Below are 57,671 nucleotides of genomic sequence, written 5' to 3'. Positions count from 1 at the left end.
CAGGTCGCCGTCCGACGGCCCGGCCGAGGCCACGGCGGCCGCCAGCGGCGGCCCGGGCCGCGGCCCGGGCCCCGGAATCAGGGGCAGCTCGGCGGCGGTCAGCCGCTCGGGCAGCAGCGAGCCCTCACCGACTGGCACTCGCGGCTCACCGCCGGCAACGGTCGGCTCAACGGCCGCCAGCGGCGGCTCCGGCAGGAACGCCAGCTCCGGGACCAACGACGGCCCGGCCGCGGTCAGCGACACCTCGGCGCCCGGCACCGGAGACTCACCGGCCAGCGCGCCGCCGGCGCCCGGCGCCGCGGGGCCGCGTCGCGCGGACGGGTCGAGCAGCGCCTGGTAGGGGCCGACGGCGTCCCGGCCGATGGCCCGCAGCGCCGCCCAGATGGTCACCTGGTTGGCGGAGATCACCGGCATCCGCAGCTCGGCCTCCAGCTGCGGGATCACGTCGTAGGTCGGCAGGTTGGTGCAGCTGATGAAGAGCGCGTCGGGCGTCGGGCCCGGGCCGGCCACCGCCTGCCGCGCCATGTCGACCACGTCGCGGTACGGCACCCGCCAGATCTCCCGGGTCAGCCCCAGGTAGCTGCGCCCCGAGACCTCGATCCCGGCCTCCCGCAGATAGTCCTCGAGGGCGTCCGTGACCGACCTGGTGTACGGCGTGACCACCGCCACCCGCCGCGCGCCGAGCTCGCCCAGGGCGTCGAGCAGCGCGCCCGAGGTGGTCAGCGCCGGGATCTCGCCGGCCCGCGTCATCTCGGTCGTCATGGCCCGCTCGCCCGCCACCCCGCCGACGAAGCTGCCCGAGGTGCAGGCGTAGGTCACGATCTGGGGACTGACGGCGCTCAGCGCGCGCACGGCCTCGGCCAGCGTCTCGTGCTCGCTGACCATCCTGGCCAGGTGCAGGCTGACCTCGACCGGGACGAACGGCGTCCGCGTGACGTGCAGCGACACGTCGTCGGGCACCCAGCGCCACAGCTCGCGATCGAGCGCGAAGTCGAAGGGCGCGACGACGCCGACGCCGCGCTGCGGCTGCGGCCCGCCGAGGAAGGAGAGCTCCATGTTGGGCATGTCAGACATGTCGGACCCCGATCGTGAGAGCGGAGACGAGGGGCCGTCGGCTGGCCCTCGGACCGATGAGTGGAAATCATGGGCCTGGAAGCGCGGAAGGGACTGGATGTACGTGCCCTCGTCCACGAAGGTAGGTCCCGACCCGGTCGCGGTCAATCCTGGCCCTCTTCAATGAAACACCCACTCGTTTCGAAACGGTTTCCCCGCCATGTCCCAGCTTCGTGTCCTGGTCCTCGACGCCGACCCACTTCCCCGCCTCGACCGGCTAGCGGGCCGGGCCGAGGTACTGCACTCCGACGAGAACTCGCTGGTCGAACGCCTGCCGTCGGCCGACGTGCTGCTGGTGTGGGACTTCACATCGGACGCCGTCCGGCACGCCTGGCCGGGCCCGGGCCCCCGCCCTTCCTGGGTGCACACGGCCAGCGCCGGCGTCGACCGGCTGCTCTTCCCCGAGCTGCTGGCGTCCGACGCCGTGATCACCAACGCCCGTGGGGTCTTCGACGGCCCGATCGCCGAGTACGTGGCCGGCCTCGTGCTGTCCATGGCCAAGGACTTCCGGGTCGGCTGGGAGCTCCAGCACGAGCGGCGCTGGCTGCACCGGGAGACCGAGAAGGTGGCCGGCGGCCGGGCCGTGGTCGTCGGCTCGGGACCGATCGGGCGGCGGATCGGCGACACGCTGCGGGCGCTCGGCCTCCATGTGACGCTGGTCGGCCGCCGGGCCAGGGGCGAGGTGCGGGCGGCCGACGAGCTGCCGGGGCTGCTCGGCCTCGCCGACTGGGTGGTCTGCGCGGCGCCGCTGACCCCGGAGACCACCGGCCTGTTCGACGCGGCCACCTTCGCCCGGATGAAGCCGACGGCACGTTTCGTCAACGTCGGCCGTGGTCAGCATGTGGTGGAGCGCGACCTGGTCGCCGCGCTGCGCGCCGGCACGCTGGCCGGGGCCGCGCTCGACGTGTTCGAGAACGAGCCGTTGCCGGCCGACAGCCCGCTCTGGGACGTGCCGGGGCTCGTCGTGTCGCCCCATATGAGCGGCGACACCTTCGGCTGGCGGAACGACCTCGGCGAGCAGTTTCTCGACAACTTCGACCGCTGGTACGCGGGCGAGCCGCTGTTCAACGTCGTCGACAAGGAGCTGGGCTACGTGCCCTCCGAGCCCGCGTCGGGGCGCACGCCGGAGCACGCGCCGCCGCCCGCGTCGGACCCCCCGGAGGAAACGTGACCGACCTCACCGCCCTGACCACCTTCACCGCCACCCAGCTGACCAGCGCCTACGCCGCCGGCGAGGTGTCCCCGGTCGCGGTGGCCGACGCGGTGCTCGACCGCGCCGAGGCGGTCCAGCGGGCCGTGAACGCGTTCGTGTTCGTCGACCGCGAGGGCGCGCTCGACGACGCGCGCGCCTCCGCCGAGCGCTGGCAGCGCGGGGCGCCGGCCGGTCCGCTCGACGGGGTGCCGGTGACGGTCAAGGACATCCTGTTCCAGCGCGGCCACCCCACGCTGCGCGGCTCGGCCGCGGTCTCGGCCGCCGGCCCCTGGGACGAGGACGCGCCGGCCGTGGCCAGGCTCCGCGAGTCGGGCGCGGTCTTCGTCGGCAAGACCACGACCCCCGAGTTCGGCTGGAAGGGCGTGACGGACTCCCCGGTCTGGGGCGCCACCGGCAACCCTTACGACCCGGCCCGCACCGCCGGCGGGTCGAGCGGCGGCGGCGCGGCCGCCGTGGCGCTGGGCGCCGGGCCGCTGAGCCTGGGCACGGACGGCGGCGGCTCGGTCCGGATCCCGGCCGCGTTCTGCGGGATCTTCGCGCTCAAGCCGACCTACGGGCGGGTGCCGCTCTATCCGGCCAGCGCCTTCGGCACCCTGGCGCACGTCGGCCCGATGACCCGCGACGCGGCGGACGCGGCGCTGCTGCTCGACGTGATCGCCCGCCCCGACTCCCGCGACTGGTCGGCCCTCGACCCGGTCAAGCACAGCTACCGCAACGCGCTGGCCGGCGGCGCGGCCCGGCTGCGCGGGCTGCGCGTCGCCTACTCCCCCGACCTCGGCTTCGGCGTCCCGGTCGCCCCCGAGGTGGCGGCCGCTGTCCGGCGGGCCGTCGACAAGCTCGCGGAGCTGGGCGCCCAGGTCACCGAGGTCGACCCGCCGCTGCCGCCGCTCGACCGGCTGCGCGAGGCGTTCCACGTGCTGTGGTTCAGCGGCGCGGCCCGGGTCACCGAGCCGTTCGACGCGGAGCAGCGGGCCCTGCTCGACCCCGGGCTGCGGGAGATCTGCGCGGCGGGCGCCGGCTACAGCGCGCTCGACTACCTGGCGGCGGTCGACGTGCGGATGGCGGCCGGGCGGCTGATGGGCGGCTTCCACGAGTCGTACGACCTGCTGGTGACCCCGACGATCCCGATCACCGCGTTCGAGAACGGCGTGGAGGTGCCGGCCGGCTCCGGGCTCACGCGGTGGACGGAGTGGACGCCGTTCACCTACCCGTTCAACCTGACCCAGCAGCCCGCCGCGTCCCTGCCGTGCGGCGTGGACGGCGACGGGCTGCCGATCGGGCTCCAGCTGGTGGCCGCCAGGCACGCCGACGGCACGGTGCTGCGGGCCTCGCACGCGCTCTACGAGGCCGGCGTGGCCGGCGTCCCGCTGCCGCCGGCCGCCCCGTAGCCACCCGCGCTAGGCGCGCTAGGCGCGCCGGAAGGTGAGCGTCTCGCCGAGCGCGCCGGCGCGCCACAGGTCCTGGCAGGCGTCGGCCATCCGGTCGAGGCCCTCGGTGATCGTCCCCCACACGATCCCCGGCACCCAGCCGGCGTCCCCGTTGATCAGCAGGTTGTTCCGCTCGTAGAACAGGGCGAGGTCGACGACGGTGGCCCGGCCGCGGTGGCTGGCGTCCTGCTCGTAGCCGTAGGAGGCGGTGGCGAGCTGCGTGTCCGAGAAGGTGAAGTAGCACAGGTCGCCGGGGATCGGCGTGATCGTCGGGTTCTCCAGCGGTGGTTCGCGGGGCGCGAAGGGCTCCACGAGGGCGTAGATCTCGTTCCGCGCGTACTTGGCGTGGTAGACGTCGCCGCCCAGCGGCAGCGCGTTCCAGATCGCCTCGCAGGTGATCGGCGCGCGGTCGCCGAGCAGCCGGGCGGTGCAGCTGACGCCGCGCTTGTCGAGCGAGACGGTGATGTACCGCTCGGGGGTGGGGGACTCTGACTCGGACATGTGGGGCCTGCCTCTCGTCGCTGGTCGTCGCTCGCGAGTGCCTACCCAGGATGCCGTCAGGCACCATGGCGGACATGGACGTGAACTACCTCGACACGCTGATCGCGGTCGCCGACGACTGCCCGGTCGAGGTGGCCACGGTCCCCGCGACGCGGGGCGCGAAGCCCACGGTCGCGACCATCCAGTACGAGCTGATCGCGGGCGCGCCCGGCGAGCTCACCCAGGAGGACGTCATCTTCGAGACCTGGCTGAGCCGCCAGGACCGGCCGCGGCCGGCGGCCGCCGAGCGCGCCGCGCTGCGCGCCGGGCTCTTCGCCAGGCCACAGGCGTGCCTGCGGTCCTCGCCGCTGCCGAAACGCTTCGGCTGGGGGCTGCTCTGCGACGGCGAGGGACGGGTCACGCTCTGCCCGATGGAGTCCGACACCTACCGCCGGGTCATGGCCGGCGAGGTGCCGGGCGTCACGGTCCGCAGGGCGCTGCGCTCGCGCCGGGCCTGAGGGGCGTGGGCCGTCGGGCGGATCCGGTCAGGATCGGAGAAGCGTCGGCCGAGGGCCGGTGGCTAGGGTGAGCCGGTAGGAGAACCGTACGAATTGCCCGAGATCGTTGCCCGAGGATCGTCCGGGCAGGCGGCCCCGCCCGACACTGGAGACCCGATGAGCAAGGCCCCCCGCACCGAGACGCCGTCGCCCGCGCCGCACGCCGCCGACAGCCACGACCTGATCCGGGTGCACGGCGCGCGCGAGAACAACCTCAAGGACGTGAGCGTCGCACTCCCGAAGCGCCGGCTCACGGTGTTCACCGGCGTCTCGGGCTCGGGCAAGAGCTCCCTGGTGTTCGGCACGGTCGCCGCCGAGTCGCAGCGGATGATCAACGAGACGTACAGCGCCTTCGTGCAGGGCTTCATGCCGACGCTGGCGCGCCCCGAGGTCGACGTCCTCGACGGGCTGACCACCGCGATCATCGTGGACCAGCAGCGGATGGGCGCCGACCCCCGCTCCACGGTCGGCACCGCCACCGACGCCAACGCGATGCTGCGGATCCTCTTCAGCCGGCTCGGCGAGCCGCACATCGGGCCGCCCAGCGCGTACTCGTTCAACACCGCCTCGGTCCGGGCGAGCGGCGCGATCACGGTGGAGCGGGGCGCCAGGAAGGCGGTGAAGGCCACCTTCTCCCGCACCGGCGGCATGTGCCCGCGGTGCGAGGGGCGTGGCACCGTCTCGGACATCGACCTCACCCAGCTCTACGACGACTCCAAGTCGCTCGCCGAGGGCGCGTTCACCATCCCGGGCTGGAAGTCGGACAGCTTCTTCACCGTGCGGGTCTACGCCGAGTCCGGCCTCCTCGACCCGCACAAGCCGATCCGCGAGTTCACCGAGCGTGAGCTGCGGGACTTCCTCCACCACGAGCCGGTCAAGGTGAAGGTCGAGGGCGTGAACCTCACCTACGAGGGCCTGATCCCCAAGATCCAGAAGTCGTTCCTGTCCAAGGACAAGGAGGCGATGCAGCCGCACATCAGGGCCTTCGTGGAGCGGGCGGTCACCTTCACCGCCTGCCCCGAGTGCGAGGGCACCAGGCTCAGCGAGGCCGCCAGGTCGTCGAAGATCGCCGGGCTCAGCATCGCCGACGCCTGCGCGACGCAGATCAGCGACCTGGCCGCCTGGGTCGGCGGCCTCGACGAGCCCGCCGTCGCGCCGCTGCTCGCCGCGCTGCGCCACACCCTCGACTCCTTCGTGGAGATCGGCCTCGGCTACCTCAGCCTCGACCGGCCGGCCGGCACGCTCTCCGGCGGCGAGGCGCAGCGCGTCAAGATGATCCGGCACCTGGGCTCCTCGCTCACCGACGTCACGTACGTCTTCGACGAGCCGACCACCGGCCTGCACCCGCACGACGTCCAGCGGATGAACGGGCTGCTGCTGCGGCTGCGAGACAAGGGCAACACGGTGCTGGTGGTGGAGCACAAGCCGGAGGTCATCGCCATCGCCGACCACGTCGTCGACCTCGGCCCCGGCGCCGGCGCGGCGGGCGGCTCCGTCTGCTTCGAGGGCACCGTCGCGGGGCTGCGGGCCTCCGACACCGTGACCGGCCGGCACCTGGACGACCGGACCACGCTCAGGGAGTCGGTGCGGAAGCCCACCGGCGCCCTGGAGATCCGCGGCGCGACCGCCCACAACCTGCGGGACGTCGACGTCGACGTCCCGCTCGGCGTGCTCACCGTCGTCACCGGGGTCGCGGGATCGGGCAAGAGCTCGCTGGTGCACGGCTCGATCCCGAGCCGGGAGGGTGTGGTGGCGATCGACCAGAGCCCGATCCGCGGTTCGCGGCGCAGCAACCCGGCCACCTACACCGGGCTGCTCGACCCGATCCGCAAGGCGTTCGCCAAGGCCAACGGCGTCAAGCCCGCGCTGTTCAGCGCCAACTCCGAGGGCGCCTGCCCGAACTGCAACGGCGCCGGCGTCGTCTACACCGACCTGGCGATGATGGCCGGCGTCGCCACCCCGTGCGAGGAGTGCGAGGGGAAGCGGTTCCAGCCGGCGGTGCTCGACTACCACCTGGGCGGCCGCGACATCAGCGAGGTGCTGGCGATGTCGGTGACCGAGGCCCTGGAGTTCTTCGGCGCCGGCGAGGCGAGCACCCCGGCCGCGCACCGCGTCCTGGCCCGGCTCGCCGACGTCGGGCTCGGCTACCTCACCCTCGGCCAGCCGCTCACCACGCTCTCCGGGGGCGAGCGGCAGCGGCTCAAGCTGGCCACGCACCTGGGCGAGAAGGGCGGCGTCTACGTGCTCGACGAGCCGACCGCCGGCCTGCACCTGGCCGACGTGGAGCAGCTGCTCGGCCTGCTCGACCGGCTGGTGGACGCCGGCAAGTCGGTCATCGTGGTGGAGCACCACCAGGCGGTGATGGCGCACGCCGACTGGATCATCGACCTCGGTCCCGGCGCCGGCCACGACGGCGGCCGGATCGTCTTCGAGGGCACCCCGGCCGACCTGGTCGCGGCCCGCACCACCCTCACGGGACAGCACCTGGCGGCCTACGTCGGGGCCTGACGCCGCGCTGGTGACTCACTGCCCGGCAGCCGTCCGGCGACGACGGCGAGCGGTACGGAGATCGACCCGAGGATCAGGGTCGCCCAGTTCATCCCCGCGAGGGCGGGCTCGCTCGGGTAGCTGGTGCCGTCCTCGCGGACGCAGTCGAAACGCAGCGGCAGGTAGGACGACTCGTGGTGGGAGAGTCCCTCACGCACGGCCGGCTCGAAGCCGTCCCGGCAGGCCGGGGCCGGTATCGAGTCCGCGCCGTTCCCGAACTCGCTCTCGGACAACGAGACATGGCCGAACCCCAGGGAGTAGACGGAGACGGCCGCGTGGGCCGTCAGCCACGTCGCGCGGCGGGCCAGGTACCTCGGCCAGGGCTGTGGCCGGCCGGGAAACGCCAGGGCGACGACCCCCACCGCGGCGACCAACGCGCCGGCGGCGGAGAGCAGGAACAGGGCAAGCGCCAGGAGCCACACGCGCGCCTTCTCTCGGTCGACGGAGCGTCAGGAGCGTGATTCCACCAGCCTCGGGCGGCCCGCGATGTGACGGGAGCCACGTCATCCGTCACGGCGTTGCCGCAGAACCGTCGCGGAGCAGGGCGGCGCTGGCATCATGGCCGCATGACTGCACATTCCAGACATGTCGCCCACCCTGTCGCCCGCCCCGCCGGCGACGTCTACGCCTTCGCCTCCCAGCCGGCCAACCTGCCCCGGTGGGCCCACGGGCTCGGCTCCACCGCCGAGGAGGTGGGCGAGGGCGAGTGGTACCTCGACTCCCCCATGGGGCGGGTGCGGGTGACGTTCACGCCGAACAACGAGTACGGCGTGCTCGACCACGACGTGACGCTGCCGTCCGGGCAGACGGTGCACAACCCGATGCGGGTGATCGCCGACGGCCACGACGCCTGCGAGGTGGTGTTCACGCTGCGCAGGCCGGCGGGAGCGAGCGACGCGGAGTTCGAGCGGGACGCGGACCTGGTGGCGGCGGATCTGGCCCGGCTCGCGGAGCTCATGGAGCGACGGGCCGACAACGGCGACGAATAGTGCGCATGGATCCGCCGAGGATGGGTAGCCGCGCGGCCATGGCTCCACCGAGAGAATTTCCACGACCAATTCAGAGATATCCGGAGACGAAAGGCGTCAGCCGTCGGGCCCTGCTGGCCGGGATGGCGGCTTTCGGCGCGCTCGGCGCCGCCGGCTGCTCACGGGTCGCCGCGCAGGGAAAGGTGGAAGGCGGCGATCTCCTGGACCGGCTGCGCGACAGCGGTTCCGTGAAGATCGGTATCGCCAGCGAGCCACCGTTCGGCTATATCGACGACCAGGGCGAGCCCACCGGCGAGGCGCCGGAGGTCGCCAAGGTCATCTTCCGACGGCTCGGCGTGGAGAATGTCACCCCCGTTCCCGTGGAATTCAGCGCGCTGATTCCGGGGCTCAAGGCCCAACAGTTCGACGTGGTCTCCGCCGGGATGTACATCAACCCCGACCGGTGCGCCCAGGTCCTGTTCTCCGACCCCGACTACGTGATGCTCGACTCGTTCATCGTGCCCGCGGGCAACCCGAACGGGCTGCGCGACTACGACGACGTCGCCGAGCAGGGTCTGGTGCTGGCCACCGGCCAGGCGTACGCCGAGATCGACTACGCGGAGGCCGCCGGCGTACGGGACATCCTGATCCTCCCCGACCAGGTGGCCGGGCTCGACGCGGTGGTGCAGGGCCGCGCCGACGCGTTCGCCGGGACCAATGTGACGGTCCAGGGGGTCGTCGAGGGCAACAGCCGGGTCGAGGCCAACGAGCCGTTCCAGCCCATGATGGACGGCGAGCCGGCCTATGGCGCCGGCGGCTTCGCCTTCCGCCCCTCCGAGAAGAATTTCCGCGACGCGTTCAACGAGGAACTGCTGGCGATCCGGGAGAGCGGAGAGCTGCTCGAGATCGTGGCGCCCTTCGGCTTCACCGAGGCGGAGATGACCGATCTCACGGCAGAGGAGTTGTGCCGATGATGACGGAGGGAATGTTCACCAACTACTTCCTGCCGGGAATCTGGATCACCATTCAGGTCACCGTGTTCAGCGCGGCACTCGGCGTCGTCGTGGCGTTTCTCATCGGCACGCTGCGCACCTCACGCCTCTGGATAGTCCGCTTTCTCGCCGGTTGCTACTTCGAGATCTTCCGTGGCATGTCGGCGCTGATCCTGATGTTCTGGCTGGTGTTCGCGCTGCCGCTGCTGCTCGGCTGGCAGCTGGTCCCGATGTGGGCGGGCGTGCTCGCGCTCGGGCTCACCTACGGCGCGTACGGCGCCGAGGTGGTGCGCGGCGCCCTGGCGGCCGTACCGGTGGCTCAGCGCGAGGCGGGGGTCGCGTTGGGCTTCACCCGGGGGCAGCGGCTGCGGCGGATCGAGATCCCGCAGGCCTGGCCCGGGATGGTGCCGCCGTTCTGCAACCTGCTGATCGAGCTGCTCAAGGGCACCGCGCTGGTGTCCACGATCACGGTCGGCGACATGCTCTTCGCCGGCAACCTGGTGCGGATCGGCAGCAACGAGAGCGCGCCGATCTACACGCTGCTGCTGGCGCTCTACTTCGTGATGGCCTTCGTCATCACCCGCGGCATGCGGGTGGTCGAGCGGCACGCCAAGGCCGGAGTCGGGGAGCAGGTCGAGCGCCGCCACCTGTTCTCGCGCCGCCAGCCACCGCCGCCACGCCGTGGCGGCCCCGGGGGCCACGAGGCGCTGCCGGCCGGCGGAACGGTGGGTGTGCGATGAGCTTCGACTGGGACTGGGAAGTCGTCAGCGACTTCATGCCGCTGTTCTGGGAAGGCGTCGCGCTCACGCTGCGCGCGCTGCTCTTCGGCAGCCTGATCGCGTTCGGGCTCGGCCTGGTCTGGGCCCTGGCGATGCGTTCCGCCTACGCGTGGGTGCGGTGGCCGGTGACGGCGTTCACCGAGTTCGTCCGCAACACCCCGCTGCTGGTGCAGCTCTTCTTCCTGTACTACGTGCTGCCCGAGTGGGGCCCCTCGATGTCGGCGCTCACCACCGGGATCGTGGGCCTCGGCCTGCACTACTCGACGTACACCGCCGAGGTCTACCGGGCCGGCATCGACGGGGTCCCCGCCGGTCAGTGGGAGGCGGCGACGGCCCTGAGCCTGCCGCGCGCCCGCACCTGGCTGGCCGTGATCCTGCCGCAGGCCATCCGCCGGGTGGTACCGGCGCTCGGCAACTACGTCATCGCGATGCTGAAGGACTCCCCCATGATCGCCGTCATCGGGGCGCTCGACATGTTCGGAGAGGCCCGGAACTTCAGCAACGAGACCTTCACCACCGAGGCGTACACGATCGTCGGCCTCGCCTTCCTCGTGATCGCCTATCCGGCCTCTCTGCTGATCAGATTCCTGGAGCGTCGTCTTGTCCTCACCAGCTGACCCCCCGAAGCAGAACCCCCCGACCAACGAAAGTCCGACCGACGACACGCAGACGAACGGCACCCGGGCCAACGGCTCGGAGCTGGTCCGCTTCGACAAGGTCACCAAGCGGTTCGGCGGGACCACCGTCCTCGACCAGCTCGACTTCTCGGTGTCCACCGGCAAGCACGTGACGTTGATCGGCCCGTCCGGATCGGGCAAGACCACGATCCTGCGGCTGCTGATGACCCTGGTGCGGCCCGACGAGGGCACCATCCGGGTCGACGGCGACTACCTCACCCACGAGGAGCGCGGCGGCCAGCTGGTCAAGGCCGGCGACCGGCACGTGCGGGAGGTGCGGAAGAAGATCGGCATGGTCTTCCAGCACTTCAACCTGTTCCCCAACATGAAGGTGCTGCGGAACGTCACCGAGGCACCCGTGCACGTGCTCGGTCTCGGCAAGGACGAGGCCGAGCAGCGGGCCCGGGAGCTGATCGAACTCGTCGGGCTCACCGAACAGTTGGACAAGTACCCGAGCCAGCTCTCCGGCGGTCAGCAGCAACGCGTCGCCATCGCGCGGGCGTTGGCGATGCGGCCACAGGTGCTGCTGCTCGACGAGGTGACGTCGGCGCTCGACCCGGAGCTGGTGGCCGGCGTGTTGGACGTGCTGCGGGACATCGCGACCAGCACGGACATCACCATGCTGGTGGTGACGCACGAGATGAACTTCGCCCGGGACATCTCGGACGCCGTGTTGATGTTCGACCAGGGGCGGATCGTGGAGTCGGGATCGCCGGACAAGATCTTCAGCGACCCGGAACACGACCGCACCCGCGAGTTCCTGAGCACCGTATTGTAAGCGCCGTTGGCCGCTGAGCCACCGATCCGGCACGCGGAGCGACGAACGGCGTCATTGGGCGCAACTGATGGCCCGTTCGTCGCTACGCTTGTACGAGCGAATACGGGGAGGACTGGCAGGAGGTCGATGTGGCGATCACGTCCGGGCGCACCGTTCCCTCGCACGCGGTGCGGTTCGCGCTGCGTCTGCTCGAGACGGTGGCCGACCATCCAGACGGCCTCACGGAGGAGCGGCTGTCGCAGCGCGCCGGCCTGCCGGCCGGTCAGTCGGCGACCCTGCTCCCCGGTCTGGTGCGGCAGGGCTACCTGCGGCAGCTGCCGGACGGCACGTTCGTCGTCGGCGACGCGCTGCTCGCGCTGACCGCGGGCCCCGACCGGCAGCAGGTGCGGCGCGAGCGCCTGCAACAGGCGTTGGACGCGTTGCGGGACACGGTGGGCGCGGCGGTCTATCTGGCGCGCTACACGGACGGCGAGTTGGAGGTGGCCCAGGTCTCGGAGACGCCGCAACTGCCGGTGGTCAACGAGTGGGTCGACTTCCGCTCGGCGGCGCACGCCACCGCGATCGGCAAGTGCCTGCTGAGCCAACTCGACCACGACGGGCGGCAGGACCACCTCTCGCGCCACCGGGCGGCGCGGCTCACCTCGCGCACCATCACCGACCAGCGCACCCTGCTGAGCGCGTTGGACCGGCAGCCGGCCACCATGCCGATCCTGGACATCCAGGAGTACGCGGTCGGCACCATCTGCGCGGCCGTCCCGCTCACGGCGGGCGCCGCCGTCGGCTGCCTGGCCCTGTCCCTCCCCGTCGGCGAGGCGCACCGACTCCGCGGCGCGGCCGAGGCCCTCAACCGCCAGGCGGCGCCGACGCTGTTGTCCCTGACGCTGTAGGCGAGGCCGAGACCCGGCGGAACTCCAGGCGGCCGCCGGCGAGGAGGCCGGTCCCGGGAAGGGTCAGCGCCACGCGGGGTCGCGCCGCGCGGCCAGCCGGCCGGAGAGCGCCGTCATCCGGTCCCGGCCGACGGCGAGCGCCGCGGCGGTCAGCACCAGGACGAGCGCCGTCACGGTGATCAGCCCGAGGTCGGGGTCGCCGCCGTGGGCCGTGCCGTCCGTCAGGACGCACTCGGAGCGGAGCGGCAGGTAGGAGGAGCGGTAGTGCGAGATCTCGGCGGGGTCGAGGTGGGTCGGGCAGGCCGCCACGGCGCTGCCGTGGTCGTGCTCGACGGACGCGACGTCGAAGACGCCCACCGAGTAGACGAACAGGGCCGTCATGGCGGTCAACCAGGCGAGGCGCCGCCTGAGATACCTCGCCCTGGGGCGGGGATGGCGGGGGTACGCCGTCGCGACGAGCGCCACGGAGGCGATCAACCCGCCGAGCGCGCCGATCAGCAGGCCGCCCACCGCGCCCGTCAACCACAGACCATGCCAACTCACCCGGTCATCCCCCTCCACTGCCGTCGACGGTCGGCTCAGCGAACCATCTCACGCCGTTTCTACCGGAGTTCGGCCACGTCCGCCCCCTCGTGGGCGGGCGGTTGGTCGGTCACCACCTGGAGCAGGGGGAGGTGTTATCCGGGGCGGCCGGCCGTGAGCGTGGCGGTCAGGGTGGCGCCGTGTCGGCCGCTGGTCTCGGCCAGCAGTCGGACGGTGGCGCCGTCGGGGTCGAGGACGGTGAGGCCGGCGTCCGCGTGCCGCACCGTGTGGCGGCCCCGCGCCGCCACCGCCAGCCGCACCACAGGCGCCGACCGCGACGGGTCGGAGACGGCGATCCGCAACGTGCAGGCGGCCGGGTCCTCGTGGAGCAGCACCGCGCAGGGCGCGTCGGCCGTGACGCCGCCGGCCGTGCCGGCCGCGAAGAACGCCACCGCCGTGAGGCGGCCGGCCCGGAACGCGTGCGCGTCGCGGTCGAGCCGCAGCACCTCGACGCCGGGGGCGGCGGCCCTGGCGGCGGTCTCCTCCGAGGTGGCGCCGGGCAGCAGCAGATGGGCGTGCCAGGCATCGTCGGGGTCCACGCCGTGGTCCTGCCAGAGGGTGACGAAGCGGCGGGTGATCGGCGTCGTCGGCCCGCCCGTGCGGATCTCGCTCCAGGCGCCGACCCGGTCCTCGCGCAGGCTGCGCAACTCCCCCGCACCGCGCGGGAAGACGTAGCCGCCGACGCCTTCGAGGTGCGCCCAGCCGGCCGCCTCGTCCACCGTCAACGCGCCGTCGGTCCTACGCTGTTCGACGACGGTCTCGATCCGGCGCCCGCCGTCGGCGCTGATCCCGGAGCCGGCCGTCAGCACCCCGTCGGGGAGGAACAGCCAGCTCCGGCGCGCCCGCAACGGCGAGTCGACGCCCCGGAGGTCCATGCCGGCGAGCGCCAGCTCCCCGTCCAGCACCACCTCGCCCGACCAACAGGTGCCGGACAGCGGCACGTTGTCGTTGTCGCCGCCCGCGCCGACCGGCAGTGGGGTGGTGTCGACGGTCACCCCTGGCGGGCGCTTGGCGTCGCACGTCGGCCAGTAGGCGTCGGTGAAGTGGAACGGGTCGTCGTCGAGGGCCAGTTGGTGCATGCCGTCCCCGGTGTGCCAGCCGCGGGCGTTCTCGCCGTTCATGTACTCGTAGCGGGCCACCCGGTCGGAGTTGAGCGACAGGCAGTACGTCCAGCCGGGGCGACGGTGGACGAAGCGCTCCATGTCCGGGTAGCCGAAGTGGCCGAGCGGGGCGGGGAGCGGGGCGATCGCCGGGTCGTCGAGGACGGACGCCGCGGCCGCGATCTGGGCCGGCTGCCGGGCGGCGAGCGGGCGCCAGCCGTTCTCCGCCAGCCAGGACCTGGCGGTGGCGCGCAGCCGGCCGGCGGCCGCCGCCTCACCGGCCGGCAGTGCGTCGGCCAGCGTCACCAGGTCGACGGCCAGCTTGAATCCGTCGTCGGCGTCGGTGGCGGTGTCGCGGGAGATCGCCCGGCCGCGCACCGCGTCGAGCATCGCGCCGCGGTGCGTGAACGGCGCGAACGTGCGGTCGATCGCCTCGGTGGTGAGCCGTCGTTCGGCCGGGCCGACGTCCCAGGCGGTGCCGACGAGCAGCCGCATCAGCTCGGCCATCCCCTTGACCAGCACCTCGCCGTAGGTGCCGGGATAGGCGACCCAGGTGTGCATCAGGAACGAGCCGTCGGGGTGGAATCCGTCGCCCACCGGCACCGGGTCGAGGACGCCGACCAGCGCGGCGGCGGCCAGCGCGAGCCGCTCCTCGCTGGCGCCCAGCGCGCCGCGCACCGCCACCACCCGGCACAGGTCGACCCGGTTGGCGCCGGTGGAGACCAACTCACCGCGCAGCATGCGGCGCGGGTCGGGCACGAAGTGGTCGACGGCGGCGAGGATGCCGGCCCTCGTCTCCTCGGGGACGGCGGGGCCGAGCAGGGTCAGCGCGTCGGTGATGTGGCGGGGCGCGCCGATCTCCCAGTCCCACCAGTTGCCGTACTGGGCCTGGCCCGCGTGGTAGCGGGCCGTCCACCACAGCCGGCAGCCGGCGGCCACCCGGGCGGCGGCCGCCTGGTCGCCGTACAGCGAGCCGCCCTCGGTGGCGCAGGCGACGGCGATGGCGCGCAGCCGGGACGCGGCGGTGGTGACGTTGGCGGAGCGCGCCGGATCCTCGGTCAGCGGGAGGTCGGGCCAGGGCGTCGGGGCGTCCCGGTCGGTGACCAGGGTGGCCAACTGCCGGGCCGCGGCGCGGTCCTGGGCGGCGACCGCCGACGCGTACGCGTCGGCGTGCGGGCCGCTCGGCGCGCCGGGCCCGAGCAGGACGCGCCGCCAGCGGTCGCGTAACTCGCCGAAGATGTCGGCGGCGGGTGCGGGGTGCGCCGCGACGGGCAGCGCGAGCCCGGCGGCCGCGGCGAGGCCGCCGCCCAGTACGGTTCGCCTTCTCACCCCCGGGGTCTACCCGGAGTGTGGGGCGGTCAGCCTTCCGCGCGGGGGCGCGGCGCGGCGTGCTGCACCACCTCGAACGACCAGAGGGTGGCGCCGGAGGCCGCCGGGCGGCCACCGCCCTGGTGCGCCTGCCGCATCTCGCCGTTCATCCAGTTCCGGAAGTCCTCCTCGCTGCGCCAGCGGGTGTAGACCAGGTACTGGTCCGTCCCCTCCACCGGCCGCAACAGCTCGAACCACTCGAACCCGTCCTGGCTCTCCACCATCCCGGCGCGGGACGAGAAACGCTGTTCCAGCACCTCCCGCTGCTCCTCGGGCACCGTCAACACGTTGATCTTCACGACGCTTGGCACAGAGACCTCTCAGCGGAAGGGGAGGGAGAGCGGCCCCCGGCGGGCGTGCCGGGGGCCGTGGATTCGCCGTAACGGGGCGGATCAGTCGAGGAGTTCGGCCTCGAGCGTGATGGTGGTGCCGGCCAGGGCCTTGCTCACCGGGCAGTTGGCCTTGGCGCCCTCGGCGGCGGTCTGGAAGTCCTCGGCGGACAGCCCGGGCACCCTGGCCTGGACCTTCAGCACGATGCCGGTGATCCCCTCGCCCGGCTGGAAGGTGACGCTGGCCTGGGTCCGCACCGACTCCGGCGGGGTGCCGGCGCCGGCGAGGCCGTGCGAGAGCGCCATCGAGAAGCAGGACGAGTGGGCCGCCGCGATCAGCTCCTCGGGGCTGGTGCGGCCGTTGGGGTCCTCGGCCCTGGACGCCCAGGTGACGTCGAACTTCCCCACTCCCGAGGAGTCGAGGGAGACGTTGCCGGCGCCCTGAAGCAGGGAGCCCTCCCAGTTCGTCGTCGCGATACGTGTGGTTGCCATGTCGCTCCTCCTGGCGGAACCGGATCAACGGGTCACCTGCGGGTGGTACGGGTACACGCTATCGCCGCCCCGGACGTCACGGTGGTCCCGGTGGCCTCCGACACCCGGGCCGGGATCTTGTAGGGTCCCGGCATGTTCACGGTCGAGCGGCGAGACGAGGTACGGTCCCGGCTCCTCGCCAGGGCCAGGGCGGACGCCGACGTCTCGGCGGCGGCGTTGACGGGTTCCGCGGCGCGTGGGGTCGAGGACCGGTGGTCCGACGTCGACCTGCTGCTCGGCGTGGCGCCCGGCCGGGTGGTGGCCGAAGTGGTGGCCGCCTGGAGCGAGTTCGTCTACGCCGAGTTCGGCGCGCTGCACCACTTCGACCTGCGCTCCGGCGCGGCCGTCTACCGCGCCTTCCTGCTCGACGACGGTCTCGAGGTCGACCTCGGGTTCACGCCGGTCGGCGAGTTCGGGCAGGTCGGCGACGGCGGCTTCCGGCCGGTGTTCGGCGAGGCCGTCGAGCCGCGCCGGTCGACGACGGACGCGGCACACCTGGTCGGCTACGCCTGGCACCACGTGCTGCACGCCAGGACCGCCATCGAGCGCGGCCGGCCCTGGCTGGCCGAGTACTGGATCAGCGGGGTGCGCGACCAGGTGTTGGCGCTCGCCTGCCTGCGGCTCGGCCTGCCGACCGCCTACGCCAAGGGCGCCGACGGGCTGCCGGCCGAACTCACCGGACCGCTGGCCGGCGGGTTGGTGCGGGGCCTGGACGCGGCCGAGCTGTGGCGCGCCCTGGGCGCCGTCACCGGGGCGCTCGTCGACGAACTGCTGGCCACGGAACCGGCGTCGGCGGAGCGGTTGGCCGGGCTGCTGGTCAGTCTCGGGACGCGGCCGGCCGGGGGCCGTGGGTGACCTCGCGCCGCCAGTCGGCGGGCGGCTCGGCGTGCAGCCGCCAGTAGTGCTCGGCGATGTCGTCTGGGTCGAAGTCGGTGCCGGGCGCGACCGGGCCGGCCACGGTGACCGTGGCCACGTGGACGCCGGCCGGCCCGAACTCCTCGGCGAGTAGCGCGACCAGGGCGCGCACGCCGGCCTTGCCGAGCGACAGGCTGGTGTAGGCCGGCCTGGGCTCCGGCATGCCGCCGGTGACGAGGAAGGTGCCGTGGCCGCGCCGCGCCATGGCCGGCAGCAGGTGCCCGGCGGCGGTGAGCGCGCCGACGACGTTGACCGCGTAGGCGTCGAGTTGGGCGCGTGCCGAGAGTTCGCCGGGCGCGTCCGGGCGGATGAGCGCCGCGTTGTACACCACGACCTCCGGGGTGCCGAGGAGGTCGACCGCTGCGTCGAGTGCGGCTCGCAACCCGGCCTCGTCGGCGGCGCCGGCGGTCAGCAGCACGGCGCGCGCGCCCGCCTCCGCGCCGGCCGCCGCCGTGGCGCGCCCCGTCGCCTCGGACCTGGCGAGCACGGCGACCGGCAGCCCCTCGCGAGCGAACCGGCGGGCGACCGAGCGGCCGATCCCCGGTCCCGCGCCGATCACTACCGCTCCTGACATGGCTGTCTCCCTTGCGACGGAGAGCTGTGGAGGTGACGGCTGGTGAGCCTAGGTCCTCACACCGGTGTCAGGGTCAACCCCCGACCGGTGGACACCCCGGATGGCCGTTCGACACTCGGCCGACACTCCCCCTCCGTATCCACACATCCGGAAGCCGAGCCGCCGGGGTGCGTCGTGGACAACGGGGGGCGCGCGAAATACCGATTGCCACCCCCTACAACCTGATACGCCCCCCTCCCGTCATTGCTCGGCGTATTTGATCAAATCCATACTGTTGATGATCTTCCCAAGCGTCGTCCGCGTAGGGGTCGCGGACCGGCGCACGGTCACTCGACGAGAAGCAGGTACAGAGGGGTGGGAAATGGACCTCAGGTCCCCGATCGAGGGTGAAGCTTCACCACCACCTTCACAACTGCCTTCACAACCGGCGTCACCACACGCCGCACCACCGGTCATACCCGGCACGCCGCCGTGGGCGCCCGCGCTCCGGCAGCTCGCGTACCCGATCCTGCTGGGCTCCGTCGTCGGCGTCGGCACGCTCGGCATCAGCCAGGACTGGCCGTTGGAGCCGGTCGGCATGGTGCTCCCCATGGGCGTGCTGATCTATCTCGGCCTACTCGAACAGCTGATCCCCTACGAGCGCTCCTGGCATCCGAGCCGGCGCGAATGGCGCTTGTACGGCGCCTACTACCTGCTGACGGGGCTCGGCGCCCTCGTCGCGCAGGCCCTCGTGCTCACCGTGGTGGGCGCCGTCGCGACGCCCGAGCCGGCGCTGCCGCTCGGCGCCGAGATCCCGTTCGCGCTGCTGCTCGGCTCGCTCGCCAACTACCTGGTGCACCGGTTCGCCCACACCAACCGACACCTGTGGCGCCTGCACGGCGTGCACCACGCGCCCGACAAGGTCAACGTCGGGAACAACGGCGTCAACAACGTCCTCGACGTCGTGCTCACCCAGGGGTTCACGCTGCTCTCGCTGGCCCTGGTGGGCTTCTCCGAGGAGTCCGTGTTCGCCGTCGGCCTGTTCACCGTCGCCCAGGGCTACTTCACGCACGCCAACGTCGACGTGCGTCTCGGCTGGCTCAACCATGTCGTCTCCTCCCCCGAACAGCACCGGCTGCACCACAGCACCGACCTGTCGGAGGCCGGTCACTTCGCGGCCGACCTCTCCGTCTGGGACCGGGTGTTCGGCACCTTCACCTGGCACCCCGGGCGCCGCCCGGCCGCGGTCGGCCTGGCCGACCCCGGTTCCTTCCCGTCCACCGGGGCCGTCCTCACCAGCACCTTCCTGCCCTGGCGCCGCGCAGCGTAGCGCCGCGCGGGGACGGCGGGGCGCGGCGGCCGGGCGCCGCGCCCGGCCGCGTCGTCCCCCTGCCAAGACACCGTCACCGATCGTCACCTCCCAGGCCAGCTCCGCGCACACCGTCACCGTGCCGGTCCGCGCCGCGCCGCGTCCCCACCGCACCACCGCGGCGCCCCCGTCCCCCCGCGTCATCGCCCCACCGTCCCCGAGCCACCGCACGGCGCCCTGATCCCCAGCGCGCCCATCCAAGGAGATCGACCTCATGACGGACGCACCCAACGTCGCCACCCCGGCCACCGCCGCCGCACCGCAGTCCGCCGCACCGCAACCCACCACGGAGAAGTTCGCCATCATCGGCATGGGCTGCCGGCTGCCCGGCGGCGCCAGTGACTACCGCGCCTTCTGGCAGAACCTCGTCGCCGGCAAGGACTGCCTCACGCCCACCCCGGCCGACCGCTACGACGTGACGACGCTCGGCAGCCGGGACCAGGCGAAGCCCGGCCGGCTGATCGGCGGCCGCGGCGGCTACATCGACGGCTTCGACGAGTTCGACCCGGCCTTCTTCGGGATCTCCCCGCGCGAGGCGGAACACATGGACCCGCAGCAGCGGAAGCTGCTGGAGGTCGCCTGGGAGGCCCTGGAGGACGGCGGCCAGAAACCCGGCGAACTGGCCGGCCAGGACGTGGGCGTCTTCGTCGGCGCCTTCACCCTGGACTACAAGATCCTCCAGTTCGCCGACCTGAGCTTCGAGACGCTGGCCGCCCACACCGCGACCGGCACGATGATGACGATGGTCTCGAACCGGATCTCGTACTGCTTCGACTTCCGGGGCCCCAGCGTCTCCCTCGACTCCGCGTGCAGCTCCTCGCTGGTCGCCGTCCACCTCGCCTGCCAGAGCCTGGCCCGCGGCGAGACCCGACTCGCCCTGGCCGGTGGCACGTTGCTGCACTCGGCGCCGCAGTACACCATCGCCGAGACCAAGGGCGGCTTCCTCTCCGCCGACGGCAGGTCCCGCACCTTCGACGCCTCCGCCAACGGCTATGTGCGGGCCGAGGGCGTCGGCGTGGTGGCGATCAAGCGCCTGTCGGACGCGCTGCGGGACGGCGACCCGGTGCACGCGGTGATCATCGGCTCGGGCGTCAACCAGGACGGCCGCACCAACGGCATCACCGTCCCCAACGCCGACGCCCAGGTGGCGCTGATCGAGCGGGTCTGCGCGGAGGCCGGGATCGCCCCCGGAGCCCTCCAGTACGTGGAGGCGCACGGCACCTCGACCCCCGTCGGCGACCCGATCGAGGCCAACGCGCTGGCCAGGGCGCTGGCCAGCGGGCGGCCGCCGGGCGCGCCCTGCTACGTGGGCTCGGTCAAGACCAACATCGGGCACACCGAGTCGGCCGCCGGCATCGCGGGACTGATCAAGACGGTGCTGTGCCTGCGGCACCGGGTGATCCCGCCGCACATCAACCTGGAGGAGCTCAACCCGAAGATCGACGGGGCGAGCCTGCCCTTCCGGATCCCCACCGAGCTCACCCCCTGGCCGGCGCACGAGGGCCCGGCCCGCGCCGGGGTCAACTCGTTCGGCTTCGGCGGCACCAACGCGCACGTGCTGCTGGAGGAGGCGCCGGCCCGGGTGGCCGCCGCGCCGCCCGAGGACGTCGTGCCGGGACCGGCGTACGCCATCCTGCCGCTGACCGCCCGCGACCCGGCGGCCTTCCCCGAGCTGGTCACCGGCATCCGGGGCGAGTTGGCCGGCTCGCACGGCGGCGCGCCGGTCGCCCTTGAGGACCTGGGGCACACCCTGGCCCACCGCAGGCAGCACCTGGAGTCGCGGCTCTCCGTCGTCTACTCGTCCCGCGCCTCGCTCGACGAGGCGCTGGCCGCCTTCGAGCGCGGCGAGGAGCACCCGCGGGTGCTGACCGGGCAGCGGCTCGACGCCGAGGAGCGCCGCCTGGTCTGGGTGTTCACCGGCATGGGCCCGCAGTGGTGGGCCATGGGCCGGCAGCTGTTCGAGACGGAGCCGGTGTACCGGGAGGCGGTCGAGCGGGTCGACGCGGCGATCGGCAAGCTCACCGGCTGGTCGCTGATCGCCGAGATGTCGGCCGACGAGGCCGACTCCGACATGGCGGAGACCTGGCTGGCCCAGCCGGCCAACTTCGCCGTCCAGGTGGGTCTTGCCGCGCTCTGGCGCAGCCGCGGGATCACCCCGGACGCGATCGTGGGCCACAGCACGGGCGAGGTCGCCGCGTTCCACGAGGCGGGCGTCTACACCCTGGAGGACGCGGCGCGCGTCGTGGTGCACCGCAGCCGGCTCCAGCAACAGCTGGTGGGCACCGGCACCATGCTCGCGGTGTCCCTCTCCGAGCGGGACGCGGCCCGCCGGGTCCGCCCCTACGGCGACCGGGTCTCGATCGCCGCGGTCAACTCGCCGACCGGGATGACGCTCGCCGGCGACGAGGACGCGCTCGCCCAGCTGGCCGCCGAGCTCAAGGCCGAGCAGGTGTTCGCCAAGTTCCTCACGGTCAAGGTGCCGTACCACAGCGCCCGGATGGCCGACATCAGGGAGGAGCTGCTCAGCTCGCTGGCCGACCTCAAGCCCGGGCCGGCCCAGGTGCCGCTCTACCTCACCGCCCAGGAGGGCGTGCTCGCGCTCGGCACCGAACTGGACGCCGACTACTGGTACCTCAACGTCCGCGAGCGGGTGTACTTCAAGGCCGCCATCGACCGGCTCGCCGCCGACGGCTACGGGATCTTCCTGGAGATCGGCCCGCACCCGGTGCTCGGCCACTCGATCCGCGAGTGCCTCGACGAGCGCGGCGCCACGGGCGTGGCGGTGCCGTCGATCCGCCGCCAGGAGGACGAGCCCGAGCGGTTCGCCATGTCGCTCGCCGCGCTGCACAACCTGGGCGTGGACATCGACTGGCGGGCGCAGCACCCGACCGGCTCCCCGGTGACGCTGCCCCGCTACCCGTGGCGCCGCGACCGGTACTGGGTGGAGCCGGCGCCGGTGGCGCAGGTCAGGCTCGGCCGGCTCGAACACCCGCTGCTCGGGCGCCGGTTGGCGTCCGCCGAGCCGGTGTGGGAGGCCCGTCTCGACGCCGAGGCGCTGCCGTACCTGGAGGACCACAGGATCCAGGGCAACGTGCTCTTCCCGGCCGCCGGTTACCTGGAGATGGCCACCCAGGCGGTGCGCGCGCTGACCGGCTCGACGGACGCGGCGCTGGCCGACGTCGAGCTGCGCAAGGCGCTGTTCCTGCCCGAGGGCGAGGCCGGCACGGTCCAGCTGTCGTTCTCCGGCGAGGGCGCCGGGTTCACCGTCGCGAGCGTGCCGCGCGGCGGCGCCCAGGAGCGGGTGGTGCACGCCAGCGGCGTGGTCAGGGCCGGGCAGCGGCGCCGGCTCGGCGTCGCGCTCGACCGGGCCGCGATCACCGGGCGCGCCGCCCGCGAGCTGGCCGGGCCCGACTGCTACGCGGCGCTGGCCGGCCTCGGCTACCACTACGGCCCGGCCTTCCAGGGCATCGAGCGGGTGTGGATCGGCGCGGACGAGGCGCTGGCGCTGATCCGGCCGCCCGCCGCCATCGGGGACGACGCGGCCAGGCACCACCTGCACCCGGTGCTGCTCGACTCCTGCTTCCAGACGCTGCTCACCCCGCAACTGCTCGACGGCGGCCAGGACGACCCGGCGGACACCGGGATCCGGCTGCCGCTGTCCATCGGCGAGGTCCGCTTCGACGCGGTGGGCGACCAGCCGCTGTGGGTGCACGCCACCATCAGCCGGCGCGGCGACGACGACCTGGTGGGCGACATCACGGTCTACGGCGAGGACGGCGCCTCCCTCGGGCGGATCTCCGGCTTCCGGGCGGCCAACGTGGAGAAGGCCGCCACCTCGGTCGGCCTGTCCACGATCGACGGCTGGCTGACGGACGTCGCCTGGCAGGAGGCGCCGCTCGCCGCCGAGTTGGCCGAGCGGATCCACCAGGCGCCTGGCCGGCTGCTGATCCTGGCCGACGAGTCGGGGCTCGGCGACGAGCTGGCGGCCGCGGCGCGGGCCCACGGCGGCAGCTGCCACCTGGTGCGGGCCGGCGAGCGCTACGCGCTGGACACGGCGCGCGACGAGTCCACCGTCGACCCGGGCTCGGCCGGCCACTTCGGCCGGCTGCTCGCCGAACTCACGGCGGCGGGAGGCCCGTTCGACGCGATCGTGCACCTGTGGAACCTGGACCTGCCGGAGTTCGAGGCCAGCGAGCGGGCCGCGCTCGGCGAGCACGCCACGCGCGGCGGGTTCTCGCTGATCACCCTCGCCCAGGCGCTGCTCGACGGCGGGCACCCGGGCCGGCCGCTGGTGGTCACCAGGGGCGCCCAGGCGGTGGTCGAGGGCGCCGCGGTCGAGCCGCTCGGCGCGCCGGCCTGGGGCATCGGCCGGGTGCTGTGGTACCAGGAGCTGCCGGGGCGCCAGGGGAAGCTGGTCGACCTGGAGCTGGGCGGCGGCGCGGAGCCGGCGGCCCGGCAGGCCGAGGCCCGGGCGCTGCTGCGGGAGTTGGCCGCCACCGACGAGGACGAGATCGCGCTGCGCGGCGGCCGTCGGCTCACCAGCCGGCTGCGGCAGGCCGAGGAGTTGAGCCGTCCGCTGCCGCTGCGGCTCAGGGCGGACGGCGGCTACCTGGTGACGGGCGCGTTCGGCGCGCTCGGCCGGCTGCTCTGCCGCACGCTGGTCAGACGCGGCGCCCGCCGCCTGATCCTGGTGGGCCGCACGCCGCTGCCGCCGCGCGCCGAGTGGCGCGACCTCGACCCGGCCTCGCCGGCCGCCCGCAACGTGGCGCTGGTCAAGGAGTTGGAGGAGCTCGGCGCCCACCCGGTGGTGGTGCGGTTGAGCGTCACTGACGAGGCGGCGTTCGCCGGCTGGCTCGACGAGTACCGGCGGAGCGACGCGCCGCCGATCCGTGGCGTGTTCCACCTGGCCGGCCAGGTGCGGGACACCCGGGTGCCGGAGATGGACCGGGCCACCTTCGACGGGGTCTACGACCCGAAGGTGGCCGGCGCGACCGTGCTGCACCGGGTGCTGGCGGAGGAGCCGCTGGAGCACTTCGTGCTGTTCGCCTCGGTGGCCTCGGTGCTGACCACCGCCGGGCAGACCAACTACGCGGCGGGGAACGCCTTCCTGGACGCGCTGGCGCAGCACCGGCGGGCCGCCGGGCTGCCGGCGCTCAGCCTGGACTGGGGCCCGTGGGCCACCGGCATGATCGAGGACCTGGGCCTGATCGACCACTACCGCAACAGCCGGGGCATGAGCTCGCTCGCGCCGGAGGCCGGCATGGCGGTGCTCGAGCGGGTGATCGGCCAGGACCGGGCGCGGCTCGTGGTGGCCACCATCGTCGACTGGCCGACGTTCCTCGCCTGGTACGACGTGCCGCCGCCGCTGGTGGCCGAGTTGGCGGCGGCCGGCAGTGGCTCGGCGGCCGGCGAGGCGAGCAGTTTCCTCGACGCGTTCCGGGAGGCCGGCGAGGAGAAGCGGTCGCTGCTGCTGACCGAGCGGTTCACCGCCCTGGTGGCCACGGTGCTGCGGGTCCCCGCCGAGCGGGTGGACCCGGCCGTCAGCCTGGGCTCGCTCGGTCTCGACTCGCTGTTGGCGATGGAGCTGCGCTCCCGGGTGCAGACCGAGCTCCAGGTGGCGCTGCCGGTGGTGGCGCTGCTGAGCAGCGCGCCGATGAGCGAGCTGATCGCGCAGGCGCACGACGGCCTGCTCGGCCTGGTGGCGGACGGCGCTGGTGAGGGCGGCGAGGCGGCCGTCGAGCGGTTCGAGGACGCGTCGCGCTATCCGCTGACGCAGAACCAGCAGGCCCAGTGGTTCCTGAAGCAGCTCCACCCGGACGGCTTCGCCTACAACATCGGCGGCGCCGTCGAGGTCCGCGTCGAACTCGACCCCGAGTTGATGTTCGAGGCGGTGCGGGCGCTGGTGGCCAGGCACCCGAGCCTGCGGGCCAACTTCCTGCTGGCGGACGGGCAGCCGGTGCAGCGGATCTCCGCCGAAGTCGATGTGGACCTGAAGCTGTTCGACGTCGAGGACACCCCCTGGGAGGAGATCTACCAGACGATCATCGACGAGTACCGGGCGCCCTACGACCTGGAGCGTGACCCGCTGTTCAGGTTCCGGCTCTTCAGGCGCGGGCCCGACCGGTGGCTGATCATGAAGGCCGTCCACCACATCGTCTCGGACGCCATCTCCACCTTCACCTTCATCGAGGAGCTGCTGGCGCTCTACGAGGGGCTGCGGCAGGGTCGCCGGGTGGAGCTGCCGCCCGTCTCGGCCCGCTACCTCGACTTCCTCAACTGGCAGAACGAGTTCCTGGCCGGGCCCGAGGCGCGGCGGATGCTGGAGTACTGGACGTCGCACCTGCCGGCGGAGGTGCCGATCCTCAACCTGCCGACGGACAAGCCGCGTCCCGCCGTGATGACGCACAACGGCGCGTCCGAGTTCTTCGTCCTCGACGAGGAGCTGAGCTCCCGGGTGCACGCGCTGGCCCGCGAGCACAACGTCACGGTGTTCATGGTGCTGCTCGCCGCCTACTACGTGCTGCTCCACCGGTACTCGGGGCAGGACGACGTCATCGTCGGCAGCCCGGTCACCGGCCGCACCCAGGAGGAGTTCGCCAGCGTCTACGGCTACTTCGTCAACCCGCTGCCGCTGCACGCGGACCTGGCGGGGGCGCCGTCGATCGCCGAACTGCTCGACCAGGTGCGCACCGTCGTGCTCGGCGGCCTCGACAACCAGGAGTACCCGTTCACGCTGCTGGTGGAGAAGCTGGGCCTCCAGCACGACCCCAGCCGGTCGGCGGTCTTCCAGGCGATGTTCATCCTGCTGCACCACAAGGTGGCCACCCAGAAGTACGGCTACCGGCTCGACTACATCGAACTACCTGAGGAAGAGGGCCAGTTCGATCTCACGCTGTCGGCCTACGAGGAGGAGTCCGAGGGCCGCTTCCACTGCGTGTTCAAGTACAACACCGACCTGTTCGTGCCGGAGACGGTGCGGCGGATGGCCGGGCACTACGTCAACCTGCTGGCCGAGCTGACCGGTTCGCCCGGCGACCAGCCGATCGACGGCCTGGCGATGCTCGGCGTCGAGGAGCGGCGGCACATCCTCGACGACTGGAGCGGCGCGACCCGGGTCGAGCCGGTGGCGCTGCCGGTGCACGAGCTGATCGCGGAGGTCGCCGGCGAACACCCGGACGTGGTGGCGCTGTCGGCGCCCGCCGAGTCCGGCCCGGCCGAGCGGCTGAGCTACGCCGAGCTGGAGGCCGGCGCCGAGCTGCTGGCCCGCGGGCTGCGGGCCAGGGGCGTGGGCGAGGGCTCGGTGGTGGCGGTCTGCCTGGAGAAGTCGCCTTCGCTGGTGACGGCGCTGCTGGCGGTCCTCAAGGCGGGCGGCGCCTACCTGCCGCTCGACCCGGAGCACCCGGCGGGCCGGCTCACCTACATGGCGGACACGGCGGGCGCCGCGCTGGTGATCGCCGAGGAGCGCGGCGCGAAGCGGCTGGCCGGCGCCAAGGCGCCCGCCGTCTCGTCGGCCGAGCTGCCGGCCGAGGGCGCCGAGGCGCCGCCGGCCGCGGCCGCCGCCGCCGGCCTCGACTCCCCCGCCTACGTGATCTACACCTCGGGCTCCACGGGCCGTCCCAAGGCGGTGCGGGTCAGCCACCGTTCGCTCGCCGCGGCCTACGCCGGCTGGCGCGCCGAGTACCGGCTGGAGAGCGAGGTCGGCGTCCACCTCCAGATGGCGGCGCCCTCGTTCGACGTCTTCACCGGCGACCTGGTGCGCGCCCTCTGCTCGGGCGGCACCCTGGTGCTGATCGGCCGCGAGCTGCTGTTCAACACGGCCCGGCTCTACGCCACCATGCGCGAGGAGGGCGTGGACGCCGGCGAGTTCGTGCCGGCGGTGGTGCGCGGGCTGCTCGACCACTGCGAGGCGGTGGACGCCCGGCTGGACTTCATGCGTCTGGTGGTCGTCGGCTCGGACGCCTGGAAGGTCGCCGAGTACGAGCGGCTGCGGGCCCGCTGCGGCCCCGACACCCGGGTGGTCAACTCGTACGGGCTCACCGAGGCCACCATCGACAGCGCCTACTTCGAGGGCCCGACCACGGGTCTCGAACCGAGCCGGATGGTGCCCGTCGGCCGGCCGCTCCCCGGCAGCGCGCTCTACGTCCTGGACACGCAGGGCGAGCCGGTGCCGGCCGGCGTGCCGGGCGAGCTGTGGATCGGCGGCTCCGGCGTGGCCCTCGGCTACGCGGGCGACCCCGAGCAGACCGCGCGGCGGTTCGTCACCCGCACGCTCAGCCGGGAGCCTGGCGCGGCGCAGGTGCGGCTCTACCGCACCGGCGACCTGGCCCACTGGGACGCCGCCGGCGGGGTGCACCTGCTCGGCAGGTCCGACTCGCAGATCAAGGTCCGCGGCCACCGTATCGAGCTGGGCGAGGTGGAGTCCCAGCTGACCGCCTGGCCGGGGCTCGCCTCGGCCGTGGTCACCGTCCGCAGGGACGCCCGCGGCGAGGCGACGCTGTGCGCCTACTGCGTGCCGGCCGACGGCACCCCGCTCGACGCCAGGGAGCTCAGGCGCCACCTGGCCGGCTACCTGCCGACGTACCTGATCCCGTCCGCCTTCGTGGAGTTGGAGGCGCTGCCGCTCACCCCCAACGGCAAGGTGGACGTGGCGGCGCTGCCGGCGCCGCCCACCGACCTCGACGAGGAGGCGGCCGAGCCGCCGACCACCCTGTTCGAGGTGCGGATGGCGGAGCACTGGAAGGCGCTCCTCGGCATCGAGTCGGTGGGCCTGCACCACGACTTCTTCGAGGTCGGCGGCAGCTCGATCCGGCTGATCGAGCTGATCCACCACCTCCAGCAGGAGTTCAACATCTCGATCCAGGTGAGCCAGCTGTTCCGGGTCACCACCCTGCACGGGATGGCCCGCACCGTGGAGGACATCACCACGGGCCGGATCGCCGGCGCCCAGCCGCATCTCACGTTCAACGAGGGCACCTCCAACGGGGAGCGGCGCAGCCCACTGTTCTGCTTCCCGCCCGCCGGCGGCCACGGCCTGGTGTACCGCCAACTGGCCGCCCGGCTGCCCGAGTACCGGTTCCTCTCCTTCAACTACCTGACGGGAGACGACAAGGTGGCGCGCTACGCCGACCTGGTGGAGTCGCTCCAGCCGAGCGGCCCCTGCGTGCTCTTCGGCTACTCGCTCGGCGGCAACCTGGCGTTCGAGGTGGCCAAGGAGCTGGAGTCCAGGGGCCGCGAGGTGTCGGACGTGATCATCATGGACTCGTACCGGATCCCGGAGGCCTTCGAGATGGGCCCCGAGCACTTCCGGGCGTTCGAGCACGAGCTGCGCGAGCACCTGCGCAAGCACCTCGGCTCGGACCTCGTCGCCGACGAGACGTTGGAACAGGCCAGAGACTACCTGGACTTCTGCAGCCGCACCCCCAACACCGGCACGGTCGCGGCCGCCGTCACGGTCATCTCGGACGAGGAGAAGGCGGCGTTCTACGCGGCCGGCAAGCACGGCAGCTGGCACGCCACCTCCACCACCCACTCCGCGGTGCTGCGCGGCGCCGGGGTCCACGCCGACATGCTCGACGAGGGGCCCCTGGTCCACAACGCGCTGCTCACCCGCTCCGTGCTGACGGGCGGTGAATCGCGTGCTGCCTGACCGCGTCACCGACTGGGGCCGCCCGGCGTCGCCGGGCGGCCGCCCCCGGGTCGTCATCGTCGGCGGCGGCATCGCCGGTCTCGCCACCGGCTGCTACGCCCAGATGAGCGGCATGGACACCCTGATCCTGGAGAAGCACGTGCTGCCGGGCGGCTACTGCACCGCCTGGGCCCGCAAGGGCTATCTCTTCGACTACTGCGTCGACTGGCTGAGCGGCACCGGCGAGTCGGGCGAGGCGGCCCAGGTGTGGCGGGAGCTGGGCGCGCTCGACGGCAAGGAGATCGCCCACTTCGACATGTTCAACCGGGTGATGGACGAGTCGGGCCGCGCCGTCACCTTCTACAACGACCCGGACCGGTTGGAGCGCCACCTGCTGGAGCTCTCCCCGGCCGACGCGGCGCCGATCCGGCAGCTCTGCCGCTATCTGCGGGGCTTCGCGGGCGCCCACCCCTACCCGATCCTCACGCCGCCGCCGCTGAAGTCCCGGCGCGAGAAGCTGCGCACGGCGCTGGCCACCCTGCCGCTGCTCAGGCTCTTCTACCGCACCGCCACCACCCAGATGGCGGACTTCGCCGAGCGGTTCACGGACCCGCTGCTGCGCCGCGCGTTGCCCAACATCATCCTCCAGGACCCGGTGGGCTTCCCCGTGTTGCCCTACCTGTACGGCATGGCCAGGGCGCACAACGGCAACGCCGGTTTCCCGGAAGGGGGTTCGCTCGGCCTGGTGCGCTCCGTCGAGGAGCGGTACACGGCGCTCGGCGGCCAACTCGCCTGCCGGGCCCGGGTGGAGCGGATCCTGGTGGAGCGGGACCGGGCCGTCGGCGTCCAGTTGAAGGACGGCACCCGGATCCTCGCCGACCACGTGGTCTCCGCCTGCGACGGCAACACCACGATCAACGGGCTGCTCGGCGGCCGGTACACCAGCCCCCGGATCGACCGGCTCTACCGGAAGATGCTGCACGACCCGGACAACCTGTTCCCGGCCGCCGTCTCCACCTACTTCGGCGTCGACGGGCCGGTCGACACCGACGACCCGCACAGCACCACCTACCTGCTGCCCCCCGAGGAGGGTGCCAGGCTCTTCGGCGGCCTGCACAGCACCATGGTGGTGCAGCTGTTCAACCACTACTGGGACGGCTTCGCGCCGCCCGGCAAGTCGGTGATCCGCTGCACCTACTTCAGCGACTACGAGGCGTGGAAGAAGCTCCGCACCCACGACCGCCGGGAGTACTGGGCCACCAAGCGCCGGGTGGCCGACTTCCAGCGCGGCTTCCTCGCCCGGCTCTACCCCGGCATCGCCGAGCGGATCGAGGTGACGGACATCGCCACCCCGGTCACCGCCCACCGCTACACGGGCAACCACAACGGCACCATCTTCGCCTGGAAGCCGTTCTCGCCGGCCGACGACGAGGTCACCAAGCTGATCAACCGGGACCGGATGCGGCTGCCGGGCCTCGCCGGCTTCTCCATGACCGGCCAGTGGGTCGGCATGGGCGGCCTGATCCGCGCCGCCACCACCGGCCGGTTCACGGCCCAGTTCCTCTGCGACGAGTTCGGGCTGCCGTTCCGCCCCTCCCCGAGCGAGGGGGGCGGCGGCCGGTGGCACCGGGCCAGGCTCGGCCACCTCCCGCAGCTCGACACCCAGGCGCTGCGCCAGCTCAACTCCCGCTCCGCCGCCGAGGCGGAGGACAGCGACAGCGAGAGTGGAGGCCCCCATGCCACGTGAAAGACCACCCGAGCCCGGCGAGCCGGGCGCCGCGCGGCCCCGGGTGATCATCGTCGGCGGCGGCATCGCCGGCCTGGCCGCGGGCTGCTACGCCCAGATGAGCGGCATGGACACCCGGATCTTCGAGCGGCACGTGCTGCCGGGCGGTGGCTGCACCGCCTGGGCCCGCAAGGGCTACGTCTTCGACTACTGCATCGAGTGGCTGCTCGGCACCGCCGCGGGCAACGAGGCGCACCAGGTGTGGCGGGAGCTCGGCGCGCTGGACGGCAAGTCCGTGCAGAACTTCGACATGTTCAACCGCGTCGTCGGCGAGGACGGCCGGGCCGTCACGTTCTACCGCGACCCGGACCGTCTCGAGCGCCACCTGTTGGAGCTCTCCCCGGCGGACGCCGAGCCGATCCACGCCTTCTGCCGCTACCTGCGGCGGTTCACCGAGCTGGAGGACGTGTTCTCGTTCCTCAAGCCGAAGGCGCTGCTGACGCCGCGCGAGAAGCTGCGCACCCTGCGCACGCTGCTGCCGGCGATGGGCCTGTTCTACCGCACGGCCACCACCCAGATGGAGTCGTTCACCGAGCGGTTCCAGGACCCGCTGCTGCGGCGGGCGTTCCCGTTCATCTTCTTCCAGGACCACGAGACGTTCCCGCTGCTGCCCTACCTCTTCAACCTGGCCGCCGCGTACCACGACAACGCCGGCTTCCCGCAGGGCGGTTCGCTCGGCCTCTCGCGGTCCATCGAGCGGCGCTACCTGGAGCTCGGCGGCGACATCAGCTACCGGGCCCGGGTGGAGCGGATCCTGGTGGAGGAGGGCCGCGCCGTCGGCGTCGAGCTGAGGGACGGCACCCGCCACTACGCCGACCACGTCATCGGTGCCTGCGACGGCCGGACCATGATCTACGACCTGCTCGGCGGCCGGTTCACCGGGCCGCGGATCACCCGGCTGTACACCGACCTGATGCACCGGCCGCAGGCCATCTACCACGGCGTGGTCTCCGCGTTCGTCGGCTTCCGCGGCGACGTCGCGCCGGACGCGCCGCACAGCACCACCTACCTGCTCGGCCCGGCGGACGTCGAGCGGCTGCCAGGCGTTCTGCAGCGGAGCCTGGTGGTGCAGCTGCGGTCGCGCTACTCGGACGGCTTCGCGCCGCCCGGCCACTCGGTGATCCACTGCACCTACTTCAGCGACTACGCCTACTGGAAGTCGCTGCGCCAGAACAGCCGCCGCGAGTACCGGGCCCGCAAGGCCCAGGTCGCCGAGTTCATCCGGGACTTCCTGGACCGCGAGCACCCGGGGCTGGCCGAGCGCGTCGAGGTGCTCGACGTGGCCACGCCCGCCACCCACAACCGGTACACCGGCACCATCGACGGCTCGATCCTCGGCTGGAAGTCGTTCTCCGACGCCGACGACGTGCTGGCCAAGGTCGTCAACAAGGACCGGATGCGGCTGCCCGGGCTCGCCGGCTTCTCGATGGCCGGCCAGTGGGTGCACTCCGGCGGCCTGGTCTCGGCCGCCGCCTCCGGCCGGTTCGCCGTGCAGTTCCTCTGCGCCGAGCTCGGCGTCCCGTTCCGCGCCTGGGAGAGCGAGGAGCGCGAGCCCTGGCACCCGGGCCTGCTCGGCCACCTCCCCCAACTCGACAAGCCCGTCAGACTCGACACGCGGTCCGCCTGAGCGCTCCGCTCGAAGTGCGGGCAGGCAACCACGGGCCGGCTGTGGCTGGTCGCGCAGTTCCCCGCGCCCCTTACGGGGCGCGGTAACGCACCGGACTTCGGCAAGACCGCTTGGCGAACAGCGAGAGGACACACCGTGCCACAGTCCACGTCACAGCCCACCCCACAGCGGAAGACCATGATCATCATCGGCGCGGGGCTCGGAGGGCTCTCCACCGGCGCCTACGGCCAGATGAACGGCTACGACACCCGGATCTTCGAGATGCACGACATCCCGGGCGGCTGCTGCACCGCCTGGGACCGCGGCGACTACACGCTGGACTGCTGCATCAGCTGGCTCCTCGGGAACGGCCCGGGCAACGAGATGCACCAGATCTGGCTGGAGCTCGGCGCCCTACAGGGCAAGGAGATGCGGCACTTCGACGTCTTCAACATCGTCCGCGGCCAGGACGGCAGGGCGGTCTACTTCTACTCCGACCCCGACCGCCTCGAAGCGCACCTGATCTCCCTCTCGCCGGCCGACGCCCGCCGGATCAGGAGCTTCTGCCAGGGCCTGCGCAAGTTCCGGAAGGCGCTGAACGTCTACCCGTTCCTCAAGCCGGTGGGGCTGATGGGGCGGCGGGAGCGCTGGCGGATGCTGGCCTCGTTCATCCCCTACTTCAACACGATCCGCAAGTCCATCACGGTGCTGATGACGGAGTACTCGGCGAAGTTCAAGGACCCGCTGCTGCGCGAGGCGTTCAACTTCATCCTCTACGAGAAGCACCCCAACTTCCCGGTGCTGCCCTTCTACTTCCAGCTCGCCTCGCACGCCAACCTGTCGGCCGGCGTGCCGGAGGGCGGCTCGCTGGGGCTCGCCAGGTCGATCGAGCAGCGCTATCTGCGGCTCGGCGGCGAGATCACCTACAACGCGAAGGTCGATGAGGTGCTCGTCGAGGACGACCGGGCGGTGGGCGTGCGGCTCACGGACGGCCGGGAGTTCCGCGCCGACATCGTGGTCTCGGCCTGCGACGGCTACACCACGATGATGCGGTTCCTCGGCGGCCGCTACACGGACGACACCTACCGCCACCTGTACACGGAGACCATCAAGGAGGAAGGGATGGTCTTCCCCGGGTACTTCACGCTCTTCCTCGGCCTGCGCCGGAAGTTCCCGGACGGCGACCCGTGCACCACCCACCTGCTCTCCGAGGCGGACGCGGCGAGGCTGCCGGGGATCAGGCACCCCAGCATCAACGTGCAGTTCCGCAGCATGCACTACCCGGAGCTCTCCCCGGACGAGACCTCCGTGGTCTACGCCACCTACTTCTGCGACATCGCGCCCTGGCGCGAGCTGCACGACGGCCCCGAGCAGAACAGCCGCACCCGCCGCGGCGTCGAGATGCACACGCTGCCGGTGCGGCGGTCCAAGGAGTACCTGGCGGCCAAGCGCCGGGCGCGCACCGCGCTGATCGCCTGGCTGGAGGAGCGCTATCCCGGGATCAAGGACGAGATCGCGGTGCGCGACGTGTCGACGCCGCTCACCCAGGTGCGCTACACGGGCAACTACGACGGCACGGTGCTGGGTTGGCAGCCGTTCGTGGAGAGCGGCGAGACCATGGAGGAGCAGATCAAGAAGCACGGGCCCGGGCTGCCGGGGCTGCGGAACTTCTACGTCTCGGGGGTGTGGGCCACCACCGGCGGGCTGATCAGGGCGGCGGCGGCCGGCCGGCACGTGATGCACTTCGTCTGCCGGGACGACGGCAAGGAGTTCACCGCCGAGATCGACCGCACCGCCCCGCCGCCCACCCATGTGGTGGTGCCGGTGGGCCAGCGCCCGCTGCCGGCGCCGGCGCCACCGCCGGCGCCCGCCGTGCGGCCGGTGCCCACCGGCTCCTCGGCGCGCTACTAGCCCAGAGAGCGCACGAGCGCCGGATACCAGCGGGCGGCGAGCTTCACGTTGCCCGCGTCGTTCGGGTGCACGCCGTCGCAGGTGTCGGTGGCCGGGTTGAACCCGGTCCACTGGTCCACGGCGACGACCGGTGACTGGGCGGTGGACATGCCCGCCGCCCAGCCCGGGATCGCCGCGTCGAGGTCGACGACGCGCTGCCCGCACTCGGCGTGGTTGGCGGCGTTCATCGGCAGGATCCGCGCCACCAACACCGTGACCTCCGGATTGTTGGCGCGCAGCTGGCCGACCAGCCGGCCGAACGCGGCCAGGATGGTGGCCGGCGAGCCAGGGCGGCAGCTGGTTCTGGTCGGCCATGGTGGTGGCGAGGATGCCGCCGTGGCCCTCGTGGTTGTCGTCGTAGGCGAAGCCGCAGCCCTGAGGGCCTGGGTGCCGACGAAGTCGACACTGGTGTACCCGGCGTTCCGGAGGTCGCGCCGGAGCAGCGCGCAGCACAGCAGGCTGGCGCGCCGGGCGAATCGGCTCATTGGGCTGCTCCGTGGCAGGTGGAAGTCCCGCCGGACACGCGGACCGTCCCAGGGACCCGCGTACAGCCCCCTCCGGTGTGCGTGTCATGTTCCCGCCGAGAGGGTCGATGTCACATCCCGGGGCCCCCGCTCCGTCTCCCTTCCGACGCCCATGACCGAAGGGAAGACCATGCTCGCCAGACTGTCGGATCTCCTCCTGTCCCGACGAAGGGCGGTGCTGCTGGTCGCGGTGCTGCTCGCGCTGGTGGCCGGCGCCTTCGGCTCCCTGGGGTTCGACCGGCTGAAGGCCGGCGGCTTCGACGACCCAGGCTCGGAGTCGGGCCGCGCCGCCACGGAGTTGACCGAGCGCTTCGGCCGCGAAGACCTCGACCTGGCGCTGCTGGTGCGCGCCCCTGACGGCGTCGACGACCCGGCCGCGGCCGCCGCGGGCGCCGCCCTCACCGAGCGGTTGGCCGCCGAGCCCGGGATCTCGGACGTCACCTCCTACTGGGCGACCGGCGCCCCCCAACTCCGCGGCAACGACGGCGAGTCGGCGCTGATCATGGCCTCCATCGACGGCGACGAGAACGAGGCCACCCAACGGCTCACCGACCTCCAGCCGGACTACGAGGGCGCCAGCGAAGGACTCACCGTCGAGATCGGCGGCGCCGCCATGGTCAACAAGGAGCTCGGCGAGCTCAGTGTCCAGGACGCGGTGCGCGGCGAGACGATCGCCTTCCCGGTGATGCTGCTGGTGCTGGTGCTGATCTTCGGCAGCCTGGTGGCCGCCGCCCTGCCGCTGGTCATCGGCGCCGTCACCATCCTGCTCTCGGTCGGCCTGATCTGGGCGCTGTCCTCCTTCACCAGCATCTCCATCCTCGCCCTCAACGTGGTGACCCTGCTCGGCCTCGGCCTCGCCGTCGACTACAGCCTGCTGATGGTCAGCCGCTACCGCGAGGAGCTGGCCGCCGGCCGGGACAACGGTGCCGCGATCCGCGTCATGATGCTGTCCGCCGGCCGCACCGTGCTCTTCTCGGCCGTCACCGTCGCCGTCACACTGGCCTGCCTGGCCTGGTTCCCGCTGCTCGCGCTCCGCTCCATCGCCTACTCCGGCGTCGCGGTCGCGCTGCTCACCGCCCTGGTCACCCTCACCGTGCTCCCCGCGCTGCTCGCCGTCCTCGGCCCGCGCGTCGAGAAGGGCCGCCTCCCGCTGCCGCGCCGCACCCCGGCTCCGACGAGCGACGCCGACCTGGCGAACGGCTTCTGGCACCGGCTCTCCTCCTTCGTGATGCGCCGCCCCGTCCCCATCGCCACCCTGGTGGCCGGCGGACTGCTGCTGCTCGGCGTGCCGTTCCTGAGCATCGAGATGGGCGCCGCGGACGAGCGGGTGCTGCCCCCGTCCAGCTCGGCCAGGCAGGTCGCGGAAACCCTCCGCGCCGACTACGACTCCGGCGAGAGCCAGGCCATCAACGTGGTCCTCCCGCGGGCTCCCGAGGACCTCGACGCCGTCGCCGTGTACGCCGCCGCGCTCACCGAACTCCCCGGCGTCGCCCGGGTGGACACCAGCACCGGCAGCTACGTCCAGGGCAGCCAGATCGCCCCGCCCGACGCCCTGCACCAGTCCTTCGCGGCCGGCGGCGGCATCCACCTCGCGGTCGTCCCCGAGCCACTGCCCAGCGCCGAGACCCAGGACCTGGTCCACGACGTCCGCGCCCTCGACGCCCCGACCGAGGCCCTGGTGGGCGGCCCGACCGCCGTCGCCATGGACGGCATCGACGCCATCACCGACCGGCTGGCCACCGCGGGACTGACCCTGCTCGTCGCCATGTACGTGCTGCTGTTCCTGCTCACCGGCAGCGTGCTGCTCCCGCTGCTCGCCATGGTGCTCAGCTCGATCGGCCTCACCGCGACCTTCGGCGCCCTGGTCTGGGGCTTCCAGGACGGCCACCTGGCCGGTCTGCTGGACTTCACCGCCACCGGCAACGTGGTCGGCACCGTGCCGATCCTGCTGTTCGCCATCGCCTTCGGCCTCGGCATGGACTACCAGGTCTTCCTGCTCTCCCGGATCCGGGAGGAGTACGAGCACTCGGGCGACCCGACCAGGGCCGTGGCGTTCGGCCTGGAACGCATCGGCCGCATCGTCACGGCCGCCGCGGCCACGCTCTCCATCGTCTTCCTGGCCTTCCTGGTCTCGGACATCGTCTTCCTCAAGGCCCTCGGCATCGGCCTTCCGCTGGCGGTGCTGATGGACGCCACCCTGATCCGCGGCGCGCTGCTCCCCGCCACCATGCGCCTGGGCGGCGCGGCCCTCTGGTGGCTCCCCGCCTGGCTCCGCCCCTTCCACGACCGCTTCGGCCTCCACGAGACCTCGACCCCGCCCCCCGAACCGACCAGGGAGCCCGCCCCGGCCCGCTCCTGACCCAGGGGGCACGGAGCGTGTCCCGCCCAGCGCCACGGGGGGCTGGGCGGGGCGGGTCTCCGGCGTACGCACCCGTGACGCCGGCGCCGATCGGGTGGTACGCATGGTGCGGCAGTTGTCCGCGACCTCTGGAGCCACCGCGACATGCGATTCGTCCGCCTCGGCGAGCCCGGCGCCGAACGTCCCGCCGTCCTCGACGACACCGACCAGGCCCACGACCTCACCCCACTCACCCCCGACATCGACGGCCGGTTCCTGGCCGCCGACGGGATCGCCGCCACCCGTCGCGCGCTGGCCGCCGGCGAGTTGCCGGCCATCGACTCCGAGGGCCTGCGGCTCGGGCCTCCGGTGGCCCGCCCCGGCGCGGTGCTCTGCGTCGGCATGAACTACGCGGCGCACGCGGCCGAGTCGGGCAGCGCGCCGCCCGAGCAGCCGGTCCTCTTCTTCAAGACCCCGAACACCGTGGTCGGCGCCTTCGACGCGGTGCTGATCCCCCGCGGCTCGGAGAAGACCGACTGGGAGGTGGAGTTGGCCGTGGTGATCGGCCGCCGGGCCCGCTACCTCGACTCGCCGGCCGAGGCGCTGGCCCACGTCGCCGGCTACGCCGTCTCCAACGACGTCTCGGAGCGCGCCTTCCAGACGGAGCACTCGGGCGGCCAGTGGTCCAAGGGCAAGTGCTGCGAGACGTTCAACCCGCTCGGGCCGTACCTGGTGCCGGCCGACGAGGTGCCCGACCCGCAGGCGCTGCGGCTGCGCTCGTTCGTCAACGGCGAGGTCCGGCAGGACTCGTCCACCGCCGACATGATCTTCTCGGTGGCCACGCTGGTGCACCACCTCAGCCAGTACCTGGTGCTCGAACCCGGCGACATCGTCAACACCGGCACCCCGCAGGGCGTCGCGCTCTCCGGCCGCTACCCCTATCTCGCGCCGGGCGACGTGATGGAGATCGAGATCGAGGGGCTCGGCCGGCAACGCCAGGTCCTCGCCGCCGGCTGAACCGGCTAGGGCCTGTCTTTTGGATCTTCGTGGATCAGGCCTTGGCTCCCCCAGGCCTGGCGGCCTGGGTGGGGGTGCCCCCTGCACGGAGTGCTTGGGGGAGTGCCCCCATTCGCTTCGCGCAAGGCGCCCCACGCGGCGGAGCCGCACATCGACCGCGGCGCAGCTCATACGTGGCCGTATTCGCGCGCGGCGCCTGACATGCCGCTCCGCGGCGTGGGGTAACGCGGCGAGGTGCCGTAGCTGGCGTCGCGGCCCCACGAAGATCCGGAAGACAGGCCCTAGGCCGTCACCGCCCCCCGAGACCCGGGGGCACCGAACAGCCGCTTGACCAGGGGGTGCCGGGTTATCAGCCAGGCCTCGGCGTCCCCTGGCAGGGTTATCGGGCCTGCGGGGCCGGCGTCGCGGAGGGCTGCGGAATCGGCTCGGAGGTCGCTTCCGCTGGGATCGACGACTCGAGGTTCGACGTCCACGGGCTGGTCCCCTTCTGATCCGGGGCGATCGGCGTGAAGCGGGCGGGCAGGGAGACCAGACCCCGGTGGAAGGGGCCGGGACGCCACGCCAGCTCCTCGTACGGAACGGAGAGCGTGATGTCCACCAGCCAACTGGTCAGTCGGTCGATGGCGGTGGTCGCGATCATCACGGCCGGCTGCTTGGCCGGGCAGCCGTGCGGCCCGGCGGCGAACGCCAGGTGGGCGCCGGCGTCCGCCCGGGAGCCGGGCGGCAGTTCGGCGGCGGCGCCGGCGTTCGCGGCGGCGTAGGAGACCAGCACCGGGGTGCCGGCCGGGATCCAGGTGCCGTGCAGGTCGACGTCACGACGCGGGAAGTGGGTCGAGTAGTTGGCCATCGGCGGATCGTTCCACAGCACGTCGACGATGGCGTCGGAGGAGGAGAGCGAACCGGCGGAGAGCGTGCGGTAGTAGCGCGAGTCGGAGAGCATCCTGGCCAGCGCGTTGCCGATGAGGTTGGCGGTCGGCTCGTGGCCGGCCGTGGTCACCATCAGCAGCTGCCAGACGAGTTCCTCCTCGGTCAGCTCGGCCGGGTGCTGGAGCAGCCAGGAGGTGAGGTCCTCGCGCGGCTGCTCCCGCTTGAGCGTCGTCAGGTTGCCCATGTAGGCGTTGAGATCGTTTATGGCCGTGATGGCCGCGTCCGGCGCGCTGGAGTCCAGCAGGCTGGTCATCGCGGAGACCAGCCGGGCGCTGTAGGAGTCGGGCAGGCCGAACAGCTCGTTGAAGATCAGCAGCGGCAGCACCCGGGCGTACTCGCCGATCAGCTCCGCCTCGCCGCGCTGCGCGAAGTTCTGGATCAGCCGGTCGGCCGACCTGTGCACCATCTCGCGCAGGTCGTGCGGCTCGATCAGGTCGAGGCTGTCGGTGACCGCCTGCCGGTAACGGGTGTGCATGTCGCCGTCGTTGTAGAGCAGGTTGGGCCGCCAGGCCATCATCGGCAGGATCTGGCTGTCCTGCGGGACGGTGTGCTGCCACACCCGCGGGTCCTTCGAGTACGTCTCGGTGTCGTGCAGCACCTCGAGGGCGGCGCGATAGCTGGTGACCAGGGTGGCGACCACCCCGGGCGCCAGCTCCACCGGGGCGCACGCGCCGAACTCGCGCAGCCGGGTGTAGACCGCGCGCGGGTTCTCGGCGAAGTCCGGCCCGTAGAGGGGGACCGGGCCTCGGGCGTCGGCTGCCTGCGGTGCGGGCCCCGGTGTTGGGTGGGTCACGACTGCTCCAGAACGGGAAGGTTCAGCAGATGCTCGGCGAGCCCCAGCAGCGCGGCCAGGGACGAACTCCGGTCGCGCGCGTCGCAGGTGATGAGGGGGGTCTCCGGGGCCAGGTCGAGGGCCCCCCGCAGCTCCTCCTCGGGGTACTGGGGCGAGTCGGGGAAGACGTTCAGCGCCACCGCGTAGCGGATCTCCTGCTCCTCGATCAGCCCCATGACCTCGTAGGAGTCGGCGATGCGCCGGGTGTCGGCCAGTATCAACGCCCCGAGGGCGCCCTGGGTCAGGTCCTCCCACAGGGCGTGGAACCGCTTCTGGCCCGGGGTGCCGAAGAGGCAGAGGGCCAGGTCGTCGCTCAACGACATGCGGCCGTAGTCGAGTCCGACGGTCGTGGTGGTCTTGTCGCGGACCCCCTCCAGGTGGTCGACCACCGCGCCGGTGGCCGTCATGACCTCCTCGGTGCGCAACGGCGGGATGTCGGAGAGGGTGTTGATGATCGTGGTCTTGCCGACGCCGAACGGGCCGCTGACGATGACCTTCACCAGGCGCTGGTCAGGGTTGCGCAGGTAGATGCCACTACTGGAGCGCGCGGAGTCCACGGATCACCCTTTCGAGAAGCTGCTGGTCTGGCATGTGGTCGTCCTGCGCGGGGGTGGGCGCCCTGACGATCAGCCAGCCCTCGTCGAAGAGGTCGCTGACCACGACCTTGACGAAACTGACGGGCAGGGTCAGATGGGCGGCGACCTCCGCCAACGGCAGGGCCCCGTCGAGCAGTATCTCCAGCACCCGCCGGCCGGCCGGGGACAGGCTGGCGGGCACCTGGTCGGTCGCCGCGCGCAGCACGGTCAGCCGGTCGAGCACGTTCCGGCTGGGACGGGTACGGCCGCCGGTCCACACGTACGGCGGAATCAGCCGCCGGTTCATGCCGGGAAGCCGTCTCCGCCGCCCCGGGGCGCGCCGAGGTCGGCGCGCGGCGGGCTGCCCATGGCCTTGCCCAGCGTCTGGACCTGCTTCTGCATCTCGTAACTCACGTTGTCCATGGCCACGTTGGGGCCGGTGAACACGGCGAGGTAGGTGTTCTCGGCGGCCGGGATCACGAACACGTACCCCTCGTAGGTCTCGACCATCACGAGGCGCAGCAGGGAGCGGCCGCCGAAGTAGGTGTGGCTGGTGCCACGGCTGGACGCCAGCAGGGAGGCGAGCACGGCGGACAGCTTCTCGGCCGTCTCCGCGTCCATCCCCGAGTGGGCCTCGAAGAAGCCGTCCGCCGTGACCACCATGGCGTGCTGGACGTTGGGGATCTCCAGGATGGGGGTCAGGACGAACGACAGGTCGACCTTCGGCCTGCTGACGGGCACTCGGGCATTCATCGGCTATCCCTCTCTGACTGGTCCGCATCATCTGCGGGGGTGACGGCGGGCTCCTCGCCGATCTCCGCGCGCCCGCGCGCCGTGCCACGCTGCAGCGCGCCCATCCGGGACGCGGCGTCCTCGGGGTCGCGGTGGTACATGTCCGGTGGCGCCGGGCTCTGCGCCGCGTGCCTGGCCGACCGGTCGGGGCGGCGGTGCCGGCGCTGTGGCAGCCCGGGCAGCGCGGCGTCGGCGTCCGCCGACTCGTCGGCCGCGGGCGGTTCCTCCGCGGCCTCGGGTGCCGGCGGCCGGCTCACCGGCCAGGCCGTCGGCGGCGCCTCGGCGGGCGGCATGGGGGCCATCGGCGCCGATGGCGCCGGTGGCGCCACCGGGGAGCCGAACGAGGCGGGCGCGAAGCCGAGCGGTGCCATCGAGGCCGGCGACTGGGAGGAGGCCGTCCGCATGGTCGGCGGCGCCGGCACGTAGGGCACGGGGGCCGTCGGCAGGTGGGGCGCCGCTCCGCTCGGCGCGGGGCTCGGCGCGATCAGCGAGCGCGGCGCCTCGCCGGAGACCGCGTGCAGCAGGTCGCCCGGGATGAAGAGCACCGCCTTGATGCCCGCGTAGTGCGAGGGCTCGACGGAGACCTTGAAGCCGAACTGCTTGCAGAGCTGGCCGATGGCGGCGAAGCCGGTGGCCGGCGGGTCGCCGAGCTCGGAGAGGAAGACCTTGGCCTCGCCGGTGAGCAGCCGCCGCGCCTTGCCGAACTCGTCGGCGTTCATCCCGATGCCGGCGTCGTTCACCACGACGACGGCGCCGTTGTGCGCCTGGTGCAGGCCGACCTCGACCGGCAGCGAACCGTGCGAGTGGTGCACGGCGTTGGCCAGCAGCTCGGCCACCACGACGGCCACGGACTCGGCGGCCCGGTCGGCGACGGCGACGGCGCGCGGCAGGTGGTTGTCGATCCGCACCCGGTCGTAGCTCGGGATGCGGGAGCTGGCGCCGAGCACCAGGTCGGGCAGCAGCGTCTTGGTCCGCACCAGACCGGCGCCGGCGCCACAGACCACGCGGGTGGCCTGGAGGCGGCGCAGGATCTGCTCGTTGAGGTAGTCGAGGGCGGCCAGCTTCTCGGCGAGGTCGGGATCGTCGTACTTGTGCAGCAGTTCGTCCACCGCGGTCTGCATCTGGTAGCACATCGTCTGCAGTTTGGTGGTAGCACCGCGCATCGCGGACTGTGCCGCGCCGTCGATCCGCGCGCGTTCGTCGAGAATCGCCCTGGTCGCCTGGTCGAGGACGGTGTCCAGGGTGGCCCCCGCCGCGCCGCCCGCCAGTTCGGGCTGGAGCGGCCCCGGCACCCGGATGTGGGGATGTCGGGAGTTGCGGGCCAGGGCGGGCATCCGGGTCTTGGCCAGATGGCCGATCTCGGCCCACATCATCTGCTCGCGCCGCTCGGCCTCGGACAATCGGCCCCGCAGCACGGCAAGCTCCGCGTCCGCGGTGTCTGCCCTGCGCCGGAGGCCCGCGACCATCCGACGCCGGGGTGGCCAGAGGACGGCGAGGAACACCGCCGCCACCGAGGCCACCACGAGGCACGCCACCGCCGCCGCCGGTATCTGCATGGTTCAACTCCCGAGAAAATGCGACGTGGATGCACACAGCGCCCAGGCAACCACCCGGGAGTCGACCGAGCACACCAACCCAACCCCGGCCGGGGAGCTCGGCACAGCCGACCCACCTGCTCAACGCGCGCCACGGGGGTGCCGGTTCGCAACGCCAGGGCAGCAGGGGCCAAATTCAAACAGTCGCCATCTCGGCATGCAAGGCGGCGGCTGTTGTGTGGCGACCGTGCAGGGCGTGCGCCGGCGCAAACAACCCACGGCGCGCAAGCCGCGTCTTCACAAAAAGGAGGGGTGGTGAGCGCCCCCGATCTGAAAGGCTTCCCAGGTGGCCACCACCAGCACGGACTCCGCGCCCGCCCCGTCCGCCGGCTCGCCGACCGAACCGCCGGTCGAGCCACCTTCCGATCGTCGTACCGACCCGCCGGCCTGGCGGGTGCTGCTCGGTTATGTGCGGCCCCATCGTGGCGCGCTGCTGGGCGGTGCCCTGCTCTCGCTGGTCACCAGCGCCACGGGGCTCGCCCTGCCGCTGGTGGCCAGGAACCTGATCGAGAACCTGTCGGACGACGGCGCGATCGGGGCCGCCCTAGTGCTGATGAGCGTCCTCGTGATCGTCAACGCGGGAGTGGGGGCTCTGGGTTCCTATGTGCTCCAGCGCACCGCGGAGTCGGTGGTGCTGACCGCCAGACGCTCGCTCATCGGCCTCCTCGTCCGGCTGCGGATCTCCGCGGTGGACGGCACGGAGCCGGGCGACCTGCTCTCCCGCGCCACCTCGGACACCACCCTGTTGCGGGCCATGACCACCAACTCGCTGGTCGGCTTCGGCACCGGCGGCCTCACGCTGGTCGCCACCCTGGTGATGATGTGCTTCGTCGACCTGGTGCTGCTCGGCGTGACCCTTTCGGTGATCGCGCTGGCGGCCGTCGTGATCGGTCTCATCGTCCCGCTGATCAACCGGGCGAGCAAGCGGGCCCAGGAGTCGGTGGGGCAGATGGGCGCGGCGTTGGAGCGAGTGCTCGGCGCGCTGCGCACGGTGAAGGCGTCGGGCGCCGAGCGGCGCGAGGAGGAGTCCGTGCGCCGGGCGGCCGAGGCGTCCTGGCGGGAGAGCGTGCGGGCCGCCAAGTGGTCGGCGCTGGCCGGCAACACGGCGGGGCTCTCGATGCAGATCGCGTTCATCACGGTGCTCGCGGTGGGCGGCGCCCGGGTGGCCACGGACAGCATCTCGGTCGGCACGCTGGTGGCGTTCCTGCTGTACGTCTTCTATCTGATGGCCCCGATCCAGGAGGTCGTGCAGGCGGTCACCCAGTACCAGGTGGGCGCGGCGGCGATCAGCCGGATCCAGGAGGTGGCCGCGCTGCCCGCCGAGCCGGACGGCGGCGCGGTCCCGGCGCGGGCGCCAGGCGCGGCCCTGGCGCCGGCCTCGGTCTCCTTCGAGGGCGTGCGCTTCCGCTACGCGGAGGGGCTGCCGGAGATCCACCACGGCGTCACCTTCACCGTTCCCTCGCGCGGCATGACCGCCTTCGTCGGCCCGTCGGGCGCGGGCAAGACCACCGTCTTCTCGCTCATCGAGCGGTTCTACGACCCGACCGAGGGCCGGGTCTCGGTCGACGGCGTCGACGTGGCGGCCTGGGACCTCACGGAGCTCCGGGGCGCCATCGGCTACGTGGAGCAGGACGCGCCGGTGCTCTCCGGCACCCTCCGGGAGAACCTGTTGTTCGGCGCCCCCGACACCGAGGAGGAGGCGCTGCGGGAGGCCGTGCGCACCACCCGGCTCGACGGCCTGGCGGCCCGCCTGCCCGACGGGCTCGACACGGTGGTGGGCCACCGCGGCACCAAGCTCTCGGGCGGCGAGCGGCAGCGGGTGGCCATAGCCAGGGCGCTGCTGCGCCGGCCGCGGTTGCTGCTGCTGGACGAGGCCACCTCCCAGCTGGACGCGGTGAACGAGGCGGCGCTGCGCGACACGGTGGCGGAGGTGGCGAGGGAGACCACGGTGCTGGTGGTGGCCCACCGGCTGTCCACGGTGACCTCGGCCGACCGGATCGTGGTGATGGACGCCGGCCGGATCCAGGCGGTCGGCACCCACGGCGAACTGGTCGCCGGCAGCCCGCTCTACGCCGAGCTGGCGGCCACCCAGTTCCTGGCCACCGCGGAGCTCGGCTGACCTGCGCCGGGGCGTCCCGTGGCCGAATCCCGGCTCTTGTCACGTCCATATCCTTGGAGACATGCGTATTGGCACGCTGGCACACGCGGCGGGGGTGACCGCCAAGACCATCCGGTTCTACGAGCGGGCCGGGTTGCTTCCCGAGCCCCCGCGCACGCCCTCCGGCTACCGGGACTACCCGTCCGAGAGCGCCGACCGGCTGGTCTTCATCCGAGGCGCCCAGGCGGCCGGGCTCAGCCTGGCCGAGATCCGCGACGTGCTCACGATCCGGGACAGCGGCCAGCCGCCCACCGGCGCGGTGGCGGATCTGATCGCGGCGCAGTTACGCCAGATCGAGACCCGGCTCGAGGAACTGACCCTGGCCAGAAACGCGTTACGCGAGCTGGGCCGATAGGCGCCCGGACAGGTGCCCAGGTCACCGCCCGCTCCTCCCCGACGCCGCCCGGAGCCGATCGGCCAGCACGCCGATCCGCTCGACCAGTTCCGGGGGCTCGTGCGCCTCGAACCCGATGTCCGTCAGGGCGACCCAGACGACGATCTCGTCGAGGCTGTTCGCACCGCACGTGAGGACGCAGGTCTCCGCGTCGACGGGTTCCACCGTCCCCACCGTGGGCGCGACGCGCCGGCGCACGGTCTCCGCGGGGGCGTGCATGGTGAGGCGCGCCTGGTAGCGGTAGGGGGCGCTGGAGATCGCCCGGGAGGTGTAGGCCGCGAGGTCCTCGCCCGGCGGGTCGCGGGGGACGAAGCGCGGCCCGTTCGGCGTCCTCGGCCGCAGCCGGTCGACCCGGTAGGTCCGCCAGTCCGCCCGGTCGACGTCCCAGCCCACCAGGTACCAGCGGCGCCCCGAGTGGACGAGCCGGTGCGGCTCGGTGGAACGGCGGCTCTCCACTCCCTGGTGCGACCGGTAGTCGAAGCGCAGCACCTCGTGGTCCCGGCAGGCCGCGGCGATGGCCGTCAGCACCTCGGCGTCCACCGGCGCCGCCGCCCCCGTCATGGGCACGGTCATCGACCGCAGCGCGTGCACCCGGCGCCGCAGCCGCGCGGGCAGCACCTGTTCGAGCTTGGTGAGCGCCTGGACCGACGCCTCCTCGATCCCGGCGACGGTGCCGCCGGCGGCCGTCCGCAGCCCGACCGCGACCGCGACGGCCTCGTCGTCGTCGAGCAGCAGCGGGGGCAGGTCGGTGCCGGCGCCCAGCTGGTAGCCGGGGGCGCCTGGCGTGGCGTGCACGGGATAGCCGAGTTCCCTGAGCCGGTCCACGTCCCGCCGTACGGTCCGGGTGGTGACGCCGAGCCGCGCCGCCAGTTCGGTCCCCGACCAGTCCCGGTGGGCCTGGAGGAGGGAGAGCAGTCTGAGCAGTCGAGCCGAGGTCTCCATCACGCGTGCCATCCTGCCGGGCCGCTAGGACCGTATCTGTCCTAGGGGGTCTCTAGCGTTCTGGGCATGACGAAGATCGAACCGTTCCGCATCGACGTTCCGCAGGCCGACCTGGACGACCTCCGCGACCGCCTGGCCCGCACCCGCTGGCCCGACGAGCTGCCGGGCACCGGCTGGTCGTACGGCGTGCCCTCCTCGTACGCGAGGGAGTTGGCCGAGTACTGGCGTACCGGGTACGACTGGCGGAAGCAGGAGGCGGCGCTCAACGCGTACCCGCAGTTCACCACCGAGATCGACGGCCAGCACATCCACTTCCTGCACGTCCGTTCCCCCGAGCCCGACGCGCTCCCGCTGATCCTCACGCACGGCTGGCCAGGTTCGGTCGTCGAGTTCCTGAAGGTCATCGGCCCGCTCACCGACCCGCGCGCCCACGGCGGCGATCCGGCCGACGCGTTCCATGTGGTGGCGCCCTCGCTGCCCGGCTTCGGCTTCTCGGGGCCCACCCGTGAGACGGGGTGGAGCCCCAGCCGGGTGGCCCGTGCCTGGGCCGAGTTGATGCGGCGCCTCGGCTACGACCGGTACGGCGCGCAGGGCGGCGACACCGGCGCGGTGGTCTCCCCGGAGCTCGGCCGGGTCGCGCCCGGGCACGTGGTCGGCGTCCACGTCAACGGCGCGCTCGGCTTCCCGACCTTCGCCCCCGACGAGTCGGTCGGGCTCACCGCGGCCGAGCGGGCCAGGCTGGCCGAGTACGCCGACCAGGACCGCGCGGGCTACGCCATGATCCAGTCCACCCGCCCGCAGACCCTGGCCTTCGGCCTGCACGACTCGCCCGCCGGCCAACTGGCCTGGATCGTGGAGAAGTTCAAGGAGTGGACCGACCCGGCCCACGAGCTGCCGGAGCAGGCGGTGGACCGCGACCAGCTGCTCACCGACGTCAGCGTCTACTGGTTCACCGGCACCGCGGCCTCGTCCGCCCGCCTCTACCGGGAGGGCGCGGCCGACTGGGGCCGGCCTGTCGAGCGGTCCGAGGTGCCCACCGGGGTGGCGGTCTTCCCCGGCGACTCGGGGGTCCGCCGGGTGGCCGAGCGGGAGCACCACGTCGTCCACTGGTCGGAGTTCGACCGGGGCGGCCACTTCGCGGCGATGGAGGCGCCGGACCTGCTGGTCGCCGACGTCCGCGGGTTCTTCCGGCGGGTCCGCTGACCCGCGGGAACGGGCGTCCCCGGCGGCCGGGGGGCCGCCGGGGGCGCCTCGGGCGTCACGGCGCGGGCGTCGTCACGGTGAACGGGGTGCCGTCGCCGAGGTGCAGGATGCCCTTGCCTGGCGTGGGCTGCTCGACGGCGGCGCTGCGCGGCAGCTTGACGCCGATCAGCTCGCCGACCCGGTGGCTGCTCGGCGAGAGCAGCACGCCGCGCCTGGCCTTCTTGACGTCCACCTGCCAGCCGGAGAAGCCGCTGCCCAGGTCGGCCTCGTCGCCGCCGAGGATCAGGTAACGGCCCAGCTCGGAGCCCTGGTTGAGGAGGGTCTTGAGCTCGTCGCCGGCGTCGCAGCGGCGCAGGTCCTCACCGTCGTCCATCACGAAGACGATGGGGTCCGCGAGCGAGGAGGTGCTCATCGCCTCGCGCACCTCCTTGTTGGTGAGGTTGTCGCCGGTGAACACCTGCACCACGCCCTCCTGGCCGGCCAGTTCGCGCAGCGGCGAGGGCCGGGGCGCGGCGATGACCAGCCGGATGCCGCGCTTCAGATAGGACTTGGCGAGCATCGTCAGCACCGTGGAGCGGCCGGACTTGGCCGGGCCGCCGACGACGAAAGCCGGGGTGCCCTGCCCGAGGTCGGGGCCGTAGCCCATCAACTCGTCGCCGCCGACGCCGACCAGGCCCCACAGGCGGGACTCGGACGCCTCCGGGTCGCGCATCTCCCAGGCGTCCTCGAAGGTGAGCCGGCTGGGCAGCACGTCGACCCGCAGCGGCCGCTTGGCGCGCGGCACGGCCGCGTCCCGCTCGTTGGCCCAGGCGCCGATGGCCTCCAGGGCCGCGGCCTGGGCCTGGCCCGACAGCTCGTCGGCGAGGACCGCCACCTGGATCTGGGTGGCGACCTGGTTGCGGATCATCCGGCCGTCCGGGATGTTCTCCGGCACCTTGCGGGCGCTGAGCCCGACGTTGGTGTAGTCGCCGCGGTCGGAGAGCCGCAGCGCGTACCGGTCCTCGGTGAGGGTGGCGATCCGGCCGGAGAGCACGGTGCGGTCGCCGGCGATGATCAGGTGGATGCCGACGCTCGCGCCCTCCCGCATCAGGGTGTACAGCTCGTCGGTCAGGGCGCCGTGGTCGATCTCGCCCAGCGTGTTGCCCCAGCCCTCCCAGCGGTCGAGGAGCACCACGATGTGCGGCAGCCGGTTCTCCTGGGCCGCCACCGAGCGCTGCTCGCTGATGTCGGCGAGGGCGTCCCTGGCCAGCAGCTCCTGGCGCCGGTCGAGCTCCTGGCGCAGCCGGCGCAGCAGCCGCCTGACCCGCTCGATCTGGGTGCGGCTGACCACGGCGCCGCAGTTCGGCAGCTTGGTCAGGGCGTTGAGGGCGCCGTTGCCGCAGTCGATGCCGTAGATGTGCACGTCGGCCGCGGAGTGCACCCAGGCGAGGGAGCCGGCGATGGTGCGCAGCAGCTGGGAGCGGCCGCTGCGCGGCTGGCCGCCGACCAGCATGTGGCTGAACGTCTTGAAGTCGATGGCGAGCGACCGCCTGGCCTGCTGCTCGGGCAGGTCCTCGACGCCGAACGGGGCGGCCCGCAACGCGCCGGCCGGGACCGGGTGTTCGAGCTCGGCGAGCAGCGTCTTCTCGGGCAGCGCGGGCAGCCAGGGGCTGTGCTGCTTGGGGTAGCCGACCTGCTGGTCGGCCTCGATGACCGCGTCGACCAGCACCTTGAGGTCGGTGATCTCCTCCTCCTCGGACTTCTGCCCGGCCGGGCGGCGCAGTTGGGCGCGCCCCAGGTCGTGCCAGTCGAGGCGGCCGAGCCAGGGCCGGGAGACCGTGGTGTCGACGGCGCCGGGGCGGCGGCCGCCGACGCGCCCGGACTGGAACGGCACGAGCGAGGTGGCGCCGAGGCGGACGTAGGCGCGGCCCGGTGTGGACTTGGCGATGAAGCCGGCGTCCGGCGCGTCGATGACGTCCGTCGACTCGCTGCCGTCGGTGACCCGGAGCGCGATCCGCAGGTTGGTGTTGGCGCGGATCTCCGGGGAGACGACGCCGCTCGGCCGCTGGGTGGCGAGCAGCAGGTGGATGCCGAGCGAGCGGCCTCGCTGGGCGATGTTGACCAGGCCCTTCACGAAGTCCGGCAGTTCGCGGACCATCGAGGCGAACTCGTCGATGACGATGAGGAGTCGGGGCAGCGGGGCCAGGCTGCCCGGGTTGCGGCGCAGCAGGTCCTGGTAGTCCTCGATGTCCTTGGCGCCGACGCCGGCCAGGATGTGTTCCCGGCGGGTCAGTTCGGCGCCGAGCGAGGCCAGGGCGCGCTCCACCAGGTAGTTGTCGAGGTCGGTGACCATGCCGACGGTGTGCGGCAGCTGCACGCAGTCCTTGAACGCCGAGCCGCCCTTGTAGTCGACCAGCACGAACGTCATGTTCTCGGGCGTGTTGGCCACCGCGAGCGAGGCGACGATCGTCTGGAGCAGCTCGGACTTGCCGGATCCTGTGGTGCCGGCGATCAGGCCGTGCGGGCCGTCGCGGCGCAGGTCGATGGCGAAGGCACCGTCGTAGGACTCGCCGATGACGGCCTCGGTCGACTGGCCGCCGAGCCGCCAGCGGGCGGCGATGGCGCCCGAGGTGGGCGGCTCCATCTCGATGACGTCGAGCAGCCGGCTGGCCGAGGGCAGCGCCGCGTCCTCGGACTCGCCGCTGATGTCGCGGATCGGGGCGAGGGCGCGGGACAGCAGCTCGCACCACTCGGGCAGCACCCAGTCGGGGCGCACGCCCCTGATCCGCCAGGCGCCGGCCTGTTCGACCCGCAGCCGGTCGGCGACCTGGGTGAGGGTGGAGACGGGCTGGCCCGTGCCCGGCGTGGGCTGGCCGGCGGCCGGCGCGCCGCCCGGGGTGGCGAGGAAGGTGTGGAAGCCGGTGGCGTAGCCGGCCTGGCGCGGGCCGCTGTCGGCGATCCGGTCCGGGTTGGGCTCGGCGACGACGACGGCCTGGCACTCGCCCGGCAGGAACCGCTCCTCGTCGTCCAGGCAGATCGCGAACATGGAGGCCTCACGGCCCTCGGTGAGCAGCCGGATGACGCCGGGCAGCGACCGCATCCGCCGTGACCCGTCGAAGACCACCACGATGTCGGGGTCCTTGAAGGTGGTCTGGCCCTTGCTGCGGGCCTCCTTGCGGGCCTTCTGGCGGGCGTCGAGCAGGGCGGTCAGCTCGGCGATCCGGGCGCCGATGGTCTCGGCGTCGGTGCCGACCAGCACGTTGGTGTTCTGCTCGGGCAGCGGGCGGGAGTGCGGCAGCCAGCGCACCCAGTTCCAGCTGTGCTGTCCTGAACCGTCGGTGAGCACGAACAGTTGGACGTCGACGTGGCTGTGCAGCACGGCGAGCTGCCCGATGGACCAGCGGGCGAGGGCGCGCGCCGTGTCGCCCTGGCCGGCGAAGCCGATGACGCCGAGGGTGCGCAGCGGCAGCGTGATGGGGGCGTCGGCGATCTTCCACAGGACCTGCCGCTTGTGGTCGTCCTGCATCGGGTCGTTGAGCATGACCTCCGAGTCGAGCGGTGCGGTGCCGACGCGCAGCAGCAGGTGGTCGTTGTCAGTGCGGCGGCGCTCCCACAGCCGGGTGCGCGGCCCGGTGGCCTGGGCGAGCACGGTGGCCGGGTCGGGCGCGGCGTGCCGGCGGGCGAACCGCTCGGCGATCAGCGCCGTCCTGGCGTCGGCCTCGACCCTGGCCTTGCGCTGCTCGAACTCGGCGACCTTCTGGGCGTGGCTGATCCGGCCGCGCTTCTTGTCCATGAAGTAGTTGGACAGCAGCATGATGGGGCTGAGGAACGCCATCATGAGGAAGATCCAACGGCCCGTGAACGACGCCATGGCGACGGCGCCGACGATCGGCAGCAGGGCCATCAGCCAGGGCATCGGGCGGCGTTCGCGCTCCCCGGGTGGCCGCGGCAGGTTGAACTTGGTCTCCCGCTCGGGCGGCAGCAGCCGGGGCGGCCGGTTGTAGTCGAGCCCCGCGCCGTCCTCCGAGACCTTGAGGGCGGCGTTCGGCGGGCCGTAGGGGGTGAGTTCGAACAGCGAGTCGCCGATGGCGATCTGCTTGCCGAACTTCCAGTCGGCCCGGTCGCCCTCGGTGTGCACGAAGGGCTCGCCGTCGATGAGCGGCTGGCTGTCGGTGTAGACGGTGACCTTGGCGGTGGCGTCGGCGGCGACGCGCAGCGTGAAGGCCCGTTCCGGCAGGGTCGGGTCCTGGACCCGGACGTGCACGTTCTGGCCGCTGCCGACCTCGACCTTGCCGACGCCGACGCGGTGCACGGCGCCGGCCGCCGGGCCGCCGACGACCCGGAGTTCGACGGCGCCCGCCGGCTCGCTCGGCCAACAGCCACTGGCGTTGTGGAGACTGACGACGCTGCCCTCGCGCAGCGTTGACTGGGCGAGGGTGAGCGAGGGATCCAGATACTCGCCGTTGGCGAAGAGATGTACGGGCTCGCCCCCGTAGCCGCCGGAGCCCACGACCTGCGCGAACTCCGGGGCCAGGTCGGCGAGCCGAGTCTCGGCGGCCGCGTCGACCACGGTGTCGGCGGCTTGTCCCCCCACCGGGTCGACGACTGTCAGCGTCAGACGCACGGCGCTCCTCCCCGTTACTGCCCTACGTTGCCTGCATGTCCGTGATGGACATGCCCATAATCGCATCCTTCGCCACGGCGGGATTCGGGCGTGCACGACTGCAACCGCCGCGCGCCCCCTCGCGTCCAGACTGGTGACGATGGCGCGGGGGACGAACCCTTGACGGGGGTGTCAGCACGTGCTTCCCGGGCATAGGCTGCCAGGTGCGTGGTCGCGCTGGGAAGTCGGTGCGCCGCGTCAGACAGAGCAACATCCCGCGGGGGGACGGGCCTCCGCAGATCGAGGAGGGGGTCTTCGTGGCCGACCTGAATATCACTTACGACCAGATGCGGGAAGCCGCCAACCGGCTCAAGACCGAGTACCAGAACATGGACGCGAAGCTCGACGAGCTGCGCGGCTACATCGAGGGCCTGATCGAGGACGGCTACTCGGCGCGTTCCGGCCGGGCGTTCGGCGAGTCCTTCACCGAGTTCACCACCGGTGCCCGGCAGATGCTGGAAGGTCTCGACGGTCTGGGCGGCTTCCTCAACACCGCGGCGGACGCCATGGAGGAGACCGACAGCTCCCTCGAGAGCGGCATCCGCGGCGGCTGACCGTCATCTGGTCGTCCGATGCGGGGCGGTGTCACGGCGCAGGGTGTGCGCCGGGGCACCGCCCTTCGCGTTCTCGCCGGACCTCCCCTTCTCACCGGATCTCCCCGAGATCCGCCTAAACGCTCCGCTGGAAGAGCCGCGACGGGCCGTTCCTCGTCCGCGGCGCCGTCGTGGCTGGTCGCCCAGTTCCCCGCGCCCCGCTGGGGCGCCGCCGGACTGAAGCGCCCCAACACCGAAACGGAGCGCCCGACCTGCTCAGTGCGGAGTATCGGTGACCGTGACCCGGTCGCTCTCGGCGTCGGAGAGGAACGCGGCGAGCCGCCCGCCCTCCTCGGCGACGGCGGTGCGGTCGGCGGCGGCGAGCCGGCGCAGCGGGGTGACGGTCACGGTGCCCGCCGTGACCTTCCAGGTCGCGGCGGTCCGGCCGTCGACCAGCACGACGCGCGCGCCGGCGACCGACAGGCCGCGGTGGGCGTCGTCGATGATCCGGCCGCGGTCCTGGTAGCCGAGGATCGCGTTGTCGAACTCCGGCAGGAACCTGACCGGCGCGGGCGTCTCGGGGTCGGGGCGCGGCGCGTCAGGCAGGTCGAGCAGCTCGCGGCCGTGCTCGTCGCGGAAGGAGACCAGTTCGTCGCGGAGCGCCGCCACGGCGGCCGGCAGCCCGGCGAGGCCGCACCAGGCGCGCAGGTCGGCGGTGGTGGCCGGGCCGAACGCGGCCAGATAGCGGCGGACCAGCGCCTGACCGATCGGGTCGGTGCCGGCCGCGGCCGGCGGGTCGATCTCGCGGCCGAGCCAGGAGTCGAGCGGCAGGTAGCGCGCGCCGGCGCCGGTGCGCCACAGCCCGCGCGGCGGCAGCTGCGCCACCGGGACGAGGGCGGCGACCAGCACCTCGCCGAGCGCCCGTGACCCGGGGGACGGCCACCGGTCGGCGACGGCCCCGGCGAGCTCACGCATCGAGCGGGGCACGCCGTCGGCCAGCACCGCCCGGCCGGCCGCGGCGAGTTCGTCGAGGTCCACCCCGACGAGTTCGCGGCGGTAGGCCCCGGCCGCGCGCTTCCGCAGCATGGGCTCGTACCTGGCCCACCAGGCCAGCACGTCCTCGGCGGTGAGGAGGTGCACGGTGCAGCGCATGAGCCGGGTCCGCACCACCTGCCGCGCGCTCAGCAGCTCGTCGAGCGCCGTGGGCCGGAAACCGCGCAGCCGCGACCAGAGGCCCACGAACGGCGCCTGCGGCTCCTGGGCCTGGAGGCCGCCGAGGTGCGCGACCGCGTCGAGCGGCGGCAGCTCGGCGCGGTCGAGCAACAGCTGCCTGGCGAGCGTCGCGCGGTTCAGTGCCCGGGCGTCCAGCACGGTCATCGAGGGCCTTCCGGTGGGGCGGATCAGCTGACATCGTCCACCGTGCCAGAGGTAGCGGACAGGATGTGACCGCTTCTCGCGGGAGAATCGGCCCCATGCCGAAGACCTCAGCACGCCTCCTCTCCCTGCTCTCGCTGCTCCAGGCCCGCCGGGACTGGCCGGGGGCTCTGCTGGCCGAGCGGCTCGGGATCAGCCCGCGCACGGTGCGCCGCGACGTCGACCGGCTGCGGGAGCTCGGCTATCCGATCGTCGCCAGCAAGGGTCCGGACGGCGGGTACCGGCTGGGCGCCGGCTCGGCGTTGCCGCCGCTGCTCTTCGACGACGAGCAGGCCGTGGCGCTGGCCGTCGCGCTCCGGGTCGCCACCGCGAGCGGCGCCGACCTGGCGGAGGCCGCGGCCCGGGCGCTGACCACCGTCCGGCAGGTGCTGCCGGCGCGGCTGCGCCACCGCGTCGACACGCTCCAGGTCACCGCCGTCGAGGGGCCGGCGACCAAGCCCCGGGTCGACGGCGGCGTGCTGACGGCGCTCAGCGCCGCCGTGCACGCCCGCGAGGTGCTGCGCTTCGACTACGGCGGCCACGGCGACCACGGTGATGACGCCCCGCCGCGCCGGGCCGAGCCGCACCACGTGGTCACCTGGGGCGGGCGCTGGTACCTGGTCGCCTGGGACCTGGACCGGGCGGACTGGCGCACCTTCCGGGTGGACCGGATCAGCCCGCGCACCCCCACCGGGCCCCGGTTCACGCCGCGCGAGCTGCCGGGCGGGGACGTGGCCGCCTTCGTGGCCGCCAGGTTCCGGGGCCGGGACGGCTGGCCCTGCCGGGGCGAGGTGATCCTCGACCTGCCGGCCGCCGACGTCTCCCCCTACGCCGGCGACGGGGTCGTCGAGGCGCTCGGCCCCGGGCGCTGCCGGCTGGTGCTCGGCTCCTGGTCCTGGGCGGGGCTCGCCGCCACCTTCGGCAGGTTCGACGCCGACGTCGAGGTCGTCGGTCCCGCCGAACTCAGGGACGCCTTCGCGCTCCTGGCCCGCCGCTATGCCAGGGCGGCCGCCGGTTGACGACACACCCCCGATTGGACAGACTCTCCAGAGTTGGCCGAACCATCCAGCGCGCCGGACAGGGGGCACACCCGCGTGTCGACCACCGCCACACCCCGCTACCTCGACGAACGGACCGGGCACACCTACCCGTTGACCGCCGACCGCTGGCGCGGCGACGACGGGGCGCCGCTGACCGTCACCCCGCTCCCCGGCCTCGGGCCCGACGACGTCGACACCGCGGAGCGCTCGCTGTGGCGCTACCGCGCCGCCCTGCCGACCCCCGTCGAACGCCCCGTCTCGCTCGGCGAGGGACGCACCCCGCTGGTCGCCCGCGAGTGGGGCGGCGCCGACGTCCGCTTCAAGCTGGAGTGGTTCGCCCCGACCGGCAGCTTCAAGGACCGCGGGGTCGGCGTACTGGTCTCGTTCCTGGCCGCCGCCGGCGTCACCGAGGTCGTCGAGGACAGCTCCGGCAACGGCGGCGCCTCGCTCGCCGCCTACTGCGCCGCGGCCGGCATCCGCGCCAGGATCCTCGTGCCGGCCGGCACCTCGCCGGCCAAGATCCTTCAGACCCTGGCCTACGGCGCCGAGGTCGAGGAGGTGCCAGGCGACCGGGACGCGACGGCGGCCGAGGCGCTGCGCCGCGCCGCCCACACGGTCTACGCGAGCCACAACTGGCACCCGCTGTTCCTCCAGGGCACCAAGACCATCGCCTACGAGCTGTGGGAGGACCTGGGCTTCACCGCGCCCGACGCGGTCGTCACCGTGGCCGGCGCCGGCAGCCTGGTCCTCGGCTGCGACCTGGGCTTCGGCGAACTGCTCGCCGCCGGCCGGATCGCCCGCCGGCCCCGGCTGCTGGTCGCCCAGCCGGCCAACTGCGCGCCGCTGCACGCCGCCCACCAGGGCGTGGCGCCCGCGGAGTTCGCCCCCACCATCGCCGAGGGCGCCGCCATCCGCCGGCCGGTCAGGGCACCCGAGGTGCTGGCCGCCATCCGCCGCTCGGGCGGCGACACCGTCGCGATCCCCGAGGCCGACATCGCCGCGGCCGTCCGCCGGCTCGCCGCCACCGGCCTCTACGCCGAACCGACCAGCGCCACGGCCGCCGCGGCCGTCGACGCGTTCCGCGCCCGCGGCGCGATCCGCCCCGGCGAGACGACGGTGGTGCTGCTCACCGGCAGCGGCCTCAAGGCGCCGCACCTGATGGGCCGCCTGCTGGACGCCGGGCGCGCGGGGAACGCCGGGAGCGACTCGTGACCGAGGACGAGGTGCTGCTGCGCGAGGCCGAGAAGATCGTCACGGCGCTCGGCCGGATGTTCCCCGGGGTGTGCGAGGTGGTGCTGCACGACCTGCGCGACCCGCGGCACGCCATCCGCGCCATCGAGGGCGGACTCTCCGGCCGCGCGGTCGGCGACCCGGCCACCGAGCTGGGCCTGGCCAGGATCCGGGACCCCGACTACCCCGAGATCCTGCAGAACTACCCCAACCGCTTCCCGGACGGCCGCCCCGCCAAGAGCACCTCCGTCGGCATCCGCAACGGCGCGGGCGAGTACGTCGGCGCGATCTGCCTCAACCTGGACGTCTCGGTGCTCGGCGGCGCGGCCAGGGCGCTGGCCGAGCTGGTGCGGACGGACGAGACCGACCGCCCACCGACCGAGACCCTCCGCGCCCGCACCACGGACGAACTCCGCTCAGCGGCCGAGGAGTTCGCCACCACGCACGGCAGCCTCACGCCGCGGGCGCTGCCCGCGGCGGAGAAGCGGCGGCTGGTCCGCGAGCTGCGGGACCGCGGCTTCCTCCAGGTCAAACACGCCACCACCGCCCTCACCGAGGTGCTCGGCGTCTCCCGGGCCACGGTCTACAACTACCTGCGGGGGTGAGACGCCCGCTTATGCGGGCGAGCCTGCCGACCATGGCCGGGGGCCGGTGGGCGGCCGTTGAATCGAGGCATGCAACTCACCACCTCGTCCGCGGCCACCGGCTCCCTCACCCTGACCGCCGCCGTCCTGACCCTGGTGGGCGCCGGCGCCATGGCCGGCCTCTTCTTCGGCTTCTCGGTCGCGGTGATGCCGGGCCTCGACACGCTCGACCCCGAGGCGGCGGCCGAGGCCATGCGGCGGATCAACGAGCGGATCCTCAACCCGGTGTTCCTCACCGCCTTCACGGCGGTCCCGTTCACCGCCGGCGCGGCGGGCGGACTGCTCCTGGCGACGGGCCACCGATCCGCCGGCTGGGCCTTCCTGCTGGCCGCCGCCGTCTACCTGCTCGGCACCTTCCTGCCCACCGCCGCCGTCAACGTCCCCCTCAACGACGCCCTGGCCGCCGGCGGCGACTGGGCCTCCTACCACCCCCGCTGGACCACCTGGAACACGACCCGAGCCACCTTCGCCACCCTCACCCTGCTCCTCTCCACCACCGGCCTCTGCCGCTGCGCATCCGCCTTGTAAGGGCGGCGCTCTGGGCCGCGCACGCGGGCCGCAGGCCCGCATGGCGCGGGCAGGAGGCCGCAGCGTGGAACGCCGGCTGCCCATCGGCCGCCGTGCGACGACGCACCACGGCGCTCCGCGCCGGTAGGCGCTGGCCGCGCGGCCTGGGCCCAGGTCCGACTCCGGCCGCCGCAGCGGCCCCGCGGGCCGCAGGCCCGCATGGCGCGGGCAGG

At 73.0% G+C, this 57,671-nt stretch carries 42 protein-coding genes and 1 pseudogene; 26 read left to right on the top strand and 17 right to left on the bottom strand.

From position 1 onward, the window contains the following. Positions 1 to 201 precede the first annotated feature (201 nt). Positions 202 to 1,056 (bottom strand): annotated as a pseudogene (locus tag ACYVPE_RS19170) (maleate cis-trans isomerase family protein); the annotation flags it as partial. 217 nt (positions 1,057 to 1,273) lie between these two features. Between ACYVPE_RS19170 and ACYVPE_RS19165 the strand changes: the two are divergent. After that, positions 1,274 to 2,284: a D-2-hydroxyacid dehydrogenase gene (locus ACYVPE_RS19165; RefSeq protein ID WP_461034858.1), complete on the top strand. Its 1,011-nt coding sequence runs from the start codon at positions 1,274 to 1,276 to the stop codon at positions 2,282 to 2,284. Then, on the top strand, positions 2,281 to 3,714 hold the full coding sequence (locus ACYVPE_RS19160) for an amidase (RefSeq protein WP_461034857.1): 1,434 nt from the start codon (positions 2,281 to 2,283) through the stop codon (positions 3,712 to 3,714). The genes ACYVPE_RS19165 and ACYVPE_RS19160 overlap by 4 nt, the downstream gene beginning before the upstream one ends. 18 nt (positions 3,715 to 3,732) lie before the next feature. On the opposite strand, the gene ACYVPE_RS19155 is transcribed toward ACYVPE_RS19160, so the two are convergent. Further along, entirely contained in the window at positions 3,733 to 4,254 is a 522-nt protein-coding gene (locus ACYVPE_RS19155) for a DUF3830 family protein (protein WP_461034856.1), read from the bottom strand. 74 nt (positions 4,255 to 4,328) lie between these two features. On the opposite strand from ACYVPE_RS19155, the gene ACYVPE_RS19150 reads away from it, so the two are divergent. Both ACYVPE_RS19150 and ACYVPE_RS19145 read left to right on the top strand, forming a co-directional pair. Next, positions 4,329 to 4,751: a DUF6157 family protein gene (locus ACYVPE_RS19150; RefSeq protein ID WP_461034855.1), complete on the top strand. Its 423-nt coding sequence runs from the start codon at positions 4,329 to 4,331 to the stop codon at positions 4,749 to 4,751. Positions 4,752 to 4,907: 156 nt separating this feature from the next. Further along, positions 4,908 to 7,298, top strand: coding sequence for an ATP-binding cassette domain-containing protein (locus ACYVPE_RS19145; protein WP_461034854.1), 2,391 nt, complete (start codon positions 4,908 to 4,910; stop codon positions 7,296 to 7,298). On the opposite strand, the gene ACYVPE_RS19140 is transcribed toward ACYVPE_RS19145, so the two are convergent. Next, positions 7,283 to 7,759, bottom strand: a complete 477-nt coding sequence (locus tag ACYVPE_RS19140) for a hypothetical protein (protein WP_461034853.1) — start codon at positions 7,757 to 7,759, stop codon at positions 7,283 to 7,285. The two genes, ACYVPE_RS19145 and ACYVPE_RS19140, sit on opposite strands and share 16 nt — an antisense overlap. Positions 7,760 to 7,903: 144 nt before the next feature. Here ACYVPE_RS19140 and ACYVPE_RS19135 point away from each other — a divergent pair, with 144 nt between their 5' ends. From ACYVPE_RS19135 to ACYVPE_RS19110, 6 genes are all read left to right on the top strand, one after another. Beyond that, entirely contained in the window at positions 7,904 to 8,326 is a 423-nt protein-coding gene (locus ACYVPE_RS19135) for an SRPBCC family protein (RefSeq protein WP_461034852.1), read from the top strand. 38 nt (positions 8,327 to 8,364) lie between these two features. Continuing rightward, the gene (gene ehuB / locus ACYVPE_RS19130; protein WP_461034851.1) at positions 8,365 to 9,279 is read left to right on the top strand and encodes an ectoine/hydroxyectoine ABC transporter substrate-binding protein EhuB; all 915 of its coding nucleotides are present in this window, start codon (positions 8,365 to 8,367) and stop codon (positions 9,277 to 9,279) included. Continuing rightward, positions 9,276 to 10,037, top strand: coding sequence for an ectoine/hydroxyectoine ABC transporter permease subunit EhuC (gene ehuC / locus ACYVPE_RS19125; protein ID WP_461034850.1), 762 nt, complete (start codon positions 9,276 to 9,278; stop codon positions 10,035 to 10,037). The genes ehuB and ehuC overlap by 4 nt, the downstream gene beginning before the upstream one ends. Then, positions 10,034 to 10,693: an ectoine/hydroxyectoine ABC transporter permease subunit EhuD gene (gene ehuD / locus ACYVPE_RS19120; RefSeq protein WP_461034849.1), complete on the top strand. Its 660-nt coding sequence runs from the start codon at positions 10,034 to 10,036 to the stop codon at positions 10,691 to 10,693. The genes ehuC and ehuD overlap by 4 nt, the downstream gene beginning before the upstream one ends. An 82-nt stretch (positions 10,694 to 10,775) precedes the next feature. Then, positions 10,776 to 11,531 (top strand): ectoine/hydroxyectoine ABC transporter ATP-binding protein EhuA, encoded by a 756-nt coding sequence (ehuA, locus tag ACYVPE_RS19115; protein WP_461034865.1) that lies wholly within the window; start codon positions 10,776 to 10,778, stop codon positions 11,529 to 11,531. A 128-nt stretch (positions 11,532 to 11,659) separates the two neighbouring features. After that, positions 11,660 to 12,418, top strand: coding sequence for an IclR family transcriptional regulator (locus ACYVPE_RS19110; protein ID WP_461034848.1), 759 nt, complete (start codon positions 11,660 to 11,662; stop codon positions 12,416 to 12,418). 63 nt (positions 12,419 to 12,481) lie between these two features. Here ACYVPE_RS19110 and ACYVPE_RS19105 read toward each other — a convergent pair whose 3' ends face one another. The 4 genes from ACYVPE_RS19105 to ACYVPE_RS19090 all read right to left on the bottom strand — a co-directional run bounded on the left by ACYVPE_RS19105 (position 12,482) and on the right by ACYVPE_RS19090 (position 16,289). Then, the gene (locus tag ACYVPE_RS19105) at positions 12,482 to 12,961 is read right to left on the bottom strand and encodes a hypothetical protein (RefSeq protein WP_461034847.1); all 480 of its coding nucleotides are present in this window, start codon (positions 12,959 to 12,961) and stop codon (positions 12,482 to 12,484) included. Between the two features lie 134 nt (positions 12,962 to 13,095). Next, on the bottom strand, positions 13,096 to 15,429 hold the full coding sequence (locus tag ACYVPE_RS19100) for a polysaccharide lyase 8 family protein (protein WP_461034846.1): 2,334 nt from the start codon (positions 15,427 to 15,429) through the stop codon (positions 13,096 to 13,098). A 29-nt stretch (positions 15,430 to 15,458) separates the two neighbouring features. Then, positions 15,459 to 15,779 (bottom strand): antibiotic biosynthesis monooxygenase family protein, encoded by a 321-nt coding sequence (locus ACYVPE_RS19095; RefSeq protein ID WP_132820062.1) that lies wholly within the window; start codon positions 15,777 to 15,779, stop codon positions 15,459 to 15,461. Between the two features lie 81 nt (positions 15,780 to 15,860). Beyond that, positions 15,861 to 16,289: an OsmC family protein gene (locus ACYVPE_RS19090; protein ID WP_132820063.1), complete on the bottom strand. Its 429-nt coding sequence runs from the start codon at positions 16,287 to 16,289 to the stop codon at positions 15,861 to 15,863. 132 nt (positions 16,290 to 16,421) lie between these two features. On the opposite strand from ACYVPE_RS19090, the gene ACYVPE_RS19085 reads away from it, so the two are divergent. Continuing rightward, a complete protein-coding gene (locus ACYVPE_RS19085) occupies positions 16,422 to 17,183 on the top strand; it encodes a hypothetical protein (protein ID WP_461034845.1) in 762 nt (253 codons plus the stop codon). Here ACYVPE_RS19085 and ACYVPE_RS19080 read toward each other — a convergent pair. After that, the gene (locus ACYVPE_RS19080) at positions 17,146 to 17,817 is read right to left on the bottom strand and encodes an SDR family NAD(P)-dependent oxidoreductase (RefSeq protein ID WP_461034844.1); all 672 of its coding nucleotides are present in this window, start codon (positions 17,815 to 17,817) and stop codon (positions 17,146 to 17,148) included. The two genes, ACYVPE_RS19085 and ACYVPE_RS19080, sit on opposite strands and share 38 nt — an antisense overlap. 361 nt (positions 17,818 to 18,178) lie before the next feature. Here ACYVPE_RS19080 and ACYVPE_RS19075 point away from each other — a divergent pair, with 361 nt between their 5' ends. The 5 genes from ACYVPE_RS19075 (at position 18,179) to ACYVPE_RS19055 (ending at position 34,093) form a co-directional block, all read left to right on the top strand. Beyond that, positions 18,179 to 19,126, top strand: a complete 948-nt coding sequence (locus ACYVPE_RS19075; protein ID WP_461034843.1) for a sterol desaturase family protein — start codon at positions 18,179 to 18,181, stop codon at positions 19,124 to 19,126. Positions 19,127 to 19,379: 253 nt separating this feature from the next. After that, on the top strand, positions 19,380 to 28,811 hold the full coding sequence (locus ACYVPE_RS19070; protein WP_461034842.1) for an amino acid adenylation domain-containing protein: 9,432 nt from the start codon (positions 19,380 to 19,382) through the stop codon (positions 28,809 to 28,811). After that, the gene (locus ACYVPE_RS19065; protein ID WP_461034841.1) at positions 28,801 to 30,537 is read left to right on the top strand and encodes a phytoene desaturase family protein; all 1,737 of its coding nucleotides are present in this window, start codon (positions 28,801 to 28,803) and stop codon (positions 30,535 to 30,537) included. Before ACYVPE_RS19070 ends, ACYVPE_RS19065 begins: the two co-directional genes overlap by 11 nt. Continuing rightward, positions 30,527 to 32,203 (top strand): phytoene desaturase family protein, encoded by a 1,677-nt coding sequence (locus ACYVPE_RS19060; RefSeq protein ID WP_461034840.1) that lies wholly within the window; start codon positions 30,527 to 30,529, stop codon positions 32,201 to 32,203. Before ACYVPE_RS19065 ends, ACYVPE_RS19060 begins: the two co-directional genes overlap by 11 nt. 177 nt (positions 32,204 to 32,380) lie before the next feature. Continuing rightward, complete coding sequence (locus ACYVPE_RS19055) at positions 32,381 to 34,093, top strand: phytoene desaturase family protein (RefSeq protein ID WP_461034864.1); 1,713 nt, start codon at positions 32,381 to 32,383, stop codon at positions 34,091 to 34,093. Here the strand turns inward: ACYVPE_RS19055 and ACYVPE_RS19050 are convergent. Continuing rightward, complete coding sequence (locus tag ACYVPE_RS19050; protein ID WP_461034839.1) at positions 34,090 to 34,617, bottom strand: SGNH/GDSL hydrolase family protein; 528 nt, start codon at positions 34,615 to 34,617, stop codon at positions 34,090 to 34,092. The two genes, ACYVPE_RS19055 and ACYVPE_RS19050, sit on opposite strands and share 4 nt — an antisense overlap. Before the next feature lie 169 nt (positions 34,618 to 34,786). Here ACYVPE_RS19050 and ACYVPE_RS19045 point away from each other — a divergent pair, with 169 nt between their 5' ends. Both ACYVPE_RS19045 and ACYVPE_RS19040 read left to right on the top strand, forming a co-directional pair. Beyond that, positions 34,787 to 37,015: an MMPL family transporter gene (locus ACYVPE_RS19045; protein ID WP_461034838.1), complete on the top strand. Its 2,229-nt coding sequence runs from the start codon at positions 34,787 to 34,789 to the stop codon at positions 37,013 to 37,015. A 144-nt stretch (positions 37,016 to 37,159) separates the two neighbouring features. After that, entirely contained in the window at positions 37,160 to 38,011 is an 852-nt protein-coding gene (locus ACYVPE_RS19040) for a fumarylacetoacetate hydrolase family protein (protein ID WP_461034837.1), read from the top strand. A 379-nt stretch (positions 38,012 to 38,390) separates the two neighbouring features. On the opposite strand, the gene ACYVPE_RS19035 is transcribed toward ACYVPE_RS19040, so the two are convergent. From ACYVPE_RS19035 to ACYVPE_RS19015, 5 genes are read right to left on the bottom strand one after another with little or no spacing between them, the layout of a single operon-like run. Continuing rightward, positions 38,391 to 39,731 carry a cytochrome P450 family protein gene (locus ACYVPE_RS19035; protein ID WP_461034836.1) on the bottom strand — a complete coding sequence of 447 codons (1,341 nt, stop codon included), beginning with the start codon at positions 39,729 to 39,731 and terminating at the stop codon, positions 38,391 to 38,393. Beyond that, positions 39,728 to 40,327, bottom strand: a complete 600-nt coding sequence (locus ACYVPE_RS19030; protein WP_461034835.1) for a GTP-binding protein — start codon at positions 40,325 to 40,327, stop codon at positions 39,728 to 39,730. Before ACYVPE_RS19030 ends, ACYVPE_RS19035 begins: the two co-directional genes overlap by 4 nt. After that, on the bottom strand, positions 40,305 to 40,652 hold the full coding sequence (locus ACYVPE_RS19025) for a DUF742 domain-containing protein (RefSeq protein WP_461034834.1): 348 nt from the start codon (positions 40,650 to 40,652) through the stop codon (positions 40,305 to 40,307). Before ACYVPE_RS19025 ends, ACYVPE_RS19030 begins: the two co-directional genes overlap by 23 nt. Beyond that, positions 40,649 to 41,098, bottom strand: coding sequence for a roadblock/LC7 domain-containing protein (locus ACYVPE_RS19020; protein WP_461034833.1), 450 nt, complete (start codon positions 41,096 to 41,098; stop codon positions 40,649 to 40,651). Before ACYVPE_RS19020 ends, ACYVPE_RS19025 begins: the two co-directional genes overlap by 4 nt. After that, complete coding sequence (locus ACYVPE_RS19015) at positions 41,095 to 42,693, bottom strand: ATP-binding protein (RefSeq protein ID WP_461034832.1); 1,599 nt, start codon at positions 42,691 to 42,693, stop codon at positions 41,095 to 41,097. The genes ACYVPE_RS19020 and ACYVPE_RS19015 overlap by 4 nt, the downstream gene beginning before the upstream one ends. 433 nt (positions 42,694 to 43,126) lie before the next feature. On the opposite strand from ACYVPE_RS19015, the gene ACYVPE_RS19010 reads away from it, so the two are divergent. Both ACYVPE_RS19010 and ACYVPE_RS19005 read left to right on the top strand, forming a co-directional pair. Further along, positions 43,127 to 44,851 (top strand): ABC transporter ATP-binding protein, encoded by a 1,725-nt coding sequence (locus ACYVPE_RS19010; RefSeq protein ID WP_461034863.1) that lies wholly within the window; start codon positions 43,127 to 43,129, stop codon positions 44,849 to 44,851. Positions 44,852 to 44,912: 61 nt separating this feature from the next. Beyond that, positions 44,913 to 45,245 carry a heavy metal-responsive transcriptional regulator gene (locus tag ACYVPE_RS19005; protein ID WP_461034831.1) on the top strand — a complete coding sequence of 111 codons (333 nt, stop codon included), beginning with the start codon at positions 44,913 to 44,915 and terminating at the stop codon, positions 45,243 to 45,245. A 21-nt stretch (positions 45,246 to 45,266) separates the two neighbouring features. Here ACYVPE_RS19005 and ACYVPE_RS19000 read toward each other — a convergent pair whose 3' ends face one another. Continuing rightward, complete coding sequence (locus tag ACYVPE_RS19000) at positions 45,267 to 46,229, bottom strand: helix-turn-helix transcriptional regulator (RefSeq protein ID WP_461034830.1); 963 nt, start codon at positions 46,227 to 46,229, stop codon at positions 45,267 to 45,269. A gap of 63 nt (positions 46,230 to 46,292) precedes the next feature. Here ACYVPE_RS19000 and ACYVPE_RS18995 point away from each other — a divergent pair, with 63 nt between their 5' ends. Beyond that, a complete protein-coding gene (locus tag ACYVPE_RS18995) occupies positions 46,293 to 47,429 on the top strand; it encodes an epoxide hydrolase family protein (protein ID WP_461034829.1) in 1,137 nt (378 codons plus the stop codon). 55 nt (positions 47,430 to 47,484) lie between these two features. On the opposite strand, the gene ACYVPE_RS18990 is transcribed toward ACYVPE_RS18995, so the two are convergent. After that, complete coding sequence (locus ACYVPE_RS18990; protein ID WP_461034828.1) at positions 47,485 to 52,032, bottom strand: FtsK/SpoIIIE domain-containing protein; 4,548 nt, start codon at positions 52,030 to 52,032, stop codon at positions 47,485 to 47,487. Positions 52,033 to 52,328: 296 nt separating this feature from the next. On the opposite strand from ACYVPE_RS18990, the gene ACYVPE_RS18985 reads away from it, so the two are divergent. Then, positions 52,329 to 52,625: a WXG100 family type VII secretion target gene (locus tag ACYVPE_RS18985; protein ID WP_461034827.1), complete on the top strand. Its 297-nt coding sequence runs from the start codon at positions 52,329 to 52,331 to the stop codon at positions 52,623 to 52,625. A gap of 255 nt (positions 52,626 to 52,880) precedes the next feature. On the opposite strand, the gene ACYVPE_RS18980 is transcribed toward ACYVPE_RS18985, so the two are convergent. Then, positions 52,881 to 53,981 carry a winged helix DNA-binding domain-containing protein gene (locus ACYVPE_RS18980; RefSeq protein WP_461034826.1) on the bottom strand — a complete coding sequence of 367 codons (1,101 nt, stop codon included), beginning with the start codon at positions 53,979 to 53,981 and terminating at the stop codon, positions 52,881 to 52,883. 95 nt (positions 53,982 to 54,076) lie between these two features. Between ACYVPE_RS18980 and ACYVPE_RS18975 the strand changes: the two genes are divergently transcribed. From ACYVPE_RS18975 to ACYVPE_RS18960, 4 genes are all read left to right on the top strand, one after another. After that, the gene (locus ACYVPE_RS18975; protein WP_461034825.1) at positions 54,077 to 55,036 is read left to right on the top strand and encodes a helix-turn-helix transcriptional regulator; all 960 of its coding nucleotides are present in this window, start codon (positions 54,077 to 54,079) and stop codon (positions 55,034 to 55,036) included. A 75-nt stretch (positions 55,037 to 55,111) separates the two neighbouring features. Then, the gene (locus ACYVPE_RS18970) at positions 55,112 to 56,269 is read left to right on the top strand and encodes a pyridoxal-phosphate dependent enzyme (protein WP_461034824.1); all 1,158 of its coding nucleotides are present in this window, start codon (positions 55,112 to 55,114) and stop codon (positions 56,267 to 56,269) included. Further along, positions 56,266 to 56,892, top strand: coding sequence for a helix-turn-helix transcriptional regulator (locus tag ACYVPE_RS18965; RefSeq protein ID WP_461034823.1), 627 nt, complete (start codon positions 56,266 to 56,268; stop codon positions 56,890 to 56,892). The genes ACYVPE_RS18970 and ACYVPE_RS18965 overlap by 4 nt, the downstream gene beginning before the upstream one ends. 69 nt (positions 56,893 to 56,961) lie before the next feature. Then, complete coding sequence (locus ACYVPE_RS18960) at positions 56,962 to 57,459, top strand: anthrone oxygenase family protein (RefSeq protein WP_461034822.1); 498 nt, start codon at positions 56,962 to 56,964, stop codon at positions 57,457 to 57,459. Positions 57,460 to 57,671: the final 212 nt, after the last annotated feature.

The sequence above is a fragment of the Streptomyces mayteni genome, assembly GCF_054783955.1.
The sequence above is the reverse complement of the archived record's forward strand: the minus strand, read 5'-3'. Positions and strand labels throughout refer to the sequence as shown.

Excerpts from the sequence above, each read along its gene's own strand:
- ACYVPE_RS19165 (WP_461034858.1), top strand. The coding sequence starts at position 1,274 with ATGTCCCAGCTTCGTGTCCTGGTCCTCGACGCCGACCCACTTCCCCGC.
- ACYVPE_RS19155 (WP_461034856.1), bottom strand. The coding sequence starts at position 4,254 with ATGTCCGAGTCAGAGTCCCCCACCCCCGAGCGGTACATCACCGTCTCG.
- ACYVPE_RS19150 (WP_461034855.1), top strand. The coding sequence starts at position 4,329 with ATGGACGTGAACTACCTCGACACGCTGATCGCGGTCGCCGACGACTGC.
- ACYVPE_RS19145 (WP_461034854.1), top strand. The coding sequence starts at position 4,908 with ATGAGCAAGGCCCCCCGCACCGAGACGCCGTCGCCCGCGCCGCACGCC.
- ACYVPE_RS19135 (WP_461034852.1), top strand. The coding sequence starts at position 7,904 with ATGACTGCACATTCCAGACATGTCGCCCACCCTGTCGCCCGCCCCGCC.
- ehuB (WP_461034851.1), top strand. The coding sequence starts at position 8,365 with ATGGCTCCACCGAGAGAATTTCCACGACCAATTCAGAGATATCCGGAG.
- ehuC (WP_461034850.1), top strand. The coding sequence starts at position 9,276 with ATGATGACGGAGGGAATGTTCACCAACTACTTCCTGCCGGGAATCTGG.
- ehuD (WP_461034849.1), top strand. The coding sequence starts at position 10,034 with ATGAGCTTCGACTGGGACTGGGAAGTCGTCAGCGACTTCATGCCGCTG.
- ACYVPE_RS19090 (WP_132820063.1), bottom strand. The coding sequence starts at position 16,289 with ATGGCAACCACACGTATCGCGACGACGAACTGGGAGGGCTCCCTGCTT.
- ACYVPE_RS19085 (WP_461034845.1), top strand. The coding sequence starts at position 16,422 with ATGTTCACGGTCGAGCGGCGAGACGAGGTACGGTCCCGGCTCCTCGCC.
- ACYVPE_RS19080 (WP_461034844.1), bottom strand. The coding sequence starts at position 17,817 with ATGTCAGGAGCGGTAGTGATCGGCGCGGGACCGGGGATCGGCCGCTCG.
- ACYVPE_RS19075 (WP_461034843.1), top strand. The coding sequence starts at position 18,179 with ATGGACCTCAGGTCCCCGATCGAGGGTGAAGCTTCACCACCACCTTCA.
- ACYVPE_RS19070 (WP_461034842.1), top strand. The coding sequence starts at position 19,380 with ATGACGGACGCACCCAACGTCGCCACCCCGGCCACCGCCGCCGCACCG.
- ACYVPE_RS19060 (WP_461034840.1), top strand. The coding sequence starts at position 30,527 with ATGCCACGTGAAAGACCACCCGAGCCCGGCGAGCCGGGCGCCGCGCGG.
- ACYVPE_RS19055 (WP_461034864.1), top strand. The coding sequence starts at position 32,381 with ATGATCATCATCGGCGCGGGGCTCGGAGGGCTCTCCACCGGCGCCTAC.
- ACYVPE_RS19050 (WP_461034839.1), bottom strand. The coding sequence starts at position 34,617 with ATGAGCCGATTCGCCCGGCGCGCCAGCCTGCTGTGCTGCGCGCTGCTC.
- ACYVPE_RS19045 (WP_461034838.1), top strand. The coding sequence starts at position 34,787 with ATGCTCGCCAGACTGTCGGATCTCCTCCTGTCCCGACGAAGGGCGGTG.
- ACYVPE_RS19040 (WP_461034837.1), top strand. The coding sequence starts at position 37,160 with ATGCGATTCGTCCGCCTCGGCGAGCCCGGCGCCGAACGTCCCGCCGTC.
- ACYVPE_RS19025 (WP_461034834.1), bottom strand. The coding sequence starts at position 40,652 with ATGAACCGGCGGCTGATTCCGCCGTACGTGTGGACCGGCGGCCGTACC.
- ACYVPE_RS19020 (WP_461034833.1), bottom strand. The coding sequence starts at position 41,098 with ATGAATGCCCGAGTGCCCGTCAGCAGGCCGAAGGTCGACCTGTCGTTC.
- ACYVPE_RS19015 (WP_461034832.1), bottom strand. The coding sequence starts at position 42,693 with ATGCAGATACCGGCGGCGGCGGTGGCGTGCCTCGTGGTGGCCTCGGTG.
- ACYVPE_RS19005 (WP_461034831.1), top strand. The coding sequence starts at position 44,913 with ATGCGTATTGGCACGCTGGCACACGCGGCGGGGGTGACCGCCAAGACC.
- ACYVPE_RS18995 (WP_461034829.1), top strand. The coding sequence starts at position 46,293 with ATGACGAAGATCGAACCGTTCCGCATCGACGTTCCGCAGGCCGACCTG.
- ACYVPE_RS18980 (WP_461034826.1), bottom strand. The coding sequence starts at position 53,981 with ATGACCGTGCTGGACGCCCGGGCACTGAACCGCGCGACGCTCGCCAGG.
- ACYVPE_RS18975 (WP_461034825.1), top strand. The coding sequence starts at position 54,077 with ATGCCGAAGACCTCAGCACGCCTCCTCTCCCTGCTCTCGCTGCTCCAG.
- ACYVPE_RS18960 (WP_461034822.1), top strand. The coding sequence starts at position 56,962 with ATGCAACTCACCACCTCGTCCGCGGCCACCGGCTCCCTCACCCTGACC.